The organism is Metallosphaera sedula DSM 5348 (genome assembly GCF_000016605.1).
Classification (GTDB): domain Archaea; phylum Thermoproteota; class Thermoprotei_A; order Sulfolobales; family Sulfolobaceae; genus Metallosphaera; species Metallosphaera sedula.
On the sequence record NC_009440.1, the window covers coordinates 1,642,424 to 1,699,320 of the forward strand.

The window sequence follows — 56,897 nt, forward strand, 5'->3', positions numbered from 1 at the left end:
GGATTACTTTGCCCCATTGGGAAACTGGCACATCAGGGAGACTGTGAAAAGGGCTTTTCAGAACAGGATAGCTAAAACATCTAGCTTGGGCGAAGCCTTAGACCTTGTTCAGTCCAGGCTCAAGGAAAAAAGGGTAAACCTTAGGGAGATTAGAACCATTAGGAAGATCCTCTCGCAGAGAAAGATAGATGAGTTCTTTCAATAAATAAGGGAAAACGCGGACATTGCTGTATATAACCTGTTCTCAGCCTGATCCCAAACTTTGCTCTTTTTCCCGTCAATGACGCTTTGCTCCACCTCCTCTCCTCTCACTGCGGGGAGGCAATGAAGGAAAATGGAGTCTGAGGAGGTGTATCTCATGAGGTCCTCAGTAACCCTATACCTGGAGAGGATCTCCTTTCTCCTCTGCGCCTCGGCCTCCTGACCCATGCTTACCCACACGTCAGTGTAGACCACTGATACTCCCTTCACTGCGTCGTAAGGATCCTCGTAGAACTCAATGATAGCTTGACTGGCCTCGGCCTCCTCCTCTATTCTCTTCCATATCTCAGGCCTTGGTCTCATCTCCTTCGGGGAGGCAACCCTGAGCTCTAGCCCGAACTTGGCCACAAAGGCCATCAGGCTAACAAGAACGTTATCTCCGCCATCACCTACGAAGGCTATGGGCTTGTCAAGTGTCCCGAATATCTCCTTTATGGTCATGAAGTCGGTAATTGCCTGAAGAGGATGTGACAGGTCACTTAGCAGGTTTACCGTGGGCCTTCCTGAGTACTCCGCGAGTTTCTGAAGGGTATCATGTTTCAGGACTCTCGCACCTATTCCGTGAACCATTCTTCCCAGTATTCTTGCAGTATCCTCTATGGGCTCTCCCCTGGAAAGCTGAACATCGTTCTTACTCAGGACTATTGCCGTTCCACCCATCATCGAGATGGCTAACTCTGAGCTAATCCTGGTCCTGGTGCTGGGTTTCTCGAAGTAGAGTGCGATTCTCTTTCCCTCTAACGCCTTTGGGACGGAGTTAGTCATCACCTTCTCCTTCATGGAGAAGGAGACGTCAAGTAACCTCTGCAGATCGTATCTATCAAGATCTAGCAGGCACAGAAGATTATTCCCTTTTAGCATCATTTAAAAGTCAAGGACGGCAATTATAAAGTATGAGTGGTATCTCCGCCCTCCAAGAGGCCACCAAACCCAGGCAGGGAAATAGGCCCAGCTACGATGAGGCTTACGTTATGTGGGCTTTGAACCTGATCCATGACGAACCGCCAATGGGTAGGTTAACCCTCATGAAGAAGCTTGGGTTGAGCGAGGCCTCGGTGAAAACCATGTTGAAGAGATTGAGGGAGATGGGCCTGATAACTGTTGATAGGATCGGGGGAACTGAATTAACGGAGGGTGGGAAGAAACTGGTGGAGGGATGGAGATCGATGGTAAGAATATCTGAGGTCTACATTAACTCGCTTAACTGGAAGGCCATCCAACTGGTGATTCTAGGTGGGAAAAACCTAGTGGAGAGGGAGGGGGTAATCCAGTTGAGAGATCTCATCATCAGAACTGGCGCTGAGGCTACCCTGATCACTATTAAGGAGAACCAGGGAATAGAGATTCCACCAAAGACTGAGGACTTCTCCATGAAATCCCTTTTACAGGAGGTAGCCCTTCTTTCCTCCTCATTACCTGTGGGCAGTCTCATCATTTACCTTATCCCACAGGACATTCATTTGGCATATAAGGTGGGAATTTCTCTCCTAGAACATGAGAGTAGGATTTCTGGTTAATCCATACGCCGGCTCAGGCGGTAGGATAGGCCTCAAGGGAAGCGATGGAATTAGGCTACTGAATCCCGAAATCCCAGGTAGGGTTTACAGGTTCCTGTCCAGAGCCCCTGACGTCGAGTACCTGGTCCCAAGGGGGAAAATGGGAGAGGAATACGTGAAGCTCAGGAAAAGATACACTCTTCTCAACTCCGGCAGAGACGATTCAACCAGGCAAGACACGTTGATTGCCGTAGAGGAGATGAAAGAGAAAGGGGTAGACATAATAACTTTCGTCGGCGGAGACGGTACTGCCAGGGACGTAGCTGAGGTTGCTGGGAGTTTACCAATCCTTGGCGTTCCCGCTGGGGTCAAGATGCATAGCGGAGTGTTTGCCACAACTCCCGAGAGTGCTGGAACCCTCCTAACCCTATTCGTTCAAGGAAAGGCTAGGGTTGTGAAGGCTGAGGTTTTGGACCTGGACGAAGAGGAATATAGGAAAGGTAGATATGTGGTTAAACTGTTTCATGTGGCTAACACTATTTCATTTGCAAATTTACTTACTCCAAGTAAGGAAGAATACAACTATTCAGACGAAATAGACTCGATTGCCTATTTTTTTCTAGAAAAAATAATGAAAGACGACGTCACCTACATCATGGGGCCAGGAGCCACGGTCAAAAGAATAGAACAGATTCTAGGGCTTTCACCAAACTTTCTGTCTATTGATATCATCAAGGGAAAGAAAGTGGTAAAATACAACGCAAATTATGAGGATTTGAAGTCATTAACCGGGGAGTTAAAGCTGGTCCTAACGCCTATCGGAGGACAAGGTTTCGTTATAGGTAGGGGTAACCAGGAGCTGGGGCCAGAGGTGTTGAGGAGGGTAGGGAGAGAGGATCTGATTCTTGTCTCCTCTAGGGCAAAGGTGAACAAGTTAGACTGTCTCAGATTTGACACAGGGGAGCCATCTCTAGACCTCAAGTTCAGCGGAGTGTACAGGGTAATTGTGGGATACGATGAGTATGTGGCCATATCCACGTGCAGTATCACTTAGACAAAAAAGCCATGGTATTCCCTAGGGGATAATTTGGCTATCCATTAAAAGCAAACTCGCACATACTTTACTGCAGTGTCCGATAGGGAGCGTAGCGTGGAGGATATTCAGGTCTCGCGGGAGGCCGGAGGATCTCCCAGATCTAAGCTTATGGAGGCTATCCTAGTTTTGCTCCACGCTAGGCCCCTGAGGACCTCGGAGATCTCCTCAAACCTAGGGTACGAGACCAAGTACGTGAGCAGTTACTTGAGCTACTGGAAGAAGAAAGGCCTCATATACCTTGAGGGTGGAAGATGGTACCTTACCCCTCAAGGAGAGTCCCTCGCAACTGCTATCATTGAATCGTACTCCAACTCCAGGTTCAAGGAAATGCTCGTCATAGCTAAACAAATGCTTGGTGAACAGGTTAAGGAGACAATAAACAACAAAGGTAAACAAAGTTCGGAAAAACAGGAGAAGGAAGTCTTGTCGTTTATTGACTCCAAAACCAGATCTAGAGACAATAAATCACAAAACAAGGATCCGACGGTTTGTCTATCGGATATTTCAGAAAAATTAGATAAAGAAGAGAGAGATATTCTGATGTTCCTTCTAGAGAGATATAAACAATGGGGTTCCACATATATATACATCGATCAATTGCAGGAGGAGTACAAGGCGGATTCGGCATGGCTGTTCAAGGTCTTGAGGGGCCTCCAGACCAAGAAGATCCTTTACCTGTATAATGACCCTAAGCTAGGGTTTAGAATAGGCTTCTCTCAAAACGTTAAAAGGAAACTCGAAAACTGCTAATATTTACTTCTACCAGCTGTGAAGTTTTGTTGACTTCTAAGCTGTTTTACTAACTATTATACAAACATGATATGATTGCTCTGACAAGAAAATATGAAAAGAGTAGTAGTAATCTATATAACTGGTCCAGTTGAAGAGATGGTAATGTAAAGAGGTGTTTCCGTTGTCGTCAAATAAATCGATAAAAATGTCTGAAGACGAGATCAATAAGGCTTTAGCGAAGGCGGAAAAGGAGGCGGAGAAGAAGGATCATAAGAAGATCTGGGTCGAGAAGATAATGAAGAGCGCAAAGGCCTACTATAAGGTTTGTCCCTATTACGATAAGAAAACTTCAAAATGTTTCCTTTCACTTTCAAACAAATGTAATAGAGATGGAAAATACGAGAATTGTCCAGTATTTCTGGAGTTTCTGGATAATAAATACCAAGAGTTCACTTCCAAGAAGAAAATTTTGCCATTGGACTTTCTGGATTTGGCTCAATCGGTTTAAGGAAGAGGCGTGTAATTAAAAGTGCCTAGAAAGAAAGCCGAAGAGGAAGAAAGAGAGGAGGAAGAAGAGGAAGAACCAAAGAAGGAGAAGAAGGCTAAGAAAGAGAAGTATGTGGACGCTGAGAAGCTTCTCGACGAGTACCTTGATGAGGCTGAGGTAGGACTGGGAATTTCACATCTCAACTTGGACAAGGAGCTCCTTAAGGAGATCCTAAAGGAGCCCTTTATCTCGGCAGTGGGCCAGGTTAAGTCCAAACCTAAGGCGAGGACGATCATAAACAGGCTGAACGCCTCCAAGGACGAAATGATGGAGTACCTTGCTGTCAGGATAATCAGGGAGGTTGAGGTAAGTAAACTGTCTGACGATCAGCTGGAATTCGTTGTGGTAAATATCAAGAAGCCGATCGTGGATCTGGCCCCCCAGTTATACGCCGAGGTCAAGAAGAGGGGGAGGAAGGATCTGATAGACATTCTTCAGTATAACTGGAACATGTTTGGGCTTAGATCCCCCGTGAAGTGCCCCAAATGTGGGTTTGAGGCAGTTATGCCTGATTACTCATGTAGAGTCTGCGGTTACTCCCTATCAACGAGGGAGATAAAGGAGGCAATTAATCTCATGTCGCAGCTGGAGGAGATGTACTCATATGATCCAGAGGGGTTGAAGGAGATAATCACTTCCGGATACTTGATTTACATTTCCACGGGGCCTATTCCCCCATCCAGGTTTAAACCATCGGGTTCGGAGATCTATTACGAGATAACCCTTACCTCTCAAGAGAAAGCTCAGTTGAACAAGCTTTACAATATTCACCAGAATCAGGTCTAATCACAGCTCCACACCTTCTACACCTCGAGAACTTACCTAGAATCGCCAGAATAGAGGGAGGAAAGGTATGGAAGACCTCATTATCGCCGAAGCTCGAGTGAAGCCATTCCAAGATCGTGTCGAACACCTCATCCCCAGTCTTTAACTCCCCGGTTAACTCCTGAAATCCCCTCAACTCTGTGATTGGAGTGTCGTAAAGGGGAGAGACCAGGGTTTTGTGAGCCACCTCAGATTTTAGGCCATACAATGAAAGATAGGAGTTTTCAAGGGAAGATGAAGAGTAAACCAGATAGGCTCCGTAGAAGTCTGCGGTAAAGGGTAGGATAACTAGGCTTTCTGGGCGCCTCTCAATCTCCAGGATCAGGTTCCTGATCACAGAATTTATTTCCCTTCCATTTTCCACAATAACTTCACTAATCATAAAGTTACAATTTTGACAAACTTTTTCTATCAGGTATTTTAGAAATTGACTTATTTCAGAGTAGAATTTTGGATAAGCCAGAATGACCTGTGACCCCCTTAGGTTCACCCCAGCCTTCCCAAGGTTCTTCCTGACCCTGTGTAAGATCTCCTGCCTGGAGCATCTGGGACAGAGTAGTTTACCGCTTATTAGTATCTCCGCCCCGTTTTCTCCGCAACTTACGCATTTCACATCCATTTCCATGAACACTAGGAAAAAAATTCTCGTAAGCTCCCCAACTCATTTAGGCATAGGAGCACGGTTGTTAAGGATGAGTTAGATTTATATATAAGCGATCTGAATGGACACCAGAAAAGGTGATAATGAATGGCTGGAGTTCCAGTTCTTCTATTCAAGGAAGGCACTTCAAGGTCAACCGGCAGGGATGCCCTTAGGAATAACATACTTGCTGCAAGAACTTTGGCTGAAATGCTCAGATCGAGTTTGGGTCCAAAGGGATTGGACAAGATGCTGATTGACAGCTTCAACGACGTGACCATTACCAACGACGGAGCTACAATTGTCAAGGAAATGGAGATTCAGCATCCAGCTGCCAAGCTTCTAGTTGAGGCTGCAAAGGCGCAGGACGCTGAAGTGGGTGACGGGACAACCAGTGCAGTGGTTCTCGCAGGCCTTCTCTTGGAGAAGGCAGAGGCCCTTCTAGACCAGAACGTTCACCCTACCATAATTATTGAAGGGTACAAGAAGGCCTTCAATAAGGCCCTTGAGCTCCTGACTCAGATTTCCACCAAGATAGATGTTAAGAACCTTCAGGATCCTGCAGTTAAGGCCAACCTCAAGAAGATAGTTTACACCACAATGGCAAGCAAGTTCATTGCAGAATCTGAGGCCGAAATGAACAAGATCATGGACATAATCATTGATGCAGTTTCCAAGGTAGCTGAGCCCCTACCCAACGGTGGTTACAATGTGAGCCTTGACCTAGTTAAGATAGACAAGAAGAAGGGAGGAACAATAGAGGACAGTATCCTAGTCCACGGTCTAGTTCTTGACAAGGAAGTTGTTCACCCTGGCATGCCCAGGAGAGTAGAGAAGGCCAAGATAGCCGTTCTAGACGCAGCTCTAGAGGTAGAGAAGCCGGAGATTTCAGCTAAGATAAGCATCACTAGCCCGGAGCAGATTAAGTCCTTCTTAGACGAGGAGACAAAGTACCTCAAGGAGATGGTTGACAAGCTGGCCAGCATCGGGGCCAATGTGGTGGTGTGCCAGAAGGGGATTGATGATATAGCTCAGCACTTCCTTGCCAAGAAGGGAATCCTGGCTGTTAGAAGGGTCAAGAGGAGCGATATTGAGAAGCTAGAGAAGGCGTTGGGAGCTAGGATAATCAGTAGTATCAAGGATGCAACTCCCGAGGACCTAGGCTACGCTGAATTGGTTGAGGAGAGAAGAATTGGAAATGACAAGATGGTCTTCATTGAAGGCGCCAAGAACCCAAGAGCTGTGAACATCCTATTGAGAGGATCCAATGACATGGCCCTCGATGAGGCCGAGAGAAGTATAAATGACGCGCTTCACGCGCTTAGAAACATCCTATTGGAGCCCATGATAGTGCCAGGCGGAGGAGCAATAGAGGTGGAACTTGCAATGAAACTGAGGGAATATGCTAGGACAGTTGGAGGAAAGGAGCAGCTTGCCATAGAGGCTTACGCTGATGCCCTAGAGGAGATCCCAAGCATATTGGCTGAAACTGCCGGAATGGAGCCCATATCCACCCTAATGGACCTGAGGGCTAGACACGTTAAGGGAATTGCCAATGCTGGTGTGGATGTGATAAACGGAAAGATAGTCGACGACATGTTCTCCATCAATGTACTAGAGCCGGTTAGGGTGAAGAGGCAAGTTCTCAAGAGCTCAACAGAGGCAGCTACCTCAGTGCTGAAGATTGATGATCTAATTGCCGCATCTCAGTTGAAGTCCGAGGGTGGCAAGGGTAAGACTCCTGGCGGAGAAGAAGGAGAAGGAGCTGGAATGGGAGGAGCTCCTTCCTTCGGCTAAAGCTCAAAATTTTTTATACATTAGAAGAGTATCTGAATCTTCCAAGTCTTTGTATCCATCTATCTCGTCTAAAGCCTTTTTGGCCGCAGCCTGAATATCCTTATCAGAATAACTGGATATCACTTCTTGAAGTAACTTCTTAGAAAGATCTACGCCTAAGACAAGTACGAGTTCCGTAAAATCGGGGCTCTGGAAGTATTCAACAAGCCTCTTAGGGTCACCTCCATATGACGAAAACTTGTATTTAGATTCGGCTGCTGCCAACAATCTTCTCACATCGTCCAATCTTTTCAGATCAAGGGTCGTAGGAGTCAATATTCTGCTTGCGATGTTCCTTAGAAAATCTGGATCTCCCAAATCACAATCGCCTAATGAGGTTATTATGCCTTCATCTATAAAAGGATTAGTTATGGGAGTGGTGAACAGTGTATAGACACCGGCCTAAGAATTAGAAAAACTCCTAGTCTTACTTTTATTACAAGGATAAGTCCGAGATATTCTCTAAAATCTGTTCAAATCCATAGCTAATATTTTCTCATTAAGATTAATATAATCTAAGATTACATAATATAGTTATTTTCGCAAATAAACACGCTTAAATCTCATCTATTTTTAGGGAGTATGTTAGAAGCGTATTCACAATATTTAAAAGAGGATTAACCGAGTAGTATACTAGTGAACTGCGTTGAGTGTCAAAAGTAAAAAATCTAGAAAGACGAAAGAAAGTGAGGGCGAGGTCGAGAGTAAGCTTAAGGTAGTTTATTCGGATAAAGATGTAGTGGTAATGACTGCGCCCAACGAGGAGGAGCTTAAGCAGATACTTCTAGACCTACTCACGGAGAAGCCCATGAACCTTAAGGAACTTCATAGCAAACTTTCTGGGATTGCAAGCGAGGACAAGATTAGAAGGGCCCTAGCTAGCCTGTCAGAAAACAGGCAGGTTACCTTGTTGGAGGACGGAAGATACGCTAAGTTGGGAACAGATTAGCTAGTTCTAATTGGGCAGGTTTGCCAGTGCTTGTTACACATGGAAGCGTTGCTTACAGTAAGAACTCTGGCGAGCATGTTGCAGTAGGCCACGTATCCTCTCTGGGTTCTAACTGGCCTATAATGTTCACATTGACTGTCGAGGGGGGTCTCCATCACGTTAACCTTGGGATAGAACTTGACCTCTTGATCCACACCTTGGTAAAGTTCTAGACCTTGCTTTTCTTCCCCCGTGTCCTGATAGTACCTGCAACCCCTATAGGACTTGAAACATCTATTGGGACTGGTTACACTATCTGAGGGAGTATCCAACATGGGCGAGGTACAAAAACCTGACTTATAGTAGGGGCAAATATCACGTCTCTGCAACTTCCCTCACTATTACATGAACCCCTGTTAAGTCAAGCTCCTCGTTCCATTCAGGGATATGCACGGTTACCACATTTATTGCGTCAACGTCCTTCAATTCGCTTAACACTTCCTGCAATCTTTCCCTAGGGCTCCCCTTACCCGTAAAATCCTCCACGACTAGGACTTCGGCTATTTTCTTCATGATAAGAGTCTTAACTTTAAAGAGTTAAAAGGGTAACAGCGGACTATGCCAGCGGATGTTCTAGCGAAGATAAAACAGGAGATATCCTCTCAGGTGGGTCAGGAACTTGGAGTAAGCCAGGAATCGGTTTATAAGGCGATCGAGTATCCGCCACGCGAGGAAATGGGAGATCTGGCCATTCCCTTTCCCGCGTTAGGAAAGAAACCGCAAAATCTCGAGATCAAATCCAAGTTTATTAGGTCGCTCTCACTCTCTGGTCCCTTCCTTAACCTGAGGTTGGATGAGACCCAACTCTTCATGGAAGTCTTTTCGTCGATGGATCAGGACTATGGAATAGAGAAGGTAGAGAAGCCCAAGAGGATAGTGATAGAGCACACAAGTGCCAACCCGATTCACCCACTTCACATAGGACATCTTAGGAATTCCATAATTGGCGACGCCCTAGTCAGGCTCTCTAGGGCAAGGGGCCATGAGGTAATCTCTAGGTTTTACGTTAATGACAGCGGTAGGCAGGTTGCAATCCTGATTTATGGTCTCTCCAAACTTGGTTATCCGGAACCCCCAGACGGAGCTAAGAAGGATCTATGGGCAGGAACCGTGTATGCCATGACCAATATCATCCTCGAAATCAGGGCCATAACTGACGAGCTCAAGACTGCACAGGATGCCGAGTACAGAGAGAAGGTAACCAAGAGAGATGAACTTGTGGGATTAGCTTCCGAGATAAGGTCCAGAAACCAGGAATATTTCGATAGGTTGGCTGAATCCATAAGGGATGATCCAGATCCTGAGGGAAAGATTGCGGATATCATTAGGAGGTATGAGGCCGGAGATCCACAGATGAAGGAAATTGTTAGAAAATACGTGAACCACGTCTTGGAGGGGTTCAGGGAGAGTTTAGGTAGACTGAACATCGAGTTTGACGAGTTTGATTACGAGAGTGACTTGCTATGGTCTGGCGAAGTGAAGTCCGTGTTAAGATCTGCATTGAGCTCCAGAGCTAGAATAGAATATAAGGGAACGGAGGCCCTGGACCTAGACAAGTATCTAGACGACGAGGTCAGGAAAGAGCTAAGGATTCCGGCAGGGTTGGAGATACCTCCCTTAGTGTTGACTAGATCCGACGGGACAACCCTTTACACGGTAAGAGATATTGCCTACACCATAAGGAAGTTCCTGACGAGTAAGGCAGAACAGGTAATTAACGTAATAGCTGAGCAACAGACTGTACCACAGATACAGCTTCGAGCTGCCCTCTACCTTCTTGGTTATCCTGAGATGGCGAAAAATCTGATTCATTACTCATACAGCATGGTCACCCTTCCAGGAATGACTATGAGCGGGAGGTTAGGACGTTACATCTCCCTTGATGAAGTTTACGAAAAAGTAAAGCAAGCAGTGGAGGAGAAGACTAAGGACAGGGGTAACCAGGTTAACATAGCCGAGATAGTTAACTCGGCCATAAGATATGCGCTACTCTCTGTCTCCGCCGACAAGCCCATTACGTTCAATGTGGGGAAGGTCACAAACTTTGAACAAAATAGTGGGCCATATCTCCAGTATACCTACGTGAGGGCCTACAATATCCTTTCAAAATTTACGGGCGAAATAAACCTAGATGTCGATTATGGTGACCTGGTAGGGGAGAAAAGAAGGTTACTTCTCGCTATCGCCAAGTTCCCAGAAACCTTCAAGAACTCTGCGGACAGCCTAGAGCCCGAGCTCTTGGTTTCCTATCTCAGATACCTAGCTGATACTTTCAACGCATGGTACGATAAGGAGAGAGTTCTCCAGGAACAGGATGAGAAAAAGAGGATGACCAGATTAAACCTGGTGAAGGGAGTAGAGGTCGTGATGAGAAACGGTCTAAGGGTTCTAGGAATAAGTTCATTAACTAAAATGTAAATCTTCCCTTGGACCCGTAGCTCAGCCAGGATAGAGCGCAGGCCTTCGGAGCCTGTGGTCCCGGGTCCGAATCCCGGCGGGTCCGCTTCCTTCTCCACTGTGATCCTTGCAATTAAGCTTGGTCATACCAGGTCCTAATAACCATCAAAATCGCGAATCTCCATTTTGCATCGTAGTTATTCGCTATTTTGTACCATAAAAAAGCTGAAAAGTCTGTTTTGGTTTCTACATCACTAGTTAAAGGAAAAGACAAAACTTGCTACACTTTACTCCTACTAATTTATGCGGTGTAGTCCTCGGAAGGTTAGACCTGGATAATACCATCCAGATGGCAAGAAAATAGTTAAATGAAAAAAGGTAGAGAGTATATAGATTCTCATGCAAAGTGACATCAGTATACTATCTCTCTCTAAGATATCAGTCATAAAGCGTGACGGTAGGAGGGAAGAATTTAAACTAGAAAAGATCCTCTCAAAACTCGGTCCACTACATGACGAGATAGTGGACGGTATTGCAAAGGATGTGATTCAAAACTCTACTGATAACGTGATAAATACTAGATCGTTAGCTGATATCGTGGAGAGGAACCTCATTGAGGGTTCCTTGGAACACCCAGAGCTCATGGATCTGGCCAAAAAGTACGTTCTGGCCAGAATCTACAATCACGTATTTGGAAAGGGTAAATGGAGCGAGTTTGATCCCAAGGATCTACTCATTAGCTATAACGCCCTCAAGGTGTTAGAGGCTAGGTACCTGTTGAAGGATCCCGAAACTCTTAGGTACATTGAGACGCCTCAGATGATGTTCAAGAGAGTCGCCTCGTATCTGGCTAAAGTCGAGCAGGATAAGAACGTTCAGCAGGATGCTGCGCAGAAATTCTATGAGATAATGTCCTCTCTCAAGTTCGTGCCCAACACCCCTGCCCTGATGAACTCCGGAACTAGGCTCGGTATACTCTCAGCGTGTTTCGTTCTACCGGTTAGGGATTCCATGACTTCCCCCTCAGGTGACGGTATATATGACACTCTCAGGGCGATGGCACTGGTTCACCAACAGGGAGGAGGCACGGGATTCGACTTCTCTGAACTTAGACCTAAGGGAGATGTTGTAGCGTCTACTGCGGGAGTTGCCTCTGGTCCGGTCTCCTTCATGAAGATCTTTGATGTTTCAACTGACGTTGTGAAACAGGGCGGTAAGAGACGTGGTGCGAACATGGGTGTCATGCATGCGTGGCACGCGGATATTGAGGACTTCATTCACGCTAAAACCGGTGAACTAAAGGACGTTCAACTCCAGAACTTCAACATCTCTGTGGGTGTTTATGATTACTTTATGGAGGCCGTAATGAAAGAGGAGCAGGTTCCCCTGATAACCCCGAGGAAAACCAAGATACCTGGTACAGACCACGAATACTACATTGTAAAGGCAAGGAATTACATGCGCGAGGAGTGGGTTCAGGAGGAGATACTCAGGGAGTTAGAGGAAAAGGGCTCAGTTTACCTCGATGAGAGCAAGATAATTACGGTGGATGAGGCTCTGGCTATTGCAGAGAAGGAGGGCGCAGTAATAAGGTGGGTTAACGCGAGGACTCTGTTCGAGCAAATAGTAAAGGGGGCATGGGACTCAGGTGATCCAGGCCTTCTGTTCATAGATGAGATTAACAGGAGGCATCCCACATGGTACTTGGGAAAGATCCAGGCTACCAACCCGTGTGGAGAAGAACCACTACTCCCCTGGGAGTCGTGCAACCTAGGCTCCCTTAACCTAGAGAAGTTCGTCAAGGAAAGGGACGGAACCCCATACATAGATTGGGACGACTTGGCCAATACCATAAGATATGCGGTCAGGTTCCTTGATAACGTGGTAGATGCTAACAGGTATCCTCTACCTCAAATAGAGCAGGCAACCAAGAGGACAAGAAAGGTTGGGCTAGGCGTGATGGGCCTAGCGAGAGCGTTGATAAAGCTAGGCATCCCCTATGACAGCGTGGATGCAGTTTACGTATCGTACTATCTCGCTAAGTTCATTTACTACCACGCCATGAAGACTTCAATTGAGCTGGCCAAGGAGAAGGGATCCTTCCCCGCATACGATCCTGTTAGGTACAAGGACGTATGGGAATCAGCTAGGGAACTCGACGAGATATTGACCATTTCTGGGATCAGGGGTAAACCCTCAGATTACGCAAAGAAGTTGATGTCAGAGGCCGAGAAATTGGACGTCACCGTACTTAAGGACATGAGACTTAAATACGGTTTACGAAATGCCACCGTGGTATCTGTAGCCCCAACGGGCACCATATCCATAATTGCTGGGACATCCTCGTCAATTGAGCCTCTGTTCGCATTGGCGTTCATCAGGAACGTCGCCGTGGGGAAGTTCATGGAGATTGACCCTCTCTTCCTGGAGTACCTAAGAAAGTATGAGTTAGATACGCCAGACGTAGTCAAGAAAATAGCTGAAACTGGAGAGGTTGGAGATAATCCGTTTGTGCCCAAGACTATAAGAAAGCTGTTCAGAACAGCCCACGAAGTAGAGCCAATGTATCATGTTCTGCATCAGGCGGCGTGGCAACAGTGGAACGACTCAGGGACATCAAAGACAATAAATCTGAGAAGTGAGGAGCCTGCAGATACCGTAGAGAAGGTCTATATGACCGCTTGGAAGCTGGGAATAAAGGGAATTACAGTATATAGGGATAAGTCCAAGTCGCAACAGGTCATATACTTCGGACTGAAGAAGGAGAGGGAGGAGAAGTCAAAGGCTTTGCCATCATCCCTTAGAATGGAAAAGAAGTTCGTGGAAGTAAGCGAGAACTTCGCTGGTGGATGCAAGACTTGTGAACTCTAAGCCTTTTTTTATTTTTAGTTATAGTATTAGATACCATGTCTTGGAGCAAATAGATAACTTGTATCTATAGTCAAATTGCAATGCTAGTTCTATATTCATGTTTTTATACATGTATTCATAATAGATTAATGGTAAAGACGATGTCATTAGTTCCACCTTGCGAATACTCTGTGAAGGAGCTATTGCCAGCAATGCGTTCAATTATTGCAACTAAGCTTGTGAAGGATAAGGGATATCCACTGTACAGGGCAGCTTTACTTATGGGAATTACTCCAGCGGCAGTTGCCAATTATATGAATGGTAAAAGGGGCACAGCAGTGAAAAGCATCATTGAGAAGGATCCCAGGCTCATGGAGATGATTGGTGATCTAGTTGATAAGATAAGTTCCTCTGGGGGTAGCACCCAGCTCTCAAGCTATTACTGTATACTTTGTGCCGAAGGGAAGAAGGCGCTGAAGAGAAACGGGATCTCTCTCCCCTCTTGCCTTTACGAAACTAATCTCATGCTGAAATAATCTTTTTCTTTAGTAGGGCCTCAAGTAGCCTCTTGACCTCAAGGGATACTGAAAGAAGTCCCCATCTTCTCATGGGGACCTTCACTCTGTCGAATTCTGGATCTATACTCTCACCCGACATATCCCTAGGATCCGTAACAAATGCAGACGTTATCCTTGCAGGAAGATAAAGGGTTGACACCACGGGCTTATCATCTAGGTTCAACAAGTCAATCTCCACTTTCCCGTTTTCATACTTCAAGCGAAGGGGTACAACAGAGGAAGGCTCTATTCTCAACAATGATACCTTGTACTTAGGCCTGCAATCCAGGTCAATAACTTGGTTAACAGCATCCCAAACCATTCTGTGGGGTTTTGCTTCCCTCCATGTGGTAGATCTCTTCATTAATGCGCCTCCATCTATTCTTGCTCTCCCATTTTCGAACTCCACGGTGAACGATCTATTGGAAAATAGCGTGTAAGAAGATGAACTTCCCTGGATCGAAACCATGAAAGTCCTAATGGAAATAGAGGATCTCAATCCAATGGACGAGATGTACAAGGGGTTAAGATGATGAAAAAAGGCGTTATAGAATCCAGTTTGTACCATTTCGGTCATCTCCAGCTCCTCCTGAACCTTACCAGGACCCACTTCTCCTGGGGCTAGTTTAACGGATCTACCTGAGAGTGTTCTTTCCCAGGGAGAAGGGTTAAGGTATCCTTCCCCCTCCTCGCAGGGTAGGAGATCCCTTACCATGGATCTAAGCGAATCCTGATCTATTCTTTTGAAGTTCCAGGGAATGGAATCCTCCCTCAATGGCGTAATTGCTTCCTGCGTTTCCCCTTTCCCCACAACATTCACGACCGTTCCGTCTGGTCCATGAAGAGAAAGGGCTTTATCCCACTCCAATGACAGGTTCAATACCCTAGAGATGAGGGGAAGTTGCTCGAGTGCTAGTGACTTTGTATCTAGAAACAAAGATTGGCCTTGCCTGAAACCTAGTTCCTCTAGCATTATGTGCACCATCAGACAAATGCCTTTTCTTCACCATTCAGGTTCGGGGGTAACTCTTCATCCAGTCTCATCTTTCATTACTTTCCTTATTAGTTCTGCTACTTTCTTCCCCTCAGCCCTACCCCTCACCCTCTCCATTACTTTGCCCATGAGGAGGCTAAACGCCTTTTCTCCCTTGGATTTCACCTCCTCGCTATTCTGGGCCACTATCTCCTTGATCAGATTGATCAATTCCTCCTCGGAAATTCCGGTATACCTGGAAATGACGCTCTCTATCCCAACGTTGGAGTTAGGTGTGGAGTACTCAAGGAGTATCTGCGGAATGGAGTCCTTGGTTATCCTTCCTTGGCTCACGCTCGCAATCACGGCTTCAATATCTCCATCGGATATCTTGTCTATGTTTCCACCTTGAGACTTAACGTACTTTAACGTGTTCTCTAGGGTTGTCGCTATGACGGTCGGGGAAACATTGACGTACTTTCTCGTCAAATACTCAAATTGATCTAACCTCGGGCTGTTCAATACCTGTTTGGCCAGTTCCTCGTTTAGACCCATTTTCATTAGCTCCTTAAGTTTCTGCTCTGGAGTTGGTGGCACCATTTTTTTAGCGTCTTCAAGCAACTCCCTGGAAAGAATGGATGGAATGTCAGTTTCTGGGTACATTCTAGCTGAACCAGGTTGCGGTCTCATGAATTTGCTAGTACCGTCCTCATTGGCTGCTCTAGTCTCCTTGGGTACGCCTTCAAACGCCTGAGATAGCCTGTCCTTAATCACCTGTATTGCTTTCTTCACCTTCTCTTCTGGACCAACCACCAGAATGAAAGCGTCTAGTTCACCTACTCCCAGTTCCTTGGCCACCCTTTGAACCTCTTCCTCCACTATACCATAGTTGGGGAGCTCATCGGAGTGAAATATCCCACCTAGCCCAGCCAAGGCCTTAACGTAGTCTGATATCTCTGTCCCAAATCTTCTCCCAGGCATCACCTGTCTTCCTAGAAGCCCCTTAAATCCAGGTGCCAGTAATCCCAGAACCTTACCTCCCTTCTTAAGTTCAGATTGAATAAGCCTACTCCTGGACGAGGCGAAGAGCTCTGTTAGGTCTTTCTCCACAACTTTTTTGGCAAAATCCTCCCTAGTAATCCTAGCTCTCAGTTCGTCCCTGATCCTGAGTAACTCCCTCTGCCTGTTGGCTTCATTCTCAATGATCTTTGGTATCATGTCCAGGTCTTGTACCCCCTTGATCTCCGTTTTGACTCCACCCAAAATGGAAACGTTGAGATCTTGCCTTATGGTTCCTAGACCTCTCTTCACTTTTCCTGTGAGCCTGAGCATCTGGCCAATGAGTAGGGCAACTCTCTTTGCCTGCTCGGGGCTCCTAATATCAGGACCTGTGGAGATCTCTATGAGCGGGATACCCAGTCTATCCAGGTTATATTTAACAGAGGTAGGGGTTTCCTCTAGCTTTCTCGCAGCGTCTTCTTCTATGGCAATGGTCTGGATAGTTATCACGCCATCCACATCCTTAATGTATCCCCCAAGCCCGACTATCGCCGTACGCTGAAAACCTGAGGTGTTAGAACCATCTATGACTGTTTTTCTCATTACGAAGATTTCATCCAAGGGTTCTCCATTAAACGCAAGGGTCATGGCAAGACCTAGCTTAATTGCGTCTATGTTCATGGGATGGGGTGGTTCTTCATCACACTCCACAAGACAGCTAGACCTCCTAGGAACTTCATAGACCACCTTTTTGCCTTTCTCCCACTCAAAGAACGCTGCAACATCTATTTGTCCCAGTTCGCTGGCCACAGGCCTTAGATATCTCTCCAGCTCCCCTTGACTCTCCTCGTCCATTGTCGTGGGGCATTCGCAGAAGAGCTTATGTGATGTATTGATTTGTTGGTGAATCTCCAGTCCTACCTTGAGTCCCATTTTTTCGTATTCACTCATGTTTCCACCTCGGGAAATGATCCAAGGAATGCCTTGGATTATACTCACCAACTAGATTAGTTAACATGATTCGCTTAACCTCCTCTAGATCCGAGGTCTGACCCAAAGCCCACATTAGTTTAACGAGGGCAACTTCAGGTAACATATCCCCAAGCGGAACTACTCCAGACTGCTGTAATAGCCTTCCAGTCTGATAAACGTTCATGTTTACCCTCCCAAACAGGCACTGGGAAGTCATTCCTACAAATAGCCCTTCCTTGACTGCCCTCTTGAAAGCTTCTTGAAAGTCGGAGGAAGTATGGCCCAGGCCAGTTCCCTCAACTATTATGCCCCTGTAACCAGAGGACAGGAGAATATCCACGATGTCTGGTCTCAGTCCTGGATAGAATTTCAAGAGGAATACCCTGTTTTCGAATTTTGGATTGAGTTCCACTCCATCGGACCTTCTCAAATAATCATTCCTCAACACTTTCACAGTCCTCTCCTTCCAAAGCACTTTCGCTAAGGGATGATCGTTAATGCTCTGAAACGCATCCCTCCTGCTAGTATGCATTTTCCTAACCTTTACTCCCCTGTGGGCTAGCGTGTAGGTGTCTGAACTTTCTCCATGCATGTTCACCACAACCTCACCAAAGGGAGCTTCCTTCGCCAAGAGAACTGATGAAACCAAGTTGATCCCAGAGTCGCTGCTGGGTCTATCGCTACTCCTCTGCGAACCCACAAGTACCACGGGCCCAGGCAAACGCTGTATGGAGAAAGCTAAGGCGGCGGCGGTGTAGCTCATGGTATCAGTTCCGTGAGCCACGACGACTCCCTCGCTTCCCTCATCAAAGGCCCTCTTTACAGCCTCAGCTATCTTAACCCAGAACTCTGGTTTCATGTTCTCGCTGAGGATGCTGAAAAGAATCTCAGCTGAGATTGAGGTAATTTCCTGGATTTCCGGAACGAACCTAATGATCTCCTCTGTACTGAGTGCAGGTCTAACTGCACCTGTTTCGTACTCTACCTTGCTTACAATTGTGCCTCCCGTGCTGATTATCTTAACTTTTCCAGGAAGTAACTCTCGATGTTCACTTCTTTCTTGTGGTCTATTGCCCTTTTCAAGTAGGCTTACCTTAACCTTGTTTACTGAGAACCCAGCGTTATATCCATTGTCGAGCTTAAGGACTATTACTGAGTCATCACGTGAATAGGAGGGCATAAGGATTCCTTTCACGCTAACTTTATCGTTATAAACCTGTAACACGTCACCTATCTCAGCTCCTAAGGAAGAAAGTAACTCTAGAGCTTTTCCCCTATAACCTTCTAACATTTTACAGGGTATAAGAGAAAATATTTAAAAAACCTTACATCCTTCTTGGTGCACGTTGTTGCTTCTGAGCCGTTTGCTTGAGTACTCTCTTCTCATACTCTATTCTATTCCTGACCCTAGGAACTTCCTTGTGTCTCTCCTTAGCTTGGATCTTTGGGGTTTGTCCCCTAACCTTCCCGGCCTTTGTTAACGAACCGTGAGATGGCATTTGCTATCATGTATATGTGGTAAAACAAGACATTTAAACTTAGAGCTTTACCTAGATTCGGGCTTTACTCAATGAAAATTTATTTGGCTGAGCACACAATAGGGTCCTTTGCCTTTGATGAGTCAGGGAACCTTTTGGATTACGTCCTTAATCCAAAGGAACTGGGCAAGGTAGTTGATATTCTAATAAACGCCGAGAAAGGTGAACCAATGCCCTCTACCATGGAATTAATTCAGAAACTGAAACCGTCGGAAGTAGTTGTGGAAAGCGAAACGGAGAGCTCAAGGATGCAGACCTTAGGGATCAAGGTTGTATCCAAGCCCCATCATGTGGGAGCCAGGGCTTTGAGGGGTTCTCTCGCTGAACTAGCAGTAAAAACAAAATTCGCTGAAAATCCGAGCGAAGTGTACAATTTCCTTTATCAAGTATCTCTAGAATATACGAGAAGAAAGCTGAGAAAGGCCGCCCAGAAAAGGGACCTTCTCGCCATACAGGCCATAAGGGCTATCGACGATATTGATAAGACCATTAACCTTTTCTCCGAAAGATTAAGGGAGTGGTATAGTATACACTTCCCCGAAGCCGATAAACTGGTTGAGGACCATGAACAATACGCCAAAATAGTTTCCCTGGCTGGTTATAGGGATAATGTAACGGTGGAGACGTTAACCGAGATAGGACTTAATGAGCAAAGGGCTAAGAAGCTAGCCGATGCTGCCAAGAAGAGTATAGGAGCAGACATCTCAGATGCGGATATCAACTCCATCAGGGATCTGGCTAACACGATTTTGTCTCTTTTCAAGCTAAGGAACTCGCTTTACGACTACTTGGACTCAATTATGAGGGAAGTAGCTCCCAACGTGACTGAACTAGTGGGTCCCACCCTTGGTGCTAGGCTGTTAAGTCTGGCAGGGAGCCTTGAGGAACTTTCTAAGATGCCAGCTAGTACGATTCAAGTGTTAGGGGCTGAGAAAGCCCTCTTTAGGGCACTTAAGAGCGGAAGCAGACCACCCAAACATGGAATCATTTTCCAGTATCCAGCAATTCACGTCTCTCCCAGATGGCAGAGAGGGAAGATTGCCAGGGCCCTAGCTGCCAAGCTAGCAATAGCATCAAGGATAGACGCCTATAGCGGAAGATTTGTGGGAACACAGCTTGTGGAACAGGTGAATAAGAGAATCGAGGAGATAAAAACGAAATATGCCCAGCCACCACCCAAAAAACAACAACCAGCTAAGGAAGAGGGGAAGAGATTTGATAAAAGAGAGCATAAAAAGGGGAAAAAGGGAAAGAGAAGGTAGGTTGAGTGAGAATGTCAGAACTTCTGGATACAGTTAGAAAAACCGAGATGGAGAACGTCTACGAGTGCGTTTATGTCGACGGTACAGTGAGGCTCTGTACCAAGAACCTAGCCAAGGGATTTACTGTGTATGGAGAGAGAACGGTAAACTACGACGGGGTAGAGTACAGGGAATGGAACGCCTTTAGGAGCAAGTTAGCAGGAGCCATTCTTAAGGGATTAAAGGAAAACCCTGTGAAGAAAGGCTCGAAGGTTCTCTACCTCGGGGCAGCCTCAGGTACAACTCCAAGTCACATCTCAGATATAGTTGAGAGTGAGGGAAAGGTCTATGGCGTGGAATTTTCCCCTAGGGTAGTAAGGGAGTTAATTCTAGTAGCCCAGCACAGGCCGAATCTGTTCCCAATTCTGGCTGACGCTAGGTTTCCACAGAATTATTCGTCATTGGTTGAAGACGCTGATGTACTTTATGTGGATATTGCCCAACCAGATCAGACCGATATCGCAATATATAACGCAAGATACTTCCTTAAGGATAACGGACATCTTCTTCTAGCGATAAAGGCTAGGAGCATTGACGTCACAAAGGATCCCACAGAGGTATTCAAGGCGGAGGCGGAAAAACTGAGAAATGAGGGATTTGATGTAATGCAGATCATCAACTTGAATCCTTACGACAAGGATCACGCAATGGTACTAGCTAAGTTTAAGGGCTAGATCCTTGTTCGATAAAATCTTCCAACTGGGATTAAGGGATATACTAGATTCCATGCCCTCAGAATACATTACCCTAAAGGAGGCCATGGATGGAAAACTGGAAATTACATTAAATAACGGTTTTAAACACAAATTTGATCCGGAGGAGGTTAGGAAGCTCTCCAATGCAGTCCCACTTTATCTTTGGTCCTTGGTAAGGATTCCCTTTATTGTGGTGAAGCTCTCCACGCCCGGGGAGTACTCTATTAATGGATCTGAATGGGACATTAAGGCCATCTCCACTCTCCTCAATATTTCAGGGAAAGTAATTTCTGTTGGACAAATGGAATCCCTTTTAAGGGAATTTAAATCATTAATATTTATTACCCTTGGTTATGATAGTATTTCTGTAGTGAACGAAGACAAGGAAGGTATCTAAAATGATACCTGGAATGTTGGACGAGGTATTAGACGTTTTAGAGAGGGAAGGCATAAGTTACACCCTAATAGAGTATCCAGAGAAGAACAGGAAGTCCATAGATATAATCGCGAGAGGGAAGCAGAGAAGGTTCGTGATAAAGATATCCAACGATAGGCCCTCTAAGGAAGAGACCAGAGATCTCAAGAACTTCTCAGCAGTGGTGGGGAGTATGCCCGTAATGGTAACCGATGATACAGAGGAGGATATAGCAATAGGTAAGGACAACGTAATTGGGTTATCGGTGGAGGGCCTGGCGAAGGCCTTAAGGGGAGAGAAGATTTTCATCTATAGGACTCGGGGAGGAATATTCATCAAGATTAGGTCAGACGTTCTCCGAAGGAAAAGGACAGAAATGAACTACAGCATGGGAGACCTATCTAAGATTCTAGGCGTGACCAGGAAAACGATTTATGATTATGAAAATGGAGAGTCAGATGTGTCCATAGAGGTTGCTGAGAAGCTAATTGATCTCTTTGGGGATGAGGTCATAGGCGATGTATGCGATGATGCGCTTCCTAAGCTAGAGCCGGATTCCCAACCAACAGATACGATTAGTTCGAGGATAGCCAAGAATCTAACTGACGCCGGATTCGCCTCAGCTCCCATTAGGTTCACGGCGGTAGATGTTGTCGCCTCAAGGGGTTTGAAAAAAGTCTTGGTTACGGTGGAGCCTAAGAATCAAGATCAACTAGAAAAGAAACTAAGAGAAGCTTCTAAAATAGCCAACGAGTTAATGTCCGAACTTGTGATAGTGGTCAAGAGCGCCTCTATGGCGAAGAGGCTGGATAAGGATGGGTTTAAAATCCTGACCTCAGAAAGCATCGACAGCCTCAGCGATGAAATTAACAGAAGTGATTGAGGGAAAGGCAAGATTAGTTATTCCAGACCCTTCTGAATTCTCCAGAGAGGGAAAGTTCGATCCTGCCTGGTCTCCAGTATTCTATAACCCCAGAATGGTGTTTAATAGGGACGTCAGTGTTTTGGCTGTCTCAGTTATATCTCCTCCCTCGGTATTGGACGCCATGTCAGCCACTGGGGTTAGGGGAATCAGGTACGTGAAGGAGAGTGGGGTCAAGGGAGAAGTTCTCTTCAATGATAAGAATCCAGTGTCCGTGGAGTTGATCTCGAAGAATTTAGAGCTAAACGGGATTACAGGTAAGGTACTTAGATCGGACGCTAACTCCTTAATGCATCAGGTAAAAGTAGGCTACACAGACCTGGATCCCTTTGGATCTCCTGCCCCATATCTTTTCTCAGCCATTTCATCCTTGAGAAGGAAAGGGGTACTGGGAGTTACTGCTACTGACCTATCAGCACTTGAGGGAAAGTCTAGAACCTCCTCCAAAAGGAAATATGGAGTTCAAGGGAGTAGATTGAGTTATTCCAAGGAGGCTGGGTTGAGGGTTCTATTGGGTAAGATAGTTAAAGAGGCATCAGTCCAAGAAAAGGGAATAAGGCCCCTCATGGGCTTTTATCACGACTACTATTACAGGCTATTCGTTAAGATGGAGGATGGAGCCAAGAGGGCTGATAGAAGCCTGGAAAGTCTCGGAACTCTTTACGAATGTGATAGATGTGGCTATTCCTTCATGAGTTCAGATGAATGCGAAAGGAAATGCCCGGTCTGTGGTGGAGAGCTTAAGTATTATGGTCCAGCCTGGATTGGAGAATTCAATGATCTAGAATTTTTAAAGGAAATGAAAAATAGACTTACTGAGTTTTCGTATCTCTCAAACTCAGTAAAAATATCTGAACTCTTAGAATACCTAGAGCGTGAAAATAGATTTGGCCCCTATTATAGGGTAGACGTTTTAGCATCAAGGCTCAAGGTAAACATGCCCCCCATGAACTCACTCCTAGGGTGTTTGGGCGACGCTGTCAGGACGCACTTTGATCCTAGGGGATTTAAGTCTTTCAGGGAATTCTCTGAAATATTGGAATGTGTGAAGGGATCCTCCGCGACTTATGAAACAAGTGGTAGATAATGATGAGTTGGTTGGCCCAAAGGGAATTTTAGATCAAAAGTTTATCATAGATCCATGGACAATATCCAGGAAGAAAGCTTAGTACAAGAGCTGGGATTTACGTGTGCCCCGTTATCACACTTAAACAAAAGCTTACAAGAGAAGCAGGGGATCTCCTCTATGCTCTCGAGGTTTACGTAAATGTTGGATTCCTCAACTGTCCTAATTGCAAAGAGTTTGATTACGCTCTTTCCGTTCTCCTTTATTGCTTTCTTAGCTATCATCTTTTTATCAATTAACTTCTTTATAACTGTGGCAAGTTCCCTTGTGGAGAGGCCTAACTTCTTCGCCAGTTCCTGTTGTGATATTCCGTCCTCGCCACTCTCAAGAATTTTCTTGTGAATTAACTCTTCTTTTTCCATTGAAACTTTTGATTCCAAAGCACTAACACCTGCGTTGGCTAATTTTATAATATGTGATCACCGGCTTATTTACTTTACTACCGTTTATCCCTGAGGTCTAAAGCCCATATGCATGTTTAATCATATTCGAGCTACGGAAATTCTAGTATTCTCGCTAAGGGAAGAAATAGTACGCATTTTAAATTAATCTGGGGTTACATGATATGTATAGCCCCGTCCCTATAAAGCCAAACATGGTATCCCTAGTAATTACGAGGGCAATAAAAAGCTGGAGTTTATAAAGCAGTATAAAAACTATATTACTGGTGACTCTGTATTTCCAACTCGCCGGCTTATAAGCCAATAATAAGTATTGAAAATATTGTAGCAACGGTAACGTTGGAACAAACCTTGGATCTTTACGCCATGGAGAGGAGCGTTCCAAATGTGGAGTATGATCCGGATCAGTTCCCGGGCCTCATATTCAGGCTCGAGAGCCCCAAGGTAACCTCCCTGATCTTCAAGTCCGGTAAAATGGTTGTCACTGGTGCCAAGAGCACGGAGGAACTGATCAAGGCTGTTAAGAGGATAATAAAGAGCCTAAGAAGGTATGGGATAAGGATAGGTGGGAAACCTAAGATACAGATTCAGAACATAGTCGCCTCTGCCAACATGCACGTTCATGTAAATCTGGATAAGGCTGCTTTCCTTCTTGAGAATAACATGTATGAACCAGAGCAGTTCCCGGGGCTCATATTTAGAATGGATGAGCCTAGGGTGGTCCTTCTAATTTTCAGCAGTGGAAAGATGGTAATAACAGGGGCCAAGAGGGAGGACGAAGTCTATAAGGCAGTGAAAAAAATCTTTGATAAGTTAGAGGAACTAGACTGCATTAAGGCAGTGGAAGAGGAAGAGGAATTAGAAATTTAAAATAGCAAGACCTAAGTGAGATCATGGCACTTAAACACGAAAAATACGTGTACGTTGAACTTGGGAAATCTAGATACGCTAAGTTAAGGGTTCTCAAGAACAGGGATGAAAACAGCCCGGAAAGATACATAGTCCTTAACAAGTTAGTTCCCAAGAAGAGCAGGCACGTGAAAGTTCTAAAGACAGACGACCTCCCACTTGAAGTCAGGGAAAAGTTAAAGGCAATTTCTTGATCATTGTGATCTTAATCTGTTTTTCTCGAAATTGGAAAGAACGAAGTATGTGGCAATTAAAATGAACGAGGAAAGTAGAAGAAGGTAGAATGATTGAATCTGAATTATGTAAGCACCGCTCTCAAGATTTCTAAGTAACCCAGTAAGCACGAAGTAGGCAAGTATGGATGCGAGTATCTTTAATAGATCGTGCCAAATCCTTATGTCCTTTGATAGAGCTCTAGACAAGAGCTTACCTGAGTATAAAATGATAATAGAAAACGTGAGATACGGTAGTATGGCTAGTAAAGTCGATGAGGCAGACCTTATGGAAAGCGGTCCAGCTGTGGAAGCAACTAGATATCCGTTAATTATAGCAAGTACCAGGGAAATGGAGGATAGAATTGCCACAATAACCATGATAGTTGAGTTCTCCCACCATCTCTCTATGGCATCATCTATTCCAAATCCCCTAACTAACATGGCTCCTCCTAGAACCAAAAGTATGGAGGGAAGGACGTAAGCCGTTAGGCCAGCAATTGCCAATATACTTGAAACGAAAAGAATTATTCCAGGAACCCCTAGAAACAGTCTCGAGTACCTGCTTTCCGTTACTAGTCTCTTGAGATATTTCCCAAGCAAGATATATGTCTCCTCCACCCCTCTATGCTGTTCCACTATAACTCTCTCTATTCCCACTATCTTCAGCCTGCTTTCGATGACCGGGATAGCCTTTGCGTCCTCAGGGCTATCATAAACTAGGATTGCCTGATCAGGCTTAATAGCTCTAATAACCTCATCAACTTGCTTAGAGAGTGCCATTTGAGAATCGAGACCACCTCTTTGTGACCCAGCAACAAATACGATCTCCACATCTTCTCCATTTGCTTTCATATCAAGGTAAATGTTGAACGCAGTTACCATGGTATTGAAGTCTGAGTCTAGGGCCAAAAATCGCGAGGATTTCTCTATGGCTTCCCTAGCTTTAGCCTCTCCTATAACTGGGGTAGAAACACCAGCCTTACTCAAATCGTCATCTATATCAATGTATATTATCGCCGTCTTCATTATTACCCCGATGATCCCCATAAAGGGCATATATTTCGTCGAATGACAGCCTTTCTCCTTTCTTCAGTTTCTCCTCTGCAACCTTCTTCCTTTTCTCCATGATCTCGGCAATATTTGCCCTGGAGGTAGTAACTCCCTGTTCCATGGCCTTTCTAGCCTTTATGAGTTCGTCGAGCTCCTTGCTCTTTGCCTCAATTTGTTTCCCTAGCTCATCAATTTCTTTGCTCTTTGCCTCAATTTGCGAGCTTAACTCGTCTAGTTCCTTGGTTAACTTATCCCTTTCGTCCCTTAAACTCTTGAGCGTCTTCCTTTTCTCACTTATCTCTGAAATCAATGACGAAATTTTCTGCCTAATTGTAGCCAACTCTATTCTTTTTGCGAGGAATTCCGCTCTCTCCTCGTTCCCTTTCTCCTTTACCTTTAGGATCTTCTTGGCTTCATTCAGCCTTCTCTCCATGTCAGCTATCCTTTGGATCAACTTCTTTTCTTCCTCAAGCGTCAAGGAGGAGGTCTGTATTCTCCATTCGAGGCTCCTTATCCTCTTTTCCAAGATATCTGGGTTCAATCCTTGAGTTTTCTTCATGAGATTCCTAAGTTCCTCAAACTCTTTCCTCATTTCTTTAATGACTTCAAATAATTGCTCTTTTTTCTGCTTTAACTCTTTTAATTCATTTATCCTTGAGGTATATTCCTCAAAAACAGTTTTAAGTTGTAATCTTACAGCCTTAAGCCTCTCTATCTTCTCACTCTTCTTCTGTCTTAGTTTTCTTATCTCCTCAATTGAAGCGTACCTTTTTTCCTTAAGGCTTGAGATTTCATTTCTCACGTCAGATATTTTCTTGTAAATGCTTTCCTCTGTGGCCTCTGCTGGCGGATTGCTCATCAGGGTTACATAAAGAGTACTCCGTTAATAACTTTTCCTAGAATTGTTTTGATGCAATATCTGTTTGGTCAATATCGGAAATGATCTTAAATAGAAGGAGCGCATGATTCGTAATGATCCCATCGAGATGAAAATGGTTAGTCTGCTTCTGGTTTTAGACCTCACGTTTTTAGTTTTTGAAACCTAAACTTGAAGTTCGGTGAGATCAACGAGAGGTGGTAATAAGCACACCGATTGGCGTTTATTAAAATGAAAATATTCTATTAAAACTATTTAATGTAGACATGATTATATATATATTAACTGAAAGACAATATTATTTGATATATACTTCAATTATGGTACCCTACTGGAACGTTTATATACAAAAAAGCTTGTAATCCTCATCCCAAGCAGGTATTATCCCAGCGTCAAAATAAGGCGGTATTATCAACTACTACATATAAGTCTAAGATTTGCATCTATCTTAGCTTGTGAGGAGCACAAAAACAATTCCCATAGGAGAATTTGAGTCACTTGTACTAGGTGACAAGTGGCTCATAAGGGCAGATTCAAATTTCGATTACGCCAAGAATGATCCTTCAGGACTAGTTTTACTTGATAAAAACCAGAGGAGAGTTGCCAAGGTCCTAGACGTTCTAGGAAACGTCAGTAAACCATACCTGTTAGCAGAACCCATGGCTTCGATACCCTCAGGAAAAATATTTCTTGAAATTCCACAGCGCAAACACTCTAGGAAAAACAGGAGGTAAGACGAAATGAAATGCCCCATTTGTGAGGGTACTGAGATAATATATGATGCCGAGCATGGTAACTACGTTTGTGCCAGGGATGGAACTGTAATTGAAGAAAACGTGCCAGATCCTGGCCCTGAGTGGAGAGAGTTCGATGCAGGCGATAGGAACAAGAAGAGAAGGGTAGGAGCTGGGATCACAGATAGGGTACATGACAAAGGATTTTCCACCATTATTGGAGGTGGAAGAGTAAAGGATAAAATGAAGGCAATAAGGCTTCAGAGACTTCAAAATAAGTCAAGGGTTACATCAAAGGACAAGAAACTAGTTACGTATCTATCGATACTCAACAGCGAGGCATCGAAGTTGGGACTACCTGGATACGTTAAGGAGACGGCTGCCGGGGTCATAAAGAAGTTGATCGAATCGGGTCTCGCGAGGAGGATTGATACGTACGCACTAATTGCAGCGACGTTATTCTATGTTAGCAGACTGTACAAGATCCCACTCCAGTTGAATGAGATAAAGAAGCTTTTCAACATAGACTCAAGCGCCTTCTGGAAAGCCTCAACCAGAGTCCAGAACGTTATACAGAAGAGTACGTTCATGTCTAACTTTGGAGGACCTTCTCCACTGGAACACATACCAGATATCGTTAACAGGGCTAAGTTACCTCCCCATGTGGAAACCATGGCCGCAGAAATAGCGTCGATCCTGATAAAGAACGCAATAACCAGCGGGAAGGGCCACTTATCTGTTGCCGCGGCGGCAGTCTACTTGGCCAGCACCATATTGGATCACAAGAAGACGCAGAAAGAACTTGCAGAGGTTCTGAACATCACCGAGGTTACCATAAGAAATAGATATAAGGAGATAGTAAACTCACTTGACGTCGAGGTCAAACTGTGACAACATAGCAGAATAATCCCTTTTCCCTATAGGATGATATTTTTTAAGAGGTTAAGCTCCGGAAACTCCATTATCCCTTCATTCTCCACTATTACGAAGGGTTTTGCTTTTTCTAAGATGGCATGTCTTTTCATCAACGGGCTCATGTAGCCTGAATGAACTAGGGAGATGTCATTACCCGATTGATAACCTCCCAGCGCAGGTAGGGCTATAACATAGGAGTTTCCCGCAATAGGCGAGACAAGGAAGCACTGGAACTTCTTGGCAAACCCAAGCTTGTCCCTTATTGAAATCCTGGGATGTTCATGCCCTATCACGTAAATTTTGCCGTCCTTGGGTTCTATCTCCCTATGTCCGTGAAAAATAAACAGATCCTCGCTCTCTATCTCGTCTAGGAGCTCTATATTATCGAATTTTTCTGTAACAAGAGAAATATAATTATCGTGATTACCCCTTATCAATTTCACGATAGTCCCGTTCTCTTTCATGTCCTTGAATATCTCTGTGAGATCTTCTTTTTCCTGTCTACCAAGTCCGTTGAATCTATGCTTCATATCACCGTTAATAATTACCTTATTTGTCTTGAATACGTCTAGCGCTCTTCTGTAAATGGATAGAAACCTTTTCTTCTGTATCCTAGGCAAGAATATTCCCTTTGACGCCATCTCCTCCTCGTATCCTATGTGAACATCTGACAGAATGATAGAGTCAAGACGCCTAGAGTAAATCACCGGTAAATCCTCCTCTACTTCCAGGTCCCTGAGTATGCTGACCAAATCCGATACACCCTTATTCTAGCTCTCATCATGCAAAACTAAATGGCAGATATATACTTTGTAGGACTTGGGCTGTCAAAAAGGTTTCTTACTAATGCCTCCCTGGAGGTCCTCAAAGGTTCAGACGTAATTTACGCAGACATTTACACTTCAATTAGTTGTGACATAAATGAAAAAACACTTAGGGAGATTACAGGTAAGGAGATTATTCCTGCAACTCGAGAGGTTTTGGAGACAAAGGAAAAAGAGATATATAAACTGCTTGACTCAGGGAAAAACGTCGCCATAGCTGTAGTCGGAGACCCCATGATTGCCACAACTCACGTTAGCTTAGCCACAGGTGCCAGGGCCAGGGGACATAGGGTTAGCGTTATCCCGGGGGTCTCAGTTCACTGTTACATGATATCTAGGTCAATGCTGTCTTCCTATAAGTTTGGGAAGTCAGTTACGGTTACTTTCCCTGTACTTGATAAGCTTGATTACACCCCCTATAGGGTGATAAAGACCAACAGGGAGCTCGGCCTTCACACAATGGTATACTTAGATTTGAAGGAGACCGGGATAATGACAGCCGATCTTGCACTTAACTACCTCAAGAAAATGGAAAGCGATATTGGGGACAAGGTTATCCTAGATGATGATCTTGTGGTGATCGGCGAGAGGCTTGGATGCGCAGATGAGAGGGTGAGGGCTATGAAAGTTGTGGACGCCCTAAATCAAAAATTTGGGGCTCCTCCACACATTATAATAGTTCCATCCAGAAACCTATATGAGATGGAGGTAGAGGGATTGAAATGCCTGAGCTGAGGGATAGGGTAATAAAATACATTAACGGAATGGAGGAGACGCTAAAACAGGTAAAGGGAGACGAGAGGATAATTAGTCTCGCAAGACAATACGTTGATGACGCAAAGTACTACCTGGAAAGGGGAGATCTTGAAACGGCGTTGGTGGACGTGGTCTACGCCGAGGGTTTAGTTGACGCCCTTAAGATAGTGGAGGGTGAGGGATCTAAGAAGGTCTTCGTGGGAGGTACCTTCGACATAATTCATCCTGGACACATAGAGTTCCTTAGGAGGGCTGCCTCCCTGGGCAGGGTTTACGTTGCCGTCTCTAGGGACAAGAACGCAGAGAAGGTGAAGGGCAGGAAACCTGTTAATGATGAAAACCAAAGGTTGGAAGTCGTTAAGAGCATCAGGTATGTGTATGAGGCTTTCCTAGGCGATGAAAATGACTTTCTGAAAAGCGTAGAGAGAGTAAAACCAGACATAATCTTTCTTGGGCCAGATCAAAAAGTCGATGAGAAGGCCCTAAAGGAGGAACTCGCAAGGCGCGGTATTTTAGTGGAAGTGGTGAGGTTGGAACACAGGATAAACACGTGGGGTCACAGTAGCACTTCAGCTATCATAAAGGAGATAACGGAGAGATATTGTAATCATGCATAGGCCTGAATAACTACCTCATCCCCATCCTTGATGTTGAGTTCCTTCCTAAGATGATATGGCGATATCACTTCAATAACGCTCTTAGGGTGAACACTCCTAAGCGGAAAGACCACGGCAGCAGGTTTTAGATCGTTCACGGATGCGGGAAATGCCCTAACGGCTCCAAGGACCCTATTCTCCTCCTTGTGCTCTGGAATATTTATTGCCTTAGAGATATCTAGGACGAGTCTGTTCTCCAGAGATATCCTATCATAAATCACGAGGTTAAGGGTTCCAGGATAGGGCTCAAAACCAAGAAACTTCTTGAATGATTCCATATAGTACGGCATGGACAGGAAGATTCTTCCTTCACCTAAACCTGAAGTAGCCCTTCCCCTTATTTCTAGGACGTGGGACGAAATAATTGTTGCCCTCATCATGGAGAGGCAATCCTCTAGCAATTTCTCTCCATTTTCAGTAACCCTAATAATTTCTCCTTCCTTTGAAAGGGATCTTCTAACCAGGTTCCTTTCCTCTAGCTCCTTGAGCTTTCTTGATACAGATTGCTGGGACATTTTAAGCTCGTCAGCAATCATTTGTTGCGTGACTTCTTTCTGTTGCAGGGAGAGGTAAACTATCTTAGCAATTAAACATTCATCACTCATGGTTTCGGACCATCTCCCTCTTCAGTGCACCCCATTTCAGCTTCCCTGTACTCCCCGTTAACGTCGTCCTGCGTATCTTGTGTTCTCCAGTCCCACTTTTCTGTCCACGCATTCCCTATCTGCATGGGTCTATCTATGGTACTCAGGAGAACAATCCTGCTAGGCGCATGTTCTGAGATTATCTTATAGCCAGTGAGTTCAGCCAGTTTCTCCGCAAAGAACCTAACCTCTGAGTGCCTTGGCATGGCATCCTTAGTAAGCCTATAGGTTGATGGACCTACGTGCATGTATGCCTTGACCTCAATGTATGTTGGCATTGCTATCCTCATTAACTTAGCGAATTCCCTTGCATCATCGTCACTCATGTTCACCTCTTTCATCATCGTCATTCTGATCACCGTAGGTGAGCTGAAGCTGGGCAATATCTCAAGGGTTTTCATTACAAGGTTCCACGAGTTCGCCACAACGGGTCTGTTAATTAGTCTGTGCTTTTCCTCGTTGGGAGCCTGTAGTGATACAAAGAGCTGAGATGGCTCCTCCTCGAGAGAAGCCAGCACGTCAGGCCTAACACCACTAGTTACAAGGAATGTGGTTATCCCGCGTTTATGGTATTCCCTAATGAGCTCCCCGATCCTCTCGTAGAGCGTGGGTTCACCGGTCAAGCTTATTGCCACATGGGAAGGTTTCATTGCCTCTAACGCCTTATTGTTCTCAACTCCTTCCCTTCCAAGATACCCTGAAACCGATCTCTTGTGCTCCTCAATGGACCTCTCCACAATGTATTCTGGATCATCCATGTAAGGCATCTTAGTTTCGTCCCAGTCTAATCCCACATCCTCTGGTTCCAATCTCCAGCAATGTATGCACCTGAACCAGCACCACATGCTTACTGGGGTCATCTGAACGCATCTGTGACTCTCTATTCCGTAAAACTTACCCTTGTAGCAATATCTTCCACTGGTAAGCGCCTCATGGGTCCAATGACACTTCTTATAGGCACTATGGCCACCAATAAGATGATATCTCTGTTTCTCCATCTCCTCACGTATTTTAGAGAGCGTGTCAATCCTGAAACTGCCTTTAACCGCCATTAATTATACCAAAACAGTTTACTCGACAAGTTTAAAATGCTTAGCTATGTGACGTGAACCCTAGATAGGTGCAGTTAGATCTTTCAATTTGGTTACATTTTCCATGTAAAGTGAGACCCCCATCAGGAAGGTGTCGGAGAGATATCTCCCCATGAGCTGGACACCCACCGGCAACCCGTTATGGAATCCAGCGGGTATTGATAGTGCAGGTATGGCAGCTAGGTTAGCCGTCACGGTAGCCACATCAATGGCATACATTTTCACCGGGTCATCTATTACCTCTCCAATCTTTGGTGGGAGTATCGGGGAGGTTGGTGAAACTAGTATGTCATATCTACTGAACAATTTCTCCAGCGAATCTCTTATTAACCTCCTAGTTTTCAATGCCCTAATGTAAAATTGTTCGTAATATCCAGCGCTCAGAATAAAGGATCCCAGCAATATTCTTCGCTTGACCTCTTTTCCAAATCCCTCACCCCTGTTCCTGCTATACACATCCCTCCAATTTCCCTCAGCATTAGACGAGTAACCATATCTAACACCGTCATATCTAGCTAGGTTAGAGCTAGCCTCTGACATAGCAATGATATAGTAGGTGGGAAGTACGTAATTCACCATTCCTAGATTGGTTTCCTCGATTACTGCCCCCTCAGATGACATCTTATTAAGGAAATCCTTCACCACTCCAACAACACCTGGATCCGAGGCCTCCATCACGTCCTTAAGCACCCCAACCTTTATCCCCTTGACTGTTATGGGGTTAATAGAGGAGGGGGAAGAGTAGTCTATGGTTGTAGCATCTCTCTGGTCACTCCCAGCTATGATCGAGAAGAGTAACGCCAAATCAGTCGAATTCCTCGCCATGGGACCTATCTGCTCCAGGCTGTTGGCATATGCCACTAGCCCATACCTGCTCACTGTGCCGTAAGAAGGCTTTAATCCATACGTAGAAGTGAAAGAGGCTGGGGTTCTTATGGAACCACCGGTATCAGATCCTAGGGCAACATCCACATAACCTGAAGCTAATGCGCTCCCACTTCCTCCGGAGGACCCTCCAGGTGTCCTGGACAAATCCCAAGGATTTCTAGTTGGGCCAAAATAACTTGTCTCTGTAGTTGAGCCCATGGCGAACTCATCCATGTTGGTTTTACCTAGTATCACAGCTCCCTCCCTCTTCAGCTTCGAGATTACGGTGGCGTCGTATGGGGGGACGTAATTCTCAAGCATCTTCGATGAGCAGGTGGTTCTTATCCCCCTAGTTGAGATATTGTCCTTTACCGCTATTAGTAACCCGGAAAGCCTACCTTCTCCCTTTACGGCTTTCTTTACCTCCTCTAGCACATCTTTCTCATCCCTGAGCGTAACGAATGCCCTAACCTTCTCCTCTACCCTTCTAATCCTATCAAAGGTTCTACCCACGTACTCGTCTGGGGATAGATTTCCATTCCTCAGGTCATTTACTATCTCCATTATCATGTTACCCACCTATGGTGCTAGGACCTATAATGTAACCATCCTTTTTCTTGGGCACATTAGCTAGGGCGTCATCCCTGGAGAGGGGTTGGGCCGGCTCATCCGGTCTCAGTTTACCTGTGGAGAGTGGATGGAACATGGGCTCCACGCCCTCAAGGTTTAGTTCGTCTATCTTGTTGAAGAAATCAAGGATCTTAGTCAAATCCCTCATGAATTCCTGCCTTTCTTGATCTGTTAGGGAGATCAAGGCCAGCTTCTCAAGTTTCCTCATAAGTTCTTCGTCAACCTGAACCTTCACTTGGAAACACTCTCATCTATCCAGTCCAGATATAACTTAAAACCATTCTTTATATCCAAGGCTAGAATCTCCGGAACTTTATAGGGGTGAAGTTCCTTGAGTCTATTCATTAGCTCGTCTAGTCTGTCAGAGTTGGTCTTTATTAGTGCCAAAACCTCGCTATCCTCTGTAACCTTCCCCTCCCATCTGTAAATGGAGACTAAGCCTGGAACTAGGTTAACGCACGCTGCTAACTTTTCCTCAACTAAGGTCCTGGCAATTCTTTTTCCTTCCTCCATGCCTGGTAATGTACTGATCACAAGGACATACTTTCCGGTCATGGCAAAATATTAGTTAGATTTCAGAAATAAATGTAATGAGACCAGCCGAGGTGCCCTTTCAAGCTGAAGGAATTGTGGACGCAGTAAATCTTGGAATATCTGAGGCCACTTACCTTGGGGCAGAATTCGTTGGATTAACGTTGGACAACGGCTTAGGCTTGATATTAAGGGTAAGTCCTGACGAAAATATTACGAAGATCTTGGTCATGAGTGAGGGAGAACTGCCATTACCTCTCTTGGGTATATTCGTGAGATTTGACGGGAAGGCCTACCATGTATACGTTGCCGATAAACCTGAAAAGCTCAACGAGGTAATTGGAGTTAACAGGAAAGTGGTCTTTGTGGAAGTGATATCTGGTGCCCTCGAAGACTTTCTACGTGAAGCCCTACAGCAATGAGATACTGGAGAGGCTGATTTCGTTTTCCAGATTTCTAGGTGAGGATGAGGAAGGCGGGAAGTTTGAAATCGACCCAGAGAGAGCCAGGTTGAACGGTGTGACTCTGGAACAGATAAAGAAGGTTCTAGGGGAGCTTGGGGTTAAGCTTGACCCTGAAACCCTCAATTTCCTGGAGACCGAAATGGGAGGTTATGACGCAGTTTTCGAGCTAAAGGGTAGCAAGTTGTTGCTCAGGGCCAGGACTAGGATATCGGAGATCTTGAGAAAATACAGGATAAGTATTCCCTATGATCCTGCGGAGAGGATTTACAGGACTAAGCCATTCTACTATCACTTGCTCAGGAGAATCCTAGAGAATGAGGGATTAAGGGTTAAGAGACTGGACTTAAGCAGGGAACGCTTTTCCCTGAGCTTGTCGGTCAATTTGAGAGAGTATCAGCTTGAGGCAGTTAGAGCCTGGAAAGATAACGGCTACAGGGGCGTTATTGCCCTTCCCACGGGCGCTGGAAAAACTCTCATAGGTGTGCAGGGGATCACTACACTGGGCCTGCCTACCCTAATTGTGACGTTTACTAATGAGCAGTTAAGGCAGTGGGAGGAGACCATAAAGAGATTCACAAAGGGAGATGTAGAGGTTGGCCTATACTATAGCCGAAAGAAACATCTAGCCCCCATCACAATCACTACATATCAGACCGCAATTAAGCATATGGATGAACTCTCATCCTTTCTATTTCTAATAATAGATGAAGCTCACCATCTTCCAGCGGAAAAGTTCAGGGAGATAGCCTTATCCTGCGTCGCCCCCTACAGAATGGCCCTCTCGGCAACGCCTTATAGGTCAGATGGTAAGCATGTGGAACTGTTTAGGTTGATGGGGGGCCTAGTGTATCAGAGAGGAGTTGAGGAACTTGTTGCGCAGGGTTACCTTGCTCAGTTTAGGGTTCTGAGGATCAAGATACCCCTTACCCTTGAGGAGAAGGCGGAATATGATAACCTAACAAGAAAGTTCAGGTCACTGTCTGAGGGAAGGCCAGTCCTAGAGATAGTGAAGAGGGCAAAGGAGGGAGACGTAAAGGCCATGGAGGCTCTAAAAGTATACAGCAGGATAAGGTACCTAATAGGTCTAACGAAGGGGAAGTTGTCCAAGATTAGGGAGATCGTTGAGAAAGAAAAGGGTAGAAAGGTTGTAATATTTACCCAGTACGTGGAACATGCAGAGCTTATATCGAAGTTAATTGGGGGGTACATACTCACCGGTCAGATGCCCAAAAGGGAAAGAGAGCTAGTTTTAGAGAAGTTCAAGCAGAGCAACTCCGGCGTTCTGGTTTTGACAACCGTGGGTGATGAAGGGTTAGATATTCCCGATGCAAGTGTGGGAATTGTGGTAGCTGGGACTTCCTCCAAGAGGCAGTACATACAGAGGCTGGGTAGACTTCTCAGGAATAATTCTGGGAATAAGGTAGCAACGTTATACGAACTCATTGCTAAGGGAACATCAGAGGAATATCAATCCAAGAAGAGGAGGTCTACGTCCTTGGAGGACCTATTTTACTCACTGGAGGACAAGAAATAGGTAAGAGAGTGGGCCAGTGCCAGTAGTAGAGTTCTATCGTCGCTTAGGTAAATCTCCTTCCCACTAGAGGAAATTAAGGGATATCCCCGCACAGTTACTATGGGAACTCCGGGAGAGGAGGCCACCTTAAACCTGGATTTACCAAGGAGTTCCCTTGCAGTAAATCCAGGCAGAAACTCGTGGCTAAGGATCTCCAGTTCGCCTTCCACCTCAACTACGGGCTCCACCATTCTGACGTTATCTCCCACTCTCACAGCATCTACCCAGATAGGGGTTGTTATTGTATGGGTACACTCGTCAGAGATCACAGAAAGAGGTGAGAACACCTGAGATCTCCCTCTAACAAATACGGTAACGGGTTTAACCACTATCAGGTCCCCGGTACGCAGTAGGTTTACCTCGTGGGGTCTGCATATCTTCCCTTCGAGAATGTATGGCATACATAAAACCTCAAGTGGGTAAATAAAACGGCAATGATATAACTTGTAAGGCCTGACCGTGATGAGCAACCAGGCTTTGAGCCTTATGTATCTAATTCAACAGGGCATAGAAGTAAAGGACAAGAGGATGAAGTACATGAATTAGCGAATTAGTTTAACATTTAATTCCTTACGTGCATCACGGAACCATGAGATGGTTAAAGAAGAGGGATGCAGTAATCTATTTTTTGTTATGGAAGAAATTCAGGAACACTGGATTCACACTCCTCGAGGCCTACTCTTATCTAGATCCTTATTTCTCCAAGAAAATAACAAAGTCCACTATAAGGTACATGTCTAGGGTTGGCCTCTTAATAACCAAGGAAAACCAAATGTACCTACTACCACTGGAGGAATATCTAGAGTTGATTTCTTTGCCGTATCTGAAGAGGAGGGCTACTCTTCGTCATAGAATTCAAGGATCACTTTGACCTTGACTTCCTGCTTTGATAGAGGAGGAATCTTATCGCCGAAGTCAACTCCTATGGCCACAGGATTTCCCATGGAGTCGTTAAATCTAACTTCTGCAACGTAATGCTTTGAGGGGCCGCTGCTCATCATGTTCATGAGCTCTGAGTATATCCTGGAGATCGCCATCTGAAATGCTATTGGACTGGAAAGGTCTTCCGGCCTCAGCTGTATTGAGGCCAGGTTTCCCATTACTTCACCAATCTTCGCCTTTGCCTCAAATTCAACTCTATGTGTAGGTTGACTCATGTTTATCCTAATAGTAAGATCATTACTGGTCTATTAAATATATGCCAACATATGCTCGTCGGCTAAAATAGAATCTCTGGAACGGTGTAAAAAAGCGCCATCTAACCGTTTATGCCTTTTTCTTTATGCTTATCTCGATAGTAGATACCCTAGATTGCCTACCGTCCTGGCTTGTTACCACTTGGCTGCCTACGCCTATGGCTCTGATCTCGATCTTGTCTGGAAGGAATCTGTTCCTGACTATTTCCACAGTGTCCACAGCTTTGCTTATTGCCCTTCCTCTAGCCTTTATTATGATCTCTGGAACGCCTTGGTTCAGCAGAGTTAAGGCAGCTAGGACGTAGTTCATTACTGGCTTTTTACCTACAAGGACTACGTTACTTGGAGTAGGAGATGTTCCGCTCATTTTATTCACCTATGTGCGAATCATAACCTTATCGTAAGTTTAAAAAGTTAATCGGACGCACGTCTTGGAGGTTTTCTTATAACACAATATAAAATCCCTTTACAAAGATTTTCTAAATTAGAGTAATGGCAGGGTAGATTTCTAGGGGAATTGACCTCGATATTTGCGTTCAAGTACTTCAGCGCCACTCTAGTTGGAAACTGCCAGTCCGCGTTTTGGTAACATCTGGTGCCCTATCTTATAAATCCCTTCCCTTTCCAAGGTAGGAATTAATGATAACTTCAGTGTTCCATAGCTCTTGTCCCAATTGTCAAGGACCTCTCGAAGATTACAGAGCTCTGGCAGGCTTACCTTGTACTTCGTGTATGCCAGGAAGTGTGGATTCGTTCAAGGATTTGCCTCAGGAGGAAAAGATAAAGGTAGTGTATAATATCCTAGTTAATAACGGAAAACTGGGGAAGTATTGGGAGCTCTACTACACCACGGAGATGTATAATGAGATCATCAATTATTTTAAACAGGTCACGGGGAACGAACCTTGGTCGTTGCAGAGGCTTTGGTTGAGACGATTGGGGGAAAGGGAAAACTTCTCGCTATCTGCACCTACAGGGATGGGGAAGACCACTACCCTGATCACCTACTCGACTTACCTTTCAAAGGGAGTTCTTTACATCGTTCCCACCAAGTCCCTACAGGAGCAGATATGTTCCAAAATTGGGGCAATCTCAAGCGTTTCCTGTGGGAAAGTTGACCCAAACACCATTTCAGTGCTTACCGTGAGTTACGTCAACAAGAACTATGATCACATGAAAGACTACAGGCCAAATTTCATAGCAGTCGACGATGCAGACGCCATAATCAAGAGTGGAAAGACCACAGATAAACTAGTGGAGCTAATGGGGATTCCCAAAGACGTGTATGAGGACGCAATGAGGCTGGTAAGACTTAGACGCATGCTTTACCTGAAGGATAACAAGGACGAGATAGTGGAGAAGATAGCACTTCTAGAGAGAAAGATACAGAGTTTCACGGGCATTATTGCTCAGTTGGTTGTTGCCAGTGCAACGCTTAGACCTAAGGGAGTGAAACAGAAGGCATTGAGACATATCTCAGGCTTCGACATTTCCACAGCTCAGACTTATGCCAGAAATATAGTGGACTCGTTCACCTTCTCGAGCCTGGAAGAAGTGGTACAGAAGCTTGGACCTGGAGGTCTCATCTTGGTTTCTAGGGAGTACGGAAAGGAGAAAATGAAGGAGATCAAGGAGTCACTCACCTCCCTGAACTTTAGGGTAGAGTTGGCAGTAAGCGGTAGGAAATTCCTCCAGGATTTCTCGGATGGAAAAACGGACATCCTAGTGGGTTCGGCATCGTATTACGGCGTAGCCGTGAGGGGGATAGATGAACCGAAAAGGCTGAAATATGTACTGTTTTACGGAGTACCGAAATCTAGGACCAGGGCGGAGGAATCCGTGAAGAACCCCTTCACCCTTCTGAGGGTCTCCAGACTCCTGGGAATCCAGGTTCCAGAGGAGGAAATATTAGGCCTGTCCCCTGCGGAGGCTCAGGCCATAAAGATCGCGATGATCACTGGTCAGTCTTTGGAGGGAAGGCTGGGCGCACTCCTAGAGAAAATGAAGGTTCTCGTAGAGGAGGCACAAGAAGCCCTTAGAAAGGTAGATGGAACTATTACAGGAGAGACTTTTCAGATCTCTAGAAAGGGAAGAGAAGTTTTCATAGAGTATCCCGATATAATAACTTACCTCCAGGGGTCTGGAAGGAGTAGTAGGCTTCTAAATGGAGGTTTAACGCAAGGCTTAAGCGTTATCTTGGTGGATGACCAAGTTATATTTGAACTATTCAAGAGGAAAATGAACTTTCTAATCCCTGGATTCGCCCCAGTGAACTTTGAAGCACTTGAGTTGGACAGGGTAAAGGAGGAGATTGAAAGGACCAGAAGGGAAGGAGGAAACAAGGTTGAGATTAAAACGGGGCTTCTTGTGGTCGAGTCTCCCACAAAGGCTAAGACGATCTCCAGACTATTTGGGTTTCCTGCACGTAGAAGCGTGGGAGGAGTTCCGGTATACGAAACGGTGATAGTGGAAGGGAACAGGGTGTATATCCTAGATGTTATGGCCACTAAGGGTCACGTGACTGACCTCACACTGGAGGAGAAGGGATACTATGGAGTAGAAATTAAGGGAGACAAGATCAGCCCTCTATACTCCCACATCTACAGGTGTGCCAGTTGTAAAAGATCGGTCAGCAAAGAAGTAGAGACTTGCCCGTATTGCGGATCCAACCTGATCTCGTCCTCTCTCTCAACCATCAATGCCATGAGAAAGCTCGCCCTAGAAGTAGACCAGATATTCATTGCTACCGATCCGGATACCGAAGGCGAGAAAATCGCCTATGACGTCGCAGTTAATGTGTCCCCATACAACCCCAATATCATGAGGATAAGGTATCACGAGGTAACCAGGAGTGGTATAGTGGAGGCACTGAGGTCAGGTTCCACCCTGGACATGAACACCGTTAACAGCCAGATAGTTAGAAGGATAGAGGACAGATGGATAGGATTCGAACTAAGTAAATTGCTCAAGCTTCGGTTCGGAGACAGGAATCACGGTGCAGGTAGGGTGCAAACTCCAGTCCTAGGTTGGATAGTGAAAAGGACCACGGAGTATAAGCAGAGAATGGGGTGGATACTAAACGTTAAGGTAGGAAACTACGTATACAGGGAGTTTCACAGGGAGAAGCCCAACATTCCGGATAGCACCGTGGAGGTTGAGGTATTGGAGGAAAGGGAGGAGACATTACTCCCACCTCCTCCTTTCTCCACGGATGATCTGTTGATAGATGCGTACAGGTGGTACAGGATTCCGGCGGAGAGGGTCATGAGGCTGGCCCAGGATCTCTTCGAAAGCGGTCTTATCACCTATCACAGAACCGATAGCCATCACGTGTCTGGCAAGGGAATGGAGATAGCTAAGGAATACCTAGAGAAGGTGAACTTATCTCAAGAGTATCAGCCCAGGGGATGGGGGAATGAAGGAACGCACGAGGCCATAAGACCAACAAGGCCCCTGGATGTGGACTCGCTCAAGAGGGAGATTGCTGAGAACCCAACCATGCTTTCGGTGAAGTTCACCTGGGCCCACTTCGCGCTTTACGACATGATATTCAGGAGATTTATGGCTAGTCAAATGCGTGAGTCTAAGGGAACCATACGGAAATACAGGATGAAGTTAGGGGAAAGTATCTGGGAAGTGGAGCTACTAGTCAGGATGAGTGGTGGTTTCTCTAACCTCTACACCTACAGGTTATATGACGTACCCGTGGGAAAGGTGAACGCTGAGATCAACGTAGTTAGGGGATCAGATGTAAAGCTGTTGACGTATGCCGACGTAATTAAGGACATGAAGGAGAAGAGGATAGGAAGGCCCAGCACCTATGCCAAGACTATCCAGTCACTTCTAAGACACGGATATGTAATAGAAAGTAAAAGGAAAGCAGTCCTCGTGGCAACAAAGAAGGGGATAAACGCCTATGAGTTCCTGTCTAAGTTCCCAGATCTTACCTCAGAGGAGGTTACCGCAGATTTACTCTCCAAGATGGATGCAATATCTTCGGGGAGCTTGGAGCCAACCACAGTCCTACTTCCGGTTCTCCGTGAGCTACAGGGTCTAGAAACTCTTCCTAAGTCTGAACAGGAGATATGATACCCTTCTCTTATCCTTAAACTCGCTACCTATGCTAACATCGACAAGAACTACACCATCGCCAAGTTTCTCCTTTAGGACATTGTACACATCCACTGTCCTATCTATCTCCCTGCCGTAACCCTTGAGTTCCACATCCTTAATCCCCTGATTAAATGAGGAGATTATGTCTAATACCTGTTCCTCTATGGGCTTATTTCTGCTTACAACGAATTGATTACCTCTTTCCATTAGGACTTTCACTACATTCATGAACCGCGATTGAAAAATAAATCTATTGATCGTACATTCAATTCCTGTATCAGTAACACGGGCCAGTATCATCAAGTCATATTTTGGGCTCTCATCACGTATATTTGAGGTTTTGAATGTACGCCGACGCGTTTAAGAGTAGATAGGGAACTATATCCCTCCTCACGAAATAGTACCTTGGGGACATGTTACATATCATGGGATCCACGGGATCGTGGATCCTAAGCTCCCCAACTTCATCCATGGGGATCCTCTTGGCGAACTCCTCTGGATTTTCTAATATCTGTTTCGGCTTAAATATTAACTCCGTGTTGCTAGAGCCTTCAATGGACCTCATCTCTGCAATGAAAGTCTCATCCTCGTTAATGGGAGCGAAGGAGGTATAGAACTCGTCTGAGTTCACAAGTTGTTTAAGTTCATCCACTGTACACCACCTTATCTCCTTACTATCCACGTCCACAAAGCTGGTTACCCTATACTTTGTGCTCGTTTTTCTCATCTGCTTAAGTTTCACCTCTAGGCTTCTTGGAGGAATAGATAACATTTCGGAGATTTCGTGAACAGTATAGGCTCCACCCTTCAAGGCATCGTAAATCAGGATATTGATCCCAGAAATCCAAGGTTTGATGGGAGCGTGAGAAAGTACTGCCTCTCCCAAGGGCGTCAGCTCCGATCTAACTATCCTTATCTTCCCCTCCCTTATCCTTTTCAGCGTGGTGAGGGTTCCCTTTATGTTAAAGTAACGCTTTACGGTCTGCCTTAGACCTTCCTTGATTATCAGTTTATCCTCCTTCGGGTTTATCTTACCTATCTTACCAAAGCTGGCCTGAATCTCCTTTTCCACGGACATGAAGAGCGGGGATCTCAGAATAGATCTGAAAAGTATTTTCCTTATTCTCTCCTCCTTCATTTGGACCAATTCCCTGAGAAGGTCCCTGTCAGTTATGTTAATGGAGAATCCATATATAGAAGCCCTAGTATACACGTTTAGGGTGTACTTGGAACTCGCCAAGTACATCAACATGTGAGCAATGGTGTTAGCTACCCTTTCGTCAATCAGTGTAGAATAAACAGTTTCCTTATCTGTCACTGTCATGTAAATTGTACTTGAGGAAGGTAAAGGTAACTTACTCCTTACGTATTTCTCCATCAGAGCCTTTAGGCTTGCCTTAGCACTATCATCCAAAATCTCGCTTTCTAGTATTTTATCACCAATCTTGAAGAGTTCTTGGATTTCCCTAGGAATTAGTTGCGACTTTGGTACTCCCTCTCCCCTCCAGATGGGGATTTCTCCCTCTCCACGGTCTGCTGGCGTTAGGTCTACCATCATCATTCCGTTGTGTATTCTGGCAACCTTCCATAGTTTACCGCTAATCCTAATCAGGTCACCGGGACGAATATGTTTATACACGTAGATTGCGTCTATCTCACCTATTATCTTCTCCCCGCTCCTCAGGGTGAAGGCGTCGTCATTACTTATCAGGGAGAAGAACTCCGAGAAGTTCTTGGCCCATACGAAGTTATTGGACCTATTAAAGGTCCAGATCTTGAAGAACGATTTCCCTAGCTTAAGTTCGTCTCCCTCTACCACCACTAGGTTATTCCTCTGGAGGTAGGAGATGAGGTTCTGGAATTCCTCTCTCGTTAAGTCCCTATATACCTGAGAGGCAGTAATAATCGAGAAGACGCGTTCCAACTTTATAGAGGAGTACTGGAGTAGCATTCCAAGTATCTCCCTGGCTACCACGTCTAACGGTCGAACCCTTCTAGGAGGTTCGAGCTTCCCCTTCCTCGAAAGGGAATATATTGCCAACGCTTCGAGGCAATCAAAGTCCTGCACACATATGATCTCACCGTAGGGTATGCCACCAACGCAATGACCGCTCCTCCCCAATCGCTGAAGGAATGACGCCACTGATGGGGGAGGCCTATACATTATTATTTTCTTAACCTTTCCCACATCTATACCAAGCTCCAGGGTTTTGGTACAAAGGACCGCCCCAGCCTTACCACTCCTGAGGTTCTCCTCAGCATTGCTCTTTGAATCCCTGGAGATTGAGGAGTGGTGAACGAAAATCCCCTTCTCTCCGAGCCTTTCCAGTTCCTCATGTAATCTTTCCGTGAGGAACCTGGAATTAGTAAATACCAGGGTAGGTGGCTCCAAGGACTCCTTGATGATCTTGGCCGACGCTACCCAAACATCCCCGGAATCCTTAATGGATCTTATCTTCAGTCTGAACTCCTTCCCCGCCTCACTTTTTACGATGGTCTTGGGCCTACTGGAAGATCCGAAGAGGGTATTTGCCACAAGCTCCTCGTTACTGATAGTAGCTGACAAACCAATTCTTTGGAAGTCCTTTCCTGAGAAATCCTTCAACCTTTCCAGGAGAACGAAAAGCTGAGCTCCCCTCTTGGACCCCATGAGCTCGTGTATTTCATCAATTATCACCCACTTCACGTTCCTGTAGTTATCCCTAAACTTCGAGGCCCAATCCATGTCTATTTCAAGGCCCTCTGGGGTAGTAACCAGGATGTGGGGAGCCTTCCTCAGTCTCATGTTTTTCTCCTTCTGGGGCACCTCACCATGCTTTCTGCTCACCACAAACCCCAGCTTCGAGGCCCACCAATCTATCCTGATCGTGATGTCATTTATCAGTGCCTTAAGTGGAGTAACGTAAATCAGGGACACAGGTTTTTGCTCTCCCTCTGACATCAGGCTAAGAATAGGGAGAAGTGCAGCCTCAGTTTTCCCAAATCCGGTAGGGGCTATGATTAGCGTGTTATTTCCCCTCAAAATGGGTTCCATGGCCATTTCCTGGATCTGGGTCATTTTGGTCCAGTTTCTCTCCTTCATTAGGCTCGATATCTTCTTGCTGAGCGAGTCACTCATCTATTTCACCATATATCGTTTGGCGGGGCAGTACCAGCTATGGTTATTTTTAAAAATATAAAATCTATCCTCGTCAATATGTCACAATCTCATGTATGCCTCACATGCGGTAGGCCCTTTCCTGAGGGGCAGGGAATAATCCTAACATTAGCAGGGAGAACACTCGAGTTTCACAGCAAGGCATGTGCGTATTCCTTTCTGAAGGACCTGGTATTCTCAATATCCGAGGACTGCGTTTCATCTCCCCTAAGGGACGTCTATGAAAAGCGTCAAGAGGCACTTGAGGAGATGAAGAAGAGGGCGGAAAAGAAGATTTAGTCAGAGTAGATTTGTTCATCACAATTCAGGGTCCGCCACACTCATCAGCACAATGAGAACAGTTTTATTACTTAAAAAGGATTGACATGATTTGAATCTTCCATGGATATTTCTCTAAAGCGTGTGGACTCCTTTGAGTGGAGGATAGAAAGGAACGGTTGCATGAAGGTACCAGCAACTGTGTTCGCAGATGACGTACTCATCGAGAAAATGAAACAGGACATGACGCTGAGACAGGCAACTAACGTAGCCTGTCTTCCAGGAGTCCAAGAATCTGTTTACGTGCTTCCCGATGGCCACCAGGGATACGGATTCCCCATAGGGGGAATTGCTGCCACGTCCATAGATGAGGGAGGAGTAGTCAGCCCAGGCGGAATAGGATATGATATAAACTGTGGAGTTAGGTTGTTAAGGACTAACCTAGATTATTCTGACATTAAACCGAAACTAGTTGATATTGTGGAAGAGCTTCACAGGAGCGTCCCCAGCGGGGTAGGAAGCGAGGGCAGGATAAAGCTCACCCCTCAGGAGCTGGACAACCTCCTACAGGAGGGCGTTAAGTGGGCAGTGGATAAGGGTTATGGATGGAGTGAGGATATGAATAACATTGAACAAAGGGGTAGTTGGGAACTAGCTGATCCTAGTAAGGTAAGTCAAGTGGCAAAACAGAGGGGAGCCGCACAGCTGGGAACTCTAGGGGCTGGAAATCACTTCCTTGAAGTACAGGTCGTGGATAAGATATATGACGAGAGGATAGCTAGGGCCCTCGGAATAACAAGGGAAGGGCAAGTTACTGTCATGGTTCACACGGGATCTAGGGGTTTAGGTCATCAGATAGCCAGTGATTACCTGCAAATAATGGAAAGAGCCATGAAGAAATATGGAATAGAGGTACCAGATAGGGAACTGGCAGCGATTCCCTTTGAGAGCAGGGAGGGACAGGACTATTTCAGGGCGATGGTGTCTGGAGCTAACTTTGCCTGGAGTAACAGGCAACTAATTACCAACTGGGTGAGGGAGAGCTTCGGCAAGGTGTTCAAGGTAGATCCTGAGAAGTTGGACCTTCACATTGTGTATGATGTGGCCCATAACATAGCCAAGATAGAGGAGTACGACATAGGCGGGAAAAGGAAGAAGGTCCTGGTTCACAGGAAGGGTGCGACCAGGGCATTCCCACCAGGAAGCCCTGAAATCCCACAGGAACACAGGGAAATAGGGCAAGTAGTTCTTATTCCAGGAAGCATGGGAACAGCAAGTTACGTAATGGCTGGAATACCTGAGGGTAGAAGGACCTGGTTCACTGCCCCGCATGGTGCGGGAAGATGGATGTCGAGGGAGGCTGCAGTGAGAAACTACCCTGCCAACTCAGTTGTGGGATCCCTTGAGGAGAGGGGTATAATAGTGAGGGCTGCCACACGTAGGGTTATAGCTGAGGAGGCACCCGGTGCATACAAGGACGTAGATAGGGTTGCGAGGGTAGCTCACGAGGTTAAGATAGCTAAGCTAGTTATGAGGCTTAGACCCATAGGGGTGACCAAGGGTTGAGAAGGGAGGACATACTAGTGGAGGAGGTTCAGGACATAACGCTGGACGACCTTAGGGGATCCAGCCTTCTTGAGGTTTACAACAAGATCTACGGATTTAGTGCAGAGAGTATTTACAGGGGATCAAGGATCCTCAAAAGGATAGTTTCCGAGTGCGATCTCAGGTTTATTTCCTTCACTGCCAACCTAGTCTCAACTGGGCTAAGGGGTCTCTTCGCTGACATGATTAGGAGGGGATACTTCAACATGGTAGTGACCACGGGAGGCACAATAGATCATGATATCGCCCGAAGTTTCGGAGGGAAGTATTATAAGGGGTCGTTTGAGTTCAGCGACGAGGAACTTAGAAAGATAAACGTGCACAGGCTGGGTAACATACTCATTCCCTTTGAGGACTATGGAGGGATGGTTGAGAACGCTGTCAACAGGATTCTTCCTCCTCTGGTCAAGGAGAAGAGGGAGTGGTCAGTTTATGAACTCCTGTGGGAATTTGGGAAAAGGATCGAGGACAAGCACTCTATCTTGAGGGCAGCGTACGAGACCAATACTCCCATCATAGTCCCTGGGGTGGTGGACGGAAGCTTTGGGACAAACCTGTTCATTCAGTCGCAGTTCACTGGGTTGAGAATAAACCTGTTTGAGGATATGAGACTCATCAAGGACAGGGTATTTTCAAGTAAAATGGCCGGAGCCCTTCTCATAGGTGGCGGTATTAGCAAACATCACACCATATGGTGGAACCAATTCAGGGATGGACTAGATTACGCAGTCTACCTCACCACTGCCCAAGAATTCGACGGAAGTCTTAGCGGAGCTAGGCCCAGGGAGGCAATTTCCTGGAACAAGATAAGGGAGAACGCGGAACAGGCGGTTATCTACGCCGACGCCACCCTAGCCCTCCCGATCTTGGCCACATCCTTAATAAGCTAAGTCACATAATAATATGTCTATCATGGTGATTTAAGTGTCAGCTAAAGAGAAATTTACTAGCATCTCGCCGGCGGAGTTCTTCAAGAGGAACCCAGAGCTAGCAGGTTTCTCCAATCCGGCTAGGGCTATGTATCAAGCTCTAAGGGAATTGGTTGAGAACGCGCTGGATGCAACAGATGTCCACGAGATTCTTCCGTCCATCAAGGTAATCATTGAGAGAACCAGCCAGGAAAAAGAGATTTACAGGCTCACTGTGGAGGACAACGGAATAGGTATCCCACCGCACGTAGTTCCTGACGCATTTGGAAGGGTGCTCTACAGCTCAAAATATGTACTGAGACAGACCAGGGGAATGTATGGGCTTGGTGTCAAGGCAGCCGTCCTCTACAGCCAGATGTATCAGGACAAGCCTATTGAAATAACCACTGCCCCGCTCAACTCCAAGAGGATCTACAGCTTCAAGTTAAAGATAGACGTAACAAAGAACGAGCCCATCATCTACGAGAGAGGCTCAGTGAATAACGACACTGGCTATCATGGTACTTCAGTCTCCATGTACATTCTAGGGGACTGGATGAGGGCCAAGAGCAGGGTGTACGAGTATATAAAGAGGACCTACATCATCACCCCCTACGCCGAGTTTTACTTTAAGGATCCGGAGGGAAACGTGGTCCTATATCCTAGGCTCACCAACAAGATGCCAGTCCCTCCCAAGGAAGTGAAGCCCCATCCCTATGGCGTTGATATAGAGTTACTCAAGAACATGATCTCGAGACAGAAGGAGGACACAACGGTAAAGGAGTTCCTGGTGAAGGAGTTTCAGAGTGTGGGAGAGAAAACAGCCCTTAGCGTAATTGAAATGGCCGGATTGGATCCTGATAAGAGGGTCCAGAAGCTCACCGATGACCAGCTTTCTAAGCTGGTAGATGCTATGAAGAACTTCCCTGACTTTAGACCCCCTTCACCCGAGGCCCTTTCCACAATCGGGGCCGACTTAATAGAACTCGGCCTGAAGCAGACCTTCAACCCAGAGTACGTCGGTGCAGTTACCAGGAGACCTAAGGCCTATCAAGGCCACCCCTTCATCGTGGAGGTTGGGCTTGCCTATGGTGGGGATATTCAGCCCTCCGAGGAGCCCACGGTCCTGAGATACGCCAACAAGATACCCCTCATATACGACGAGAAATCTGACGTTGTATGGAAAGTTGTCGAGGAAATTGACTGGAAAAGGTATGGAATAGAGGATGAACAGCTACCCCTAGTGGTTATGGTTCACCTCTGCAGTACCAAGGTGCCGTACAAGAGCGCAGGTAAGGAGAGTATAGCTGATGTAGAGGAAATAGAGAAGGAGATAAGGAACGGAATAATGGAGGCTTCAAGGTCGCTTAAGACCTTTATGACAGAGAAGAGGAAGGAGGAGGAGGCTAGGAAGAGGCTTCTAACCTACCTCAAGTACATCCCAGAGCTTGCCAGGTCGCTCTCCATCTTCGTGACGGATGGGAAAAAGGAGCTAGCTCCCAAGGTTCAGGAGGAAATACAAAACAAGATGATAGACCTAGTGGTGACTAAGCTTAATATTAAAGACAAAGATTTGGAATTATTTAAGTCATATAGGGTTGAGACACTATGAGCGAGTTCGTATCTAAGGTTGACAAGGAGGCAAGGAGTAGGGCTGCCGAGACTTTAAAGAAGAACTTCCTCACACTCTTGGATCAGCTAAATAGGGGAGAACCCCTGGTCATGGAAATCCCCAAGCGTACCCTGTCTAACACCGTTTACGATGAAAAGAGGAAACTCCTCCTCTTGGGAGAGGAGAAGATGAAGAGAAGTTTCCTAGATATGAACGAGGCCAGGAGGTTCATGCAGACCGTGCTCATGGGAAGCATAATTTACGATGCTCTCGTTAACGACGAGTACCCCACCATACGTGACTTGTATTACAGGGGAAAGCACTCCATAATTCTCAGGGATCCCAAGGGAAAGACCCACGAGGAGAACACCTGGGACGAGCAAAAGGAATCTGACAGCGTCATAATAGACATTGAGGTCTTCACCTCGCTCCTTCGTGAGGAGATGCTGATCCTGAGCAAGGAGAAGGGGAAAGTGGTTGGGGATATGAGGTTAAGGAGCGGTAACGACATAATAGACCTAAGCAAGATGGGCCACGGGGCTTACTCCATTGAGCCTACCCCAGACCTGATAGATTTCGTTGAGGTTAACGCTGATTACGTCCTTGTGGTGGAGAAGGATGCTGTATTTCAGCAACTGCATAGGGCAGGCTTCTGGAGGAAGTATAAGTGTATTCTGATCACCAGTGCAGGACAGCCCGATAGGGCGACCAGGAGATTCCTGAGAAGGCTAAACGAGGAATTGAAGCTACCCGTTTACATTTTGACAGACGCTGATCCATATGGATGGTATATTTACAGCGTTTTCAGGATAGGCTCGATCTCTCTCTCCTACGAGAGCGAGAGGCTCGCCACTCCAGATGCCAAGTTCTTGGGCGTCTCCATGGGCGATATCTTCGGAACTCCCAAGAAGAAGGCCTACCTCAGCGAGAGGGAGAGGTCGAGTTTCATAATAAAGGCAAAGGAGACCGACATAAAGAGGGCACTGGAGATCAAGAACTACAGCTGGTTTAAGACCAAGAGCTGGGAAGAGGAGATAAACATGTTCCTGCAGAAGAAGGCCAAGCTAGAGATAGAGGCCATGGCAAGCAAGGGTCTCAAGTTCCTAGCCTTCCAGTACATCCCTGAAAAAATTCAGACCCAGGACTTCATAGGGTAGAAACTTTTTCCCCATGAGAACTTCACGGGTCAATGAAAGATCAGGCGAGACAGGTTATTTCATCGATCAAACTGAATTGGGCTCTTCATCCAATTCTACATATCCTAATATCTCATTAAAAGTGTTCTTCTTACAGACCTTGCAGTAGTGGTAAATTGACTTCTGCTTACTTATATCAAAGCTCACGTTAAGCGATAGCTCTGTACCGCACTCAGTACACCTAATTTTCCAAGGCATACTTATTTAGGGGTACGGGTTCAAAATAAATCTGCTGTGAAGAGGAATCTGGTCTGATCCATGATGAAGGGCCAAAGCTCAGAGCAAGAGTTTTAAGCCTAGTGTAGAAGTGGTGAACTGGATAATAATGGGGATAAATTACTCCACAGTTGGTGAAATGAAAGAAGGTAGCTACATAGTTATAGATGGAGAGCCCTGCAGAGTAGTAGAGGTTACCAAGGCCAAGACTGGAAAGCACGGAAGCGCTAAGGCTAACATAATCGCAGTCAGCATCTTCACTGGGGCTAAAAAGACCCTCATGGCTCCAGTGGACTCAACAGTGGAAGTGCCCATCATTGAGAAACGCATGGGACAGGTAATCTCCAATGTTGGAGACAAGGTTCAGATCATGGATCTCGAGACGTATGAAACCTTTGAGATAGACATGCCCACCGAGGAGGATGTGGCCAGCAAGATAAAGAAGGACGCCGAGGTGGAGTATTGGGAAGTAATGGGAAGGAAAAAGATAGTCAGGGTAAAGTAACTTGTTAGACGGAATAAGGGACGCGGTAAGGAAATTTTTAGGAGGAAACACTTCCTACGAGGTAGCTGTAGAGGAGTTCATTAAGGACATTCAGAAGGCCCTTATTTCGTCAGATGTTCAGGTTAAACTTGTTTTCTCACTTACCAACAAGATTAAGGAGAGACTCAAGAAGGAAACTCCTCCCTCAAACCTGGAGAGGAGAGAGTGGTTCATCAAGATAGTTTATGACGAGCTTTCAGCCCTGTTTGGAGGGGATAAGGAACCAGAGGTTAACCCCAAGTCAATCCCATGGGTTATCATGCTAGTGGGAGTCCAGGGCACTGGAAAGACCACAACCGCAGGCAAACTAGCTTACTTCTACAAGAAGAGAGGTTATAAGGTGGCCTTGGTTGGGGCAGACGTATATAGGCCAGCTGCACTGGAGCAACTTCAGCAGATAGGGAAACAGATAAACGTCCCCGTTTACGGAGAACCTGGAAGTCAGGACGCAGTTGGAATAGCCAAAAGAGGCGTGGAGAAGTTCCTTTCAGAGAGGTACGAACTAGTGATCGTGGATACGGCGGGAAGACACGGATACGGCGAGGAGGTTAAACTCCTGGAGGAAATGAAGGACATCTACGAAAAGATCAAGCCCAACGAGGTTATCCTAGTTATAGATGCCTCCCTGGGACAGAAGGCCTACGATCTGGCCAAGAGGTTCCATGAGGCCAGCAACGTTGGTTCCATCATCATCACCAAGATGGACGGTACCGCGAAGGGAGGGGGTGCCCTCTCTGCCGTAGCGGCAACAGGTGCCCCAATAAAATTCATCGGTGTGGGCGAGAAGATAGACGAACTGGAGGTCTTCAATCCCAGGAGGTTTGTGGCCAGGATCCTCGGAATGGGAGACCTGGAGGCTATCATAGAGAAGATGAAGGCCATGGAGGATTACGAGGGGATACAGAAGAAAATGGGGGAGGTCATGACAGGGAAGTCCAAGCTCACCCTGAGGGACATGTACAAGCAGATAGTTGCCGTGAGGAAAATGGGTCCACTCTCTAAGATCCTGCAGTTGATACCTGGAATGAATATGATGGGGGATATCCCCGAGGACCAGGTTAAGGTAGGAGAACAAAAAATGCAGAGGTGGCTTTCCATCATGAACTCAATGACCTATCAAGAACTGGACAATCCCTCAATTATTGATAAACAGAGAATGAGGAGGATAGCCATGGGATCTGGGACGGAGGTTGAAGAGGTAAGGGAACTCATAGAGCATTTCAATACGGTACAGAGAACTCTTAAGATGCTCAAGAGAAGGAAAAAGGATGTCGAAAAACTCTTCGGCCAAATGGGTGGCTGAACAGGCCTTAGCTTTACTTGAAAGATATCCCCTTTGCGATTCCTGTTTAGGAAGATGCTTCGCCAAGCTCGGTTACGGTCACCTTAACAGTGAAAGGGGAAGGGCCATAAAGCTCTCCCTGCTCCTTGAAATTGATAGGAGAGTCAAGGAACACGAGCTCCCAGATCTAGGGGAGATGAAGGAGATACTATTTAACATGGGAGAGGTCGGGGAATCACTTTTCTCCCACTATTTCGGAACAGGATTTCAGAGGAGATCGTGCTACCTGTGTAATGATGTCCTCCCCCAGGTAAAGGAGGACTTTGCCACGAAGGCCCTATCCCTCCTGAGAACTTCGCCCATGAAGTATGTCCTGGGTGTTAGGCTATCCCCCAGAATGCAGGAACTTGAGACAAGCTTCGCAGTTACGAATGGTCTCGTGTACTACGAGAGCATGAAGGCGGAGATAAGGAGGGAAGTGGGGAAGAGGTTATCACAGCTGGGTTTTGAGCCTGAAATCGATAACCCTGAGGGAGAGCTCGTATATGATATGGATTCTAGAAATGTTGAGGTGATAAGGAAGAGTCAAAAGACGCTCTACCTATACACCAGGCTCTCGAGGGGAGTCCCCATATCCTCTTGGTACTCTAAGGGAGGGGACTCGCTAGACAGGGAGATAGGAAACAAGATCATCATCCCCTTCACTGAGCCATCTGACGTCCGCATCCTGGAACCCTATCCGTTGGTGATTGAGGACTACCACGAGGAGAGGAAAGAGGTTATGGGCTACTCCCTGGTTAGGACCTCCACATTGGGCAAGAGTGAGTTCAACCTACTCATGGAAAACAAGCCCTTCTCTAGGACCTACCGAGTGGTCTTCTACTCCAGGGAGAGAAAGGGGCACGAGATATATGACGGCATACAGGACACCATGATTGAAGCTAGGAACTATGACGAGCTCATGGAGAAGGTAAAGTCCATGAACGTGGAGATCATTTCCGTAGACTTGATAAGAACTGAGGGAAAACATAGGAGAATAAGAGCCCTTTTAACCAGGGTCGAGTAATCTAGTTATGCGCGTGGGACTAGCTGGTCTGGGTGTAATGGGATGGAGAATAGGTGTGAATCTAAGGAACGCAGGAAAATTGGACGTGGTGTACAACAGGACATCGTCCAAGGCAGAGGAATTCTCAAGGAAATACCAAGTTAAAATGGCGAAAAGCGTCAGGGAACTTGCCCAGGAATCCGACGTAATCATCCTCATGTTATCTGACGATTCTGCAGTAAAGGGAGTGGTCTCGGATATTCTACCTGTAGTGAAGGGCAAGACCATCGTAGACATGTCCACCATTTCCCCCTCGGTGAGCATGGAGTTGGCAACTCAAGTTTTCAATGCTGGAGGAAGGATGTATGACGCTCCTGTGGTTGGGACATCAATCATGGTGGAGCAGAAGAAGTTGACAGTCCTCGTGGGAGGACCAGAGGAGGGATTTCCGGAAATAAGGGACCTTCTTTCACATACCGCCTCCACCGTGCTATACATGGGTAAGAACGGGATGGGCCTGTACGCCAAACTAGTGAATAATCTGCTCATAGGAGCTTACGTGGCCTCCATGGCTGAGGCATTCAACCTAGGGGTCAAGAGCGGTCTGGATCCCAAGCTAGTTGCAGAGTTCCTCGCCAAGTACAGCAGTGCCAGATCTCCCACCTCTGAGATCAAGGCAGGGAAGATGGCAACAAGGGACTATTCGACCCAGTTTGCCACAAAACACATGAGAAAGGACCTCGAGATAATTGATAGGGAGGCCCAGAAGTTAGGCGTAATTAATCCCATGTCCTCCCTTGCGCTTCAACTGTATAGGATGGCAGAATCCTGGGGCTTCTCCGAGGACGACTATATCGCTGTCCTAGAGGTGTTCATGGGCAGGGGTGTCCGATCATAAGGACATGGATGCTCACACCCCTTTTTCTACCCGTCAAGGGAGGAACAGAAGTCCATGTTTACAACCTAAGTAAGGAGCTCCTCAAGCTTTCAGTTGACGTTGAGGTACACACAACCAGGGATACCTATGAGGAAAGGGGTGTCCTCAAACCCTTCGAGATTATAGACGGAATAAGGGTGATAAGGCATCCAAGGACTTGGAAGTTCAACAAGGAACCTGATCTGCTTCACTTCCACAATCTTGGGAGGAAATTCAGTGCATGGAACCTTTACACCTTTTGGTTCACCCTACTTGAGTCAAGGTTTCACGACATTCCCATGGTTATGACCCCACATGACATTTTCGTGGTAAACAGGGGAGCCATTCTAAACGCGTTGCAGAAGTACATGGGAAATAGAGTTCATCGCATAATCGCAGTAAGTGAATGGGAGAGAGAAGAGATGATAAGAAAAGGTTTCCAAGGGAGCAAGATTGTAACCATACCCAATGGCGTAGAGGACAGGGTATTTGAGTATCCAACAACACAAGGAACACATGACTATCTGTTTTACCTCGCAAGAATTAGCCCTGAAAAGAACCAGTTATTTGCCATAAGATGCATAAAGGACATAGACATCAAGCTAATGCTGGCAGGTCAGGTAAGGGACCGAGAATATTTTCAACTTCTCATGAGCACCGTGAAGGAACTTGGTCTTGAGAACAGGGTAAAGTATCTGGGGCAGGTGACAGACGAGGAAAAGTACGCCTTAATGGACGGTTCACTGGCAACCATCTTGACCTCGGAAGTTGAAGCAGATCCATTGGTGATCAAGGAGGCCATGGTCAGGGGAGTTCCAGTGATAGTTGGGGATAGGGCTAAGGTTCTTCCCACGTTGGTGAAGGATCGCGTCAACGGGTTTGTGGTCTCTAACTGTGAACAACTGAAACAAGCTGTGGAATCCCTGAGAGACCCCAACTTAAGGAAGGAGATAGGGGAAAGAAACAGGGAAATCTCCAAGAACTGGAGATGGAGAGAAGTATCCCTAAAGGTCCTTGAACTCTACAAGAGTCTTGTATGACGCGCCTGGACCAGATCCTTTCCCAACATTTTTAACGTGTAACCCCTCTCTTTACCCATGTTTCCTGTTCAGGGAAAAAGGGTACTTGTTACCTCATCCACAGAGGGAATAGGCAGGGGAGTTGCAGAGACCTTTGCCTCCCACGGCGCCGTGGTCACAATCACCTCTAGATCTGGGGAGAAGTTGCACCGGGCACTTCACGACCTAAGGAAGATCAGCCCAGCAGTTTACGGAACCCAGTCAGACATGACCAATCTGGGCTCGTTGAACTCCCTAGTCTCATACGCTCTCCACGTTATGGGAGGAATAGACATCCTAGTGGTGAATTCAGGGAATCCACCCAGGGAACCCATCACCTTCTCAGAGGCTGACATTCACGACTGGGAATATGCGACCAAGCTCTACCTTCTCAGCGCCGTCTCCCTTTCCAAGCTGGTTATCCCCGACATGATTTCCAGGCAATGGGGCAGGATATTCTTCCTCTCCTCCTGGACCGTGAGGGAGCCCCAGAGCATCCTAGTCCTCGCTGACGTTTCCCGTTCCCCACTTCTTCAGTTAACCAAGATCCTCTCAAGGGACTACGGCAGACACGGGATCACCGTCAACACGATCCTCATGGGTAGCTTCCCCACCGAAGGCGCCAAGAAAACCCTATCGCGATACGCTGAATCCAAGGGCCTCCCCTTCGAACAAGTTTGGAAGGAGAGGGTCCTCGACCCCATCTCCGTTGGTAGGCTGGGCGATGTGAAGAGGGACCTAGGCTCCCTCCTTCTCTTTCTCTCCACGGACATGGGAAGTTACATCACGGGCACAAGCATCCTGGTGGACGGAGGAACAACGTCATCCGTGGGTTAAGGTAATCCTTCAACGTCAGTCATTGATAAACTCATGGCATTATCAATTGCGATACTCATGGAAAGGTTTATAATATGAGTCCTACAACATTAATTTGATTAACATGACATACAAGAAGGCAGTTAAGATCAAGACACCAGGAGGAAAGGAAGCTGAGCTGGCTCCAGAAAAGGCATGGACCCTGGCCCCCAAGGGAAGGAAGGGCGTAAAGATAGGTCTATTCAAGGACCCCGAATCCGGAAAGTACTTCAGGCACAAGCTACCCGACGACTACCCAGTTTAAACTTTTTATTCGCGTCTCGATTCAACCTTGATGAAGTTAGTCATCAAGGTAACAGGGAAGTTTTTTGATGATCAAGGAGATAAGACTCCCCTCTCTTCTGCCATTAGGTCTCTAGTCCAGGAGGGCCATCGCGTTGCCCTGGTAACGGGTGGAGGAACGACCGCGAGGAAGTACATCTCCCTGGGAAGGTCACTTAACCTGAATGAGGCAAGCCTTGACCTACTGGGGATCTGGGTAGCTAGGCTCAACGCCTTCCTCATGGCCCTGTCGATGCCAGATCTGGCCTACTCCAGGATCCCAGAGAGCCTGGAGCAGTTCCTAGAGTACTGGGGTCACGGCAAGGTCGTGGTGGTTGGGGGATTCCAACC

General features: G+C 46.0%; 62 protein-coding genes and 1 tRNA gene (2 of these 63 running past the window's edge). 40 read left to right on the plus strand and 23 right to left on the minus strand.

Annotated elements, in window-relative coordinates; translation table 11 throughout:
• A protein-coding gene (locus MSED_RS08675) for an Nre family DNA repair protein (RefSeq protein WP_048060129.1) crosses the window boundary here: on the plus strand, window positions 1–205 show its final stretch. Its footprint begins 1,022 nt before the window's first position; only the last 205 of its 1,227 coding nucleotides appear in the window; its start codon lies beyond the left edge, outside the window; its stop codon occupies window positions 203–205.
• Here the strand turns inward: MSED_RS08675 and argF are convergent.
• Complete coding sequence (gene argF, locus MSED_RS08680; RefSeq protein ID WP_048060130.1) at window positions 199–1,122, minus strand: ornithine carbamoyltransferase; 924 nt, start codon at window positions 1,120–1,122, stop codon at window positions 199–201. The genes MSED_RS08675 and argF overlap by 7 nt on opposite strands.
• Before the next feature lie 32 nt (window positions 1,123–1,154).
• On the opposite strand from argF, the gene MSED_RS08685 reads away from it, so the two are divergent.
• The 5 genes from MSED_RS08685 to MSED_RS08705 all read left to right on the plus strand — a co-directional run bounded on the left by MSED_RS08685 (window position 1,155) and on the right by MSED_RS08705 (window position 4,918).
• Window positions 1,155–1,778 carry a DUF4443 domain-containing protein gene (locus MSED_RS08685; RefSeq protein WP_012021646.1) on the plus strand — a complete coding sequence of 208 codons (624 nt, stop codon included), beginning with the start codon at window positions 1,155–1,157 and terminating at the stop codon, window positions 1,776–1,778.
• Window positions 1,756–2,811: an ATP-NAD kinase family protein gene (locus MSED_RS08690; RefSeq protein ID WP_012021647.1), complete on the plus strand. Its 1,056-nt coding sequence runs from the start codon at window positions 1,756–1,758 to the stop codon at window positions 2,809–2,811. The genes MSED_RS08685 and MSED_RS08690 overlap by 23 nt, the downstream gene beginning before the upstream one ends.
• Window positions 2,812–2,961: 150 nt before the next feature.
• The gene (locus MSED_RS08695; protein ID WP_275691946.1) at window positions 2,962–3,603 is read left to right on the plus strand and encodes a helix-turn-helix domain-containing protein; all 642 of its coding nucleotides are present in this window, start codon (window positions 2,962–2,964) and stop codon (window positions 3,601–3,603) included.
• Window positions 3,604–3,766: 163 nt separating this feature from the next.
• A complete protein-coding gene (locus MSED_RS08700) occupies window positions 3,767–4,093 on the plus strand; it encodes a hypothetical protein (protein WP_012021649.1) in 327 nt (108 codons plus the stop codon).
• A 21-nt stretch (window positions 4,094–4,114) separates the two neighbouring features.
• Window positions 4,115–4,918 carry a hypothetical protein gene (locus MSED_RS08705; RefSeq protein ID WP_012021650.1) on the plus strand — a complete coding sequence of 268 codons (804 nt, stop codon included), beginning with the start codon at window positions 4,115–4,117 and terminating at the stop codon, window positions 4,916–4,918.
• On the opposite strand, the gene MSED_RS08710 is transcribed toward MSED_RS08705, so the two are convergent.
• On the minus strand, window positions 4,857–5,576 hold the full coding sequence (locus MSED_RS08710; protein WP_225938926.1) for a hypothetical protein: 720 nt from the start codon (window positions 5,574–5,576) through the stop codon (window positions 4,857–4,859). The genes MSED_RS08705 and MSED_RS08710 overlap by 62 nt on opposite strands.
• A 129-nt stretch (window positions 5,577–5,705) precedes the next feature.
• On the opposite strand from MSED_RS08710, the gene thsA reads away from it, so the two are divergent.
• Complete coding sequence (gene thsA / locus MSED_RS08715) at window positions 5,706–7,394, plus strand: thermosome subunit alpha (RefSeq protein ID WP_012021652.1); 1,689 nt, start codon at window positions 5,706–5,708, stop codon at window positions 7,392–7,394.
• Between the two features lie 3 nt (window positions 7,395–7,397).
• Here the strand turns inward: thsA and MSED_RS08720 are convergent, their stop codons facing one another.
• Entirely contained in the window at window positions 7,398–7,751 is a 354-nt protein-coding gene (locus tag MSED_RS08720) for a hypothetical protein (protein WP_012021653.1), read from the minus strand.
• A 328-nt stretch (window positions 7,752–8,079) separates the two neighbouring features.
• On the opposite strand from MSED_RS08720, the gene MSED_RS08725 reads away from it, so the two are divergent.
• The gene (locus MSED_RS08725) at window positions 8,080–8,382 is read left to right on the plus strand and encodes a hypothetical protein (protein WP_012021654.1); all 303 of its coding nucleotides are present in this window, start codon (window positions 8,080–8,082) and stop codon (window positions 8,380–8,382) included.
• Here the strand turns inward: MSED_RS08725 and MSED_RS08730 are convergent.
• Entirely contained in the window at window positions 8,379–8,750 is a 372-nt protein-coding gene (locus MSED_RS08730; protein ID WP_012021655.1) for a hypothetical protein, read from the minus strand. The two genes, MSED_RS08725 and MSED_RS08730, sit on opposite strands and share 4 nt — an antisense overlap.
• Window positions 8,737–8,934 (minus strand): hypothetical protein, encoded by a 198-nt coding sequence (locus MSED_RS08735; protein ID WP_012021656.1) that lies wholly within the window; start codon window positions 8,932–8,934, stop codon window positions 8,737–8,739. The genes MSED_RS08730 and MSED_RS08735 overlap by 14 nt, the downstream gene beginning before the upstream one ends.
• 45 nt (window positions 8,935–8,979) lie before the next feature.
• Between MSED_RS08735 and MSED_RS08740 the strand changes: the two genes are divergently transcribed.
• The 4 genes from MSED_RS08740 to MSED_RS08755 all read left to right on the plus strand — a co-directional run bounded on the left by MSED_RS08740 (window position 8,980) and on the right by MSED_RS08755 (window position 14,204).
• On the plus strand, window positions 8,980–10,839 hold the full coding sequence (locus MSED_RS08740; protein ID WP_012021657.1) for an arginine--tRNA ligase: 1,860 nt from the start codon (window positions 8,980–8,982) through the stop codon (window positions 10,837–10,839).
• A 10-nt stretch (window positions 10,840–10,849) separates the two neighbouring features.
• A tRNA-Arg gene (locus tag MSED_RS08745) sits at window positions 10,850–10,924 on the plus strand.
• A gap of 293 nt (window positions 10,925–11,217) precedes the next feature.
• Window positions 11,218–13,689: an adenosylcobalamin-dependent ribonucleoside-diphosphate reductase gene (locus tag MSED_RS08750; RefSeq protein ID WP_012021658.1), complete on the plus strand. Its 2,472-nt coding sequence runs from the start codon at window positions 11,218–11,220 to the stop codon at window positions 13,687–13,689.
• Between the two features lie 140 nt (window positions 13,690–13,829).
• A complete protein-coding gene (locus MSED_RS08755) occupies window positions 13,830–14,204 on the plus strand; it encodes a transcriptional regulator (RefSeq protein WP_048060343.1) in 375 nt (124 codons plus the stop codon).
• Here the strand turns inward: MSED_RS08755 and MSED_RS08760 are convergent.
• From MSED_RS08760 to MSED_RS08775, 4 genes are read right to left on the minus strand one after another with little or no spacing between them, the layout of a single operon-like run.
• A complete protein-coding gene (locus tag MSED_RS08760) occupies window positions 14,191–15,210 on the minus strand; it encodes a hypothetical protein (RefSeq protein ID WP_230842343.1) in 1,020 nt (339 codons plus the stop codon). The genes MSED_RS08755 and MSED_RS08760 overlap by 14 nt on opposite strands.
• A gap of 45 nt (window positions 15,211–15,255) precedes the next feature.
• Window positions 15,256–17,148, minus strand: coding sequence for a Glu-tRNA(Gln) amidotransferase subunit GatE (gatE, locus tag MSED_RS08765; RefSeq protein ID WP_012021661.1), 1,893 nt, complete (start codon window positions 17,146–17,148; stop codon window positions 15,256–15,258).
• Window positions 17,141–18,460: a Glu-tRNA(Gln) amidotransferase subunit GatD gene (gene gatD / locus MSED_RS08770; RefSeq protein WP_012021662.1), complete on the minus strand. Its 1,320-nt coding sequence runs from the start codon at window positions 18,458–18,460 to the stop codon at window positions 17,141–17,143. The genes gatE and gatD overlap by 8 nt, the downstream gene beginning before the upstream one ends.
• A 34-nt stretch (window positions 18,461–18,494) precedes the next feature.
• Window positions 18,495–18,668 (minus strand): 30S ribosomal protein S30e, encoded by a 174-nt coding sequence (locus tag MSED_RS08775; RefSeq protein ID WP_012021663.1) that lies wholly within the window; start codon window positions 18,666–18,668, stop codon window positions 18,495–18,497.
• 71 nt (window positions 18,669–18,739) lie between these two features.
• Here MSED_RS08775 and MSED_RS08780 point away from each other — a divergent pair, with 71 nt between their 5' ends.
• The 5 genes from MSED_RS08780 to MSED_RS08800 are packed head-to-tail and all read left to right on the plus strand — an operon-like array spanning window position 18,740 to window position 23,127.
• Window positions 18,740–19,969: a hypothetical protein gene (locus MSED_RS08780; protein ID WP_012021664.1), complete on the plus strand. Its 1,230-nt coding sequence runs from the start codon at window positions 18,740–18,742 to the stop codon at window positions 19,967–19,969.
• Window positions 19,970–19,980: 11 nt separating this feature from the next.
• Complete coding sequence (locus tag MSED_RS08785; RefSeq protein ID WP_012021665.1) at window positions 19,981–20,682, plus strand: fibrillarin-like rRNA/tRNA 2'-O-methyltransferase; 702 nt, start codon at window positions 19,981–19,983, stop codon at window positions 20,680–20,682.
• 4 nt (window positions 20,683–20,686) lie between these two features.
• Window positions 20,687–21,100 (plus strand): DUF61 family protein, encoded by a 414-nt coding sequence (locus MSED_RS08790; RefSeq protein ID WP_012021666.1) that lies wholly within the window; start codon window positions 20,687–20,689, stop codon window positions 21,098–21,100.
• Between the two features lies 1 nt (window position 21,101).
• Window positions 21,102–22,001: a helix-turn-helix domain-containing protein gene (locus MSED_RS08795; protein ID WP_012021667.1), complete on the plus strand. Its 900-nt coding sequence runs from the start codon at window positions 21,102–21,104 to the stop codon at window positions 21,999–22,001.
• Window positions 21,979–23,127, plus strand: a complete 1,149-nt coding sequence (locus MSED_RS08800; RefSeq protein ID WP_012021668.1) for a tRNA (guanine(26)-N(2))-dimethyltransferase — start codon at window positions 21,979–21,981, stop codon at window positions 23,125–23,127. The genes MSED_RS08795 and MSED_RS08800 overlap by 23 nt, the downstream gene beginning before the upstream one ends.
• A 44-nt stretch (window positions 23,128–23,171) precedes the next feature.
• Here MSED_RS08800 and MSED_RS08805 read toward each other — a convergent pair whose 3' ends face one another.
• The gene (locus tag MSED_RS08805; RefSeq protein ID WP_012021669.1) at window positions 23,172–23,546 is read right to left on the minus strand and encodes a winged helix-turn-helix domain-containing protein; all 375 of its coding nucleotides are present in this window, start codon (window positions 23,544–23,546) and stop codon (window positions 23,172–23,174) included.
• A 327-nt stretch (window positions 23,547–23,873) separates the two neighbouring features.
• Here MSED_RS08805 and MSED_RS08810 point away from each other — a divergent pair, with 327 nt between their 5' ends.
• Together MSED_RS08810 and MSED_RS08815 are read left to right on the plus strand one after the other, a co-directional pair.
• A complete protein-coding gene (locus tag MSED_RS08810) occupies window positions 23,874–24,437 on the plus strand; it encodes a TATA-box-binding protein (RefSeq protein ID WP_080512771.1) in 564 nt (187 codons plus the stop codon).
• 23 nt (window positions 24,438–24,460) lie between these two features.
• Complete coding sequence (locus tag MSED_RS08815; RefSeq protein WP_012021671.1) at window positions 24,461–24,670, plus strand: DUF5622 domain-containing protein; 210 nt, start codon at window positions 24,461–24,463, stop codon at window positions 24,668–24,670.
• On the opposite strand, the gene MSED_RS08820 is transcribed toward MSED_RS08815, so the two are convergent.
• Both MSED_RS08820 and MSED_RS08825 read right to left on the minus strand, forming a co-directional pair.
• Window positions 24,671–25,717: a DUF373 family protein gene (locus MSED_RS08820; RefSeq protein ID WP_012021672.1), complete on the minus strand. Its 1,047-nt coding sequence runs from the start codon at window positions 25,715–25,717 to the stop codon at window positions 24,671–24,673.
• Window positions 25,692–26,600, minus strand: a complete 909-nt coding sequence (locus MSED_RS08825; protein WP_012021673.1) for a coiled-coil protein — start codon at window positions 26,598–26,600, stop codon at window positions 25,692–25,694. Before MSED_RS08825 ends, MSED_RS08820 begins: the two co-directional genes overlap by 26 nt.
• Before the next feature lie 473 nt (window positions 26,601–27,073).
• On the opposite strand from MSED_RS08825, the gene MSED_RS08830 reads away from it, so the two are divergent.
• Together MSED_RS08830 and MSED_RS08835 are read left to right on the plus strand one after the other, a co-directional pair.
• Window positions 27,074–27,352 carry a Gar1/Naf1 family protein gene (locus tag MSED_RS08830; RefSeq protein ID WP_012021674.1) on the plus strand — a complete coding sequence of 93 codons (279 nt, stop codon included), beginning with the start codon at window positions 27,074–27,076 and terminating at the stop codon, window positions 27,350–27,352.
• 6 nt (window positions 27,353–27,358) lie between these two features.
• Window positions 27,359–28,243, plus strand: coding sequence for a transcription initiation factor IIB (locus MSED_RS08835; RefSeq protein WP_012021675.1), 885 nt, complete (start codon window positions 27,359–27,361; stop codon window positions 28,241–28,243).
• Window positions 28,244–28,269: 26 nt separating this feature from the next.
• On the opposite strand, the gene MSED_RS08840 is transcribed toward MSED_RS08835, so the two are convergent.
• Window positions 28,270–29,019, minus strand: a complete 750-nt coding sequence (locus tag MSED_RS08840; RefSeq protein ID WP_012021676.1) for a metallophosphoesterase — start codon at window positions 29,017–29,019, stop codon at window positions 28,270–28,272.
• A gap of 42 nt (window positions 29,020–29,061) precedes the next feature.
• On the opposite strand from MSED_RS08840, the gene dph5 reads away from it, so the two are divergent.
• Window positions 29,062–29,826 (plus strand): diphthine synthase, encoded by a 765-nt coding sequence (gene dph5 / locus MSED_RS08845; protein ID WP_012021677.1) that lies wholly within the window; start codon window positions 29,062–29,064, stop codon window positions 29,824–29,826.
• Window positions 29,808–30,464, plus strand: a complete 657-nt coding sequence (locus tag MSED_RS08850) for a DUF357 domain-containing protein (protein WP_048060132.1) — start codon at window positions 29,808–29,810, stop codon at window positions 30,462–30,464. Before dph5 ends, MSED_RS08850 begins: the two co-directional genes overlap by 19 nt.
• Here MSED_RS08850 and MSED_RS08855 read toward each other — a convergent pair.
• The 5 genes from MSED_RS08855 to cutA are packed head-to-tail and all read right to left on the minus strand — an operon-like array spanning window position 30,455 to window position 34,290.
• The gene (locus MSED_RS08855; protein ID WP_012021679.1) at window positions 30,455–31,108 is read right to left on the minus strand and encodes a DUF120 domain-containing protein; all 654 of its coding nucleotides are present in this window, start codon (window positions 31,106–31,108) and stop codon (window positions 30,455–30,457) included. The genes MSED_RS08850 and MSED_RS08855 overlap by 10 nt on opposite strands.
• Window positions 31,105–32,199 (minus strand): 4-demethylwyosine synthase TYW1, encoded by a 1,095-nt coding sequence (gene twy1 / locus MSED_RS08860; RefSeq protein ID WP_012021680.1) that lies wholly within the window; start codon window positions 32,197–32,199, stop codon window positions 31,105–31,107. Before twy1 ends, MSED_RS08855 begins: the two co-directional genes overlap by 4 nt.
• A gap of 60 nt (window positions 32,200–32,259) precedes the next feature.
• The gene (gene gatA, locus MSED_RS08865; protein WP_012021681.1) at window positions 32,260–33,675 is read right to left on the minus strand and encodes an Asp-tRNA(Asn)/Glu-tRNA(Gln) amidotransferase subunit GatA; all 1,416 of its coding nucleotides are present in this window, start codon (window positions 33,673–33,675) and stop codon (window positions 32,260–32,262) included.
• A gap of 1 nt (window position 33,676) precedes the next feature.
• The gene (gene gatC / locus MSED_RS08870) at window positions 33,677–33,970 is read right to left on the minus strand and encodes an Asp-tRNA(Asn) amidotransferase subunit GatC (protein ID WP_012021682.1); all 294 of its coding nucleotides are present in this window, start codon (window positions 33,968–33,970) and stop codon (window positions 33,677–33,679) included.
• Window positions 33,967–34,290 (minus strand): divalent-cation tolerance protein CutA, encoded by a 324-nt coding sequence (cutA, locus tag MSED_RS08875; protein WP_012021683.1) that lies wholly within the window; start codon window positions 34,288–34,290, stop codon window positions 33,967–33,969. Before cutA ends, gatC begins: the two co-directional genes overlap by 4 nt.
• A gap of 35 nt (window positions 34,291–34,325) precedes the next feature.
• Here cutA and MSED_RS08880 point away from each other — a divergent pair, with 35 nt between their 5' ends.
• Entirely contained in the window at window positions 34,326–34,688 is a 363-nt protein-coding gene (locus MSED_RS08880) for a hypothetical protein (protein ID WP_012021684.1), read from the plus strand.
• Complete coding sequence (locus MSED_RS08885; RefSeq protein WP_048060133.1) at window positions 34,648–36,264, plus strand: DEAD/DEAH box helicase; 1,617 nt, start codon at window positions 34,648–34,650, stop codon at window positions 36,262–36,264. Before MSED_RS08880 ends, MSED_RS08885 begins: the two co-directional genes overlap by 41 nt.
• Here the strand turns inward: MSED_RS08885 and MSED_RS08890 are convergent.
• Window positions 36,240–36,704 (minus strand): hypothetical protein, encoded by a 465-nt coding sequence (locus tag MSED_RS08890; RefSeq protein ID WP_012021686.1) that lies wholly within the window; start codon window positions 36,702–36,704, stop codon window positions 36,240–36,242. The two genes, MSED_RS08885 and MSED_RS08890, sit on opposite strands and share 25 nt — an antisense overlap.
• Before the next feature lie 188 nt (window positions 36,705–36,892).
• On the opposite strand from MSED_RS08890, the gene MSED_RS08895 reads away from it, so the two are divergent.
• A complete protein-coding gene (locus MSED_RS08895; protein ID WP_048060134.1) occupies window positions 36,893–37,174 on the plus strand; it encodes a hypothetical protein in 282 nt (93 codons plus the stop codon).
• Here MSED_RS08895 and MSED_RS08900 read toward each other — a convergent pair.
• Window positions 37,140–37,460 carry a hypothetical protein gene (locus MSED_RS08900; protein WP_012021688.1) on the minus strand — a complete coding sequence of 107 codons (321 nt, stop codon included), beginning with the start codon at window positions 37,458–37,460 and terminating at the stop codon, window positions 37,140–37,142. The genes MSED_RS08895 and MSED_RS08900 overlap by 35 nt on opposite strands.
• A 109-nt stretch (window positions 37,461–37,569) precedes the next feature.
• Entirely contained in the window at window positions 37,570–37,866 is a 297-nt protein-coding gene (albA, locus tag MSED_RS08905; protein ID WP_012021689.1) for a DNA-binding protein Alba, read from the minus strand.
• Between the two features lie 272 nt (window positions 37,867–38,138).
• On the opposite strand from albA, the gene rgy reads away from it, so the two are divergent.
• Window positions 38,139–41,588: a reverse gyrase gene (gene rgy / locus MSED_RS08910; RefSeq protein WP_012021690.1), complete on the plus strand. Its 3,450-nt coding sequence runs from the start codon at window positions 38,139–38,141 to the stop codon at window positions 41,586–41,588.
• On the opposite strand, the gene MSED_RS08915 is transcribed toward rgy, so the two are convergent.
• Window positions 41,553–41,831: a ribonuclease P subunit p25 family protein gene (locus tag MSED_RS08915; RefSeq protein WP_338100411.1), complete on the minus strand. Its 279-nt coding sequence runs from the start codon at window positions 41,829–41,831 to the stop codon at window positions 41,553–41,555. The genes rgy and MSED_RS08915 overlap by 36 nt on opposite strands.
• 103 nt (window positions 41,832–41,934) lie before the next feature.
• Window positions 41,935–44,730: a DEAD/DEAH box helicase gene (locus MSED_RS08920; RefSeq protein WP_012021692.1), complete on the minus strand. Its 2,796-nt coding sequence runs from the start codon at window positions 44,728–44,730 to the stop codon at window positions 41,935–41,937.
• Window positions 44,731–44,808: 78 nt separating this feature from the next.
• Here MSED_RS08920 and MSED_RS08925 point away from each other — a divergent pair, with 78 nt between their 5' ends.
• The 13 genes from MSED_RS08925 to pyrH form a co-directional block, all read left to right on the plus strand.
• Complete coding sequence (locus MSED_RS08925; RefSeq protein ID WP_048060136.1) at window positions 44,809–45,048, plus strand: hypothetical protein; 240 nt, start codon at window positions 44,809–44,811, stop codon at window positions 45,046–45,048.
• A gap of 102 nt (window positions 45,049–45,150) precedes the next feature.
• On the plus strand, window positions 45,151–46,593 hold the full coding sequence (locus tag MSED_RS08930; protein ID WP_048060137.1) for an RtcB family protein: 1,443 nt from the start codon (window positions 45,151–45,153) through the stop codon (window positions 46,591–46,593).
• Window positions 46,590–47,522 (plus strand): deoxyhypusine synthase, encoded by a 933-nt coding sequence (locus MSED_RS08935; RefSeq protein ID WP_012021695.1) that lies wholly within the window; start codon window positions 46,590–46,592, stop codon window positions 47,520–47,522. Before MSED_RS08930 ends, MSED_RS08935 begins: the two co-directional genes overlap by 4 nt.
• Window positions 47,523–47,556: 34 nt before the next feature.
• Window positions 47,557–49,152 carry a DNA topoisomerase VI subunit B gene (locus MSED_RS08940; RefSeq protein ID WP_012021696.1) on the plus strand — a complete coding sequence of 532 codons (1,596 nt, stop codon included), beginning with the start codon at window positions 47,557–47,559 and terminating at the stop codon, window positions 49,150–49,152.
• A complete protein-coding gene (locus tag MSED_RS08945; RefSeq protein ID WP_012021697.1) occupies window positions 49,149–50,309 on the plus strand; it encodes a DNA topoisomerase IV subunit A in 1,161 nt (386 codons plus the stop codon). Before MSED_RS08940 ends, MSED_RS08945 begins: the two co-directional genes overlap by 4 nt.
• Before the next feature lie 364 nt (window positions 50,310–50,673).
• Window positions 50,674–51,069 carry a translation initiation factor IF-5A gene (locus tag MSED_RS08950; RefSeq protein ID WP_012021698.1) on the plus strand — a complete coding sequence of 132 codons (396 nt, stop codon included), beginning with the start codon at window positions 50,674–50,676 and terminating at the stop codon, window positions 51,067–51,069.
• Between the two features lies 1 nt (window position 51,070).
• Window positions 51,071–52,411: a signal recognition particle protein Srp54 gene (locus MSED_RS08955; RefSeq protein ID WP_012021699.1), complete on the plus strand. Its 1,341-nt coding sequence runs from the start codon at window positions 51,071–51,073 to the stop codon at window positions 52,409–52,411.
• Window positions 52,377–53,456, plus strand: a complete 1,080-nt coding sequence (locus MSED_RS08960; RefSeq protein ID WP_048060138.1) for a pseudouridylate synthase — start codon at window positions 52,377–52,379, stop codon at window positions 53,454–53,456. Before MSED_RS08955 ends, MSED_RS08960 begins: the two co-directional genes overlap by 35 nt.
• Window positions 53,457–53,463: 7 nt before the next feature.
• Window positions 53,464–54,333 carry an NAD(P)-dependent oxidoreductase gene (locus MSED_RS08965; protein ID WP_012021701.1) on the plus strand — a complete coding sequence of 290 codons (870 nt, stop codon included), beginning with the start codon at window positions 53,464–53,466 and terminating at the stop codon, window positions 54,331–54,333.
• Window positions 54,334–54,341: 8 nt separating this feature from the next.
• Window positions 54,342–55,391, plus strand: coding sequence for a glycosylation protein Agl16 (agl16, locus tag MSED_RS08970; protein WP_012021702.1), 1,050 nt, complete (start codon window positions 54,342–54,344; stop codon window positions 55,389–55,391).
• Window positions 55,392–55,448: 57 nt separating this feature from the next.
• Window positions 55,449–56,246, plus strand: coding sequence for an SDR family oxidoreductase (locus MSED_RS08975; protein WP_012021703.1), 798 nt, complete (start codon window positions 55,449–55,451; stop codon window positions 56,244–56,246).
• Window positions 56,247–56,349: 103 nt separating this feature from the next.
• Entirely contained in the window at window positions 56,350–56,529 is a 180-nt protein-coding gene (locus MSED_RS08980; protein ID WP_012021704.1) for a chromatin protein Cren7, read from the plus strand.
• A gap of 30 nt (window positions 56,530–56,559) precedes the next feature.
• Window positions 56,560–56,897, plus strand: the 5' portion of a protein-coding gene (pyrH, locus tag MSED_RS08985; protein WP_012021705.1) for a UMP kinase. 337 nt of this gene lie beyond the right edge of the window; the window shows 338 of its 675 coding nt (coding positions 1–338); the start codon lies at window positions 56,560–56,562; the stop codon falls past the right edge of the window.

Bases quoted from the DNA above. Each gene is read 5' to 3' on its own strand.
- MSED_RS08890 (WP_012021686.1), bottom strand. From the start codon at position 36,704: ATGCCATACATTCTCGAAGGGAAGATATGCAGACCCCACGAGGTAAAC.
- MSED_RS08975 (WP_012021703.1), top strand. From the start codon at position 55,449: ATGTTTCCTGTTCAGGGAAAAAGGGTACTTGTTACCTCATCCACAGAG.
- MSED_RS08825 (WP_012021673.1), bottom strand. From the start codon at position 26,600: ATGAGCAATCCGCCAGCAGAGGCCACAGAGGAAAGCATTTACAAGAAA.
- MSED_RS08815 (WP_012021671.1), top strand. From the start codon at position 24,461: ATGGCACTTAAACACGAAAAATACGTGTACGTTGAACTTGGGAAATCT.
- MSED_RS08695 (WP_275691946.1), top strand. From the start codon at position 2,962: ATGGAGGCTATCCTAGTTTTGCTCCACGCTAGGCCCCTGAGGACCTCG.
- MSED_RS08880 (WP_012021684.1), top strand. From the start codon at position 34,326: ATGAGACCAGCCGAGGTGCCCTTTCAAGCTGAAGGAATTGTGGACGCA.
- MSED_RS08820 (WP_012021672.1), bottom strand. From the start codon at position 25,717: ATGAAGACGGCGATAATATACATTGATATAGATGACGATTTGAGTAAG.
- MSED_RS08775 (WP_012021663.1), bottom strand. From the start codon at position 18,668: ATGCCATCTCACGGTTCGTTAACAAAGGCCGGGAAGGTTAGGGGACAA.
- MSED_RS08835 (WP_012021675.1), top strand. From the start codon at position 27,359: ATGAAATGCCCCATTTGTGAGGGTACTGAGATAATATATGATGCCGAG.
- cutA (WP_012021683.1), bottom strand. From the start codon at position 34,290: ATGACCGGAAAGTATGTCCTTGTGATCAGTACATTACCAGGCATGGAG.
- gatD (WP_012021662.1), bottom strand. From the start codon at position 18,460: ATGTTAGAAGGTTATAGGGGAAAAGCTCTAGAGTTACTTTCTTCCTTA.
- MSED_RS08780 (WP_012021664.1), top strand. From the start codon at position 18,740: ATGAAAATTTATTTGGCTGAGCACACAATAGGGTCCTTTGCCTTTGAT.
- MSED_RS08980 (WP_012021704.1), top strand. From the start codon at position 56,350: ATGACATACAAGAAGGCAGTTAAGATCAAGACACCAGGAGGAAAGGAA.
- MSED_RS08785 (WP_012021665.1), top strand. From the start codon at position 19,981: ATGTCAGAACTTCTGGATACAGTTAGAAAAACCGAGATGGAGAACGTC.
- MSED_RS08965 (WP_012021701.1), top strand. From the start codon at position 53,464: ATGCGCGTGGGACTAGCTGGTCTGGGTGTAATGGGATGGAGAATAGGT.
- albA (WP_012021689.1), bottom strand. From the start codon at position 37,866: ATGAGCGGAACATCTCCTACTCCAAGTAACGTAGTCCTTGTAGGTAAA.
- MSED_RS08750 (WP_012021658.1), top strand. From the start codon at position 11,218: ATGCAAAGTGACATCAGTATACTATCTCTCTCTAAGATATCAGTCATA.
- argF (WP_048060130.1), bottom strand. From the start codon at position 1,122: ATGCTAAAAGGGAATAATCTTCTGTGCCTGCTAGATCTTGATAGATAC.
- dph5 (WP_012021677.1), top strand. From the start codon at position 29,062: ATGGCAGATATATACTTTGTAGGACTTGGGCTGTCAAAAAGGTTTCTT.
- MSED_RS08945 (WP_012021697.1), top strand. From the start codon at position 49,149: ATGAGCGAGTTCGTATCTAAGGTTGACAAGGAGGCAAGGAGTAGGGCT.
- MSED_RS08800 (WP_012021668.1), top strand. From the start codon at position 21,979: ATGAAATTAACAGAAGTGATTGAGGGAAAGGCAAGATTAGTTATTCCA.
- gatA (WP_012021681.1), bottom strand. From the start codon at position 33,675: ATGATAATGGAGATAGTAAATGACCTGAGGAATGGAAATCTATCCCCA.
- MSED_RS08960 (WP_048060138.1), top strand. From the start codon at position 52,377: ATGTCGAAAAACTCTTCGGCCAAATGGGTGGCTGAACAGGCCTTAGCT.
- twy1 (WP_012021680.1), bottom strand. From the start codon at position 32,199: ATGGCGGTTAAAGGCAGTTTCAGGATTGACACGCTCTCTAAAATACGT.
- MSED_RS08925 (WP_048060136.1), top strand. From the start codon at position 44,809: ATGTCACAATCTCATGTATGCCTCACATGCGGTAGGCCCTTTCCTGAG.
- MSED_RS08685 (WP_012021646.1), top strand. From the start codon at position 1,155: ATGAGTGGTATCTCCGCCCTCCAAGAGGCCACCAAACCCAGGCAGGGA.
- MSED_RS08900 (WP_012021688.1), bottom strand. From the start codon at position 37,460: ATGAGTCAACCTACACATAGAGTTGAATTTGAGGCAAAGGCGAAGATT.
- agl16 (WP_012021702.1), top strand. From the start codon at position 54,342: ATGCTCACACCCCTTTTTCTACCCGTCAAGGGAGGAACAGAAGTCCAT.
- MSED_RS08855 (WP_012021679.1), bottom strand. From the start codon at position 31,108: ATGAGTGATGAATGTTTAATTGCTAAGATAGTTTACCTCTCCCTGCAA.
- MSED_RS08740 (WP_012021657.1), top strand. From the start codon at position 8,980: ATGCCAGCGGATGTTCTAGCGAAGATAAAACAGGAGATATCCTCTCAG.
- MSED_RS08930 (WP_048060137.1), top strand. From the start codon at position 45,151: ATGGATATTTCTCTAAAGCGTGTGGACTCCTTTGAGTGGAGGATAGAA.
- MSED_RS08920 (WP_012021692.1), bottom strand. From the start codon at position 44,730: ATGAGTGACTCGCTCAGCAAGAAGATATCGAGCCTAATGAAGGAGAGA.
- MSED_RS08710 (WP_225938926.1), bottom strand. From the start codon at position 5,576: ATGGATGTGAAATGCGTAAGTTGCGGAGAAAACGGGGCGGAGATACTA.
- gatE (WP_012021661.1), bottom strand. From the start codon at position 17,148: ATGAGTGAATACGAAAAAATGGGACTCAAGGTAGGACTGGAGATTCAC.
- rgy (WP_012021690.1), top strand. From the start codon at position 38,139: ATGATAACTTCAGTGTTCCATAGCTCTTGTCCCAATTGTCAAGGACCT.
- MSED_RS08950 (WP_012021698.1), top strand. From the start codon at position 50,674: ATGGGGATAAATTACTCCACAGTTGGTGAAATGAAAGAAGGTAGCTAC.
- MSED_RS08735 (WP_012021656.1), bottom strand. From the start codon at position 8,934: ATGAAGAAAATAGCCGAAGTCCTAGTCGTGGAGGATTTTACGGGTAAG.
- MSED_RS08895 (WP_048060134.1), top strand. From the start codon at position 36,893: ATGAGATGGTTAAAGAAGAGGGATGCAGTAATCTATTTTTTGTTATGG.
- MSED_RS08760 (WP_230842343.1), bottom strand. From the start codon at position 15,210: ATGGTGCACATAATGCTAGAGGAACTAGGTTTCAGGCAAGGCCAATCT.
- MSED_RS08755 (WP_048060343.1), top strand. From the start codon at position 13,830: ATGTCATTAGTTCCACCTTGCGAATACTCTGTGAAGGAGCTATTGCCA.
- thsA (WP_012021652.1), top strand. From the start codon at position 5,706: ATGGCTGGAGTTCCAGTTCTTCTATTCAAGGAAGGCACTTCAAGGTCA.
- MSED_RS08795 (WP_012021667.1), top strand. From the start codon at position 21,102: ATGATACCTGGAATGTTGGACGAGGTATTAGACGTTTTAGAGAGGGAA.
- MSED_RS08690 (WP_012021647.1), top strand. From the start codon at position 1,756: ATGAGAGTAGGATTTCTGGTTAATCCATACGCCGGCTCAGGCGGTAGG.